Raw genomic sequence first — 55309 nt, 5'->3', positions numbered from 1 at the left:
GCCGCTGGCCTCGATCGCCTTGGCCGCGGCGTCCACGTCCGCGGTCTTGATGCCCACGACGACCTGCCCGTGGATCGGGTGGTCGACGGCGGTGGCCAGCGCCAGGGTGATGGGCCCGCCGTCGATCGCCGCGAAATGCGCGCCGTCGCGGAACTTCAACGGCATGCCCAGGGTCTCGGTGTAGAAGCTGATCGACTCGTCCAGGTCATCGGTGGACAGGATGATCATCTTCACTTCGTGGTCGCTCACTACAGCCTCCTGATCGGTTCCGGCCGGGTGCGCACCCGGCACGGTCCCCCTCATGATGACCGTTGCGCGCCACCGGGATCGGACAGCGACACGCGTGCGGGGCGGCCGGTTCAGGCGGTGGCGGCGCGCGCGGCGATTAGGGCCGCGAGTTCGGCGGGGCGTTCCTCGGGGATCCAGTGGGTGGCGTCGAGGATCTCGTGGGTGAAGGGCGCGGCCATGTAATCGGGAGTGAGGGCGGCGGACTTGGCGGCGATGAACGGATCCCGGGTGCTGGAGACGTGCGTGGTGGGGGCGGTGATCTTCCTCGTCGTCTCGCGCGGGTCGACGATGAGCATGGCGCGATACCAGTTGAGCGCGTACGGCAGCGCCCCGGCGGCGATGACATCGCGAGCGAGCCGGTCGAATTGGTCCTCGTCCATGCCGGACACGGCCAGCGCGCGCACCCGGCGCTCCGGATTGCCGGGTGCGTCGAGAGCCCGGAAGAGTCCCGTGATCACGGCTTCGGGCAGCCACGGAAGCTGGAACAGCACCATATAGAAGGTGCGGAAGAACTGGGTGCTGCTCACCATCGACCGCATGAACGCCATCGGATGCGCGACCGACACCGAGGTCAGGGTGCGCACCAGATGCGGATGGGTGGCGGCCGTGGACCAGGCCACCGTGGAACCCCAGTCGTGCCCGACCAGATGGACCGGCCCGGCGCCGAGGGTCCTGATCAGTGCCGCGATATCGGAGACCAGGGCGCTGACCCGGTAGGAGGCCCGGCCGCGCGGCCGGGCCCCGGGCGAATAGCCGCGCTGCGTCGGCGCGATGGTGCGGTAGCCGCGCTCGTGCAGGTGCGGCGTCAGTCGCGCCCACTGGGCGGCGGTCTGCGGAAACCCGTGCAGCAGCACCACCGGGACGCCGTCGAGCGGACCCTCGTCGACGACATCGAAGGTGAGTCCGTCATTGGTGAATGTCGTCAGTCGCGTGGTCATGCGCCGCCCCCGGGCCGTGAACGAAGGGTTACCGGATCGGCACGCTACGCGACACGATCCGGCGTCGCGGCGAAAGCCGTTCGCCGACAATGCTGCCGAATGATAACTACGCCACAGAATCTGCCCAGTCGTCATGCGTATGACACATGATTCGAATCGGTCGCACCAGCCAAAGTCGCACGGGGACATGACATTCCGGCAACCAGCAGGTTGCTGCCCACCCGGAAACGTCCCAGCCGGAATTAATTTAGATGAAACATTCCCTTTCAATTTCCCAATTCGAAGCATGCCCGGTAGTGTGCCCCCGTCGCGACTGCGATTGCGAAACCCCTGTTCTGGCAATGGAGTTCGAGTGCTGGAAATTCACCACTTCAGCTATGGATGGATCACCCCCGTCCTGGCCTACATCATGTCCGTCACCGGATCGCTGCTCGGTCTGCGGTGTACGGCGCGCGCTCGGACAGGGGATGGGCGCGGCGGCTGGCTCATCTCGGCGGCGATCGCCATCGGCGGCACCGGCATCTGGGTCATGCACTTCATCGCGATGCTCGGCTTCAGCATCCGCGGCGCCGTCATCCGCTACGACGTACCGCTCACCCTGCTCAGCGCCGTGATCTCGATCCTGGTGGTGTGGGCCGGGTTGTTCGTGGTGGCGCGCGAGCCGTTCGGCCGCTATTCGCTGTTCGCGGGCGGCGCGGTCACCGGCCTGGGCGTCGGCGCGATGCACTATTCGGGCATGTACGCCATGAAGTCGGACGCCATGATCGGCTACGACGTCTGGATCGTCACGCTGTCGATGGTGATCGCGGTGGTCGCGGCGACCGTCGCGCTGTGGTTCACCCTGGTCATCACCGGCATCTGGGCGACCATCGGCGCGGCCCTGATCATGGGCGTGGCGGTGTGCGGCATGCATTACACCGGCATGGCGTCGATGAACGCGCACCACATGGACCACGCCGAGACCCCGCACGGCGCGGGCGCGATGGAGCTGCTGGCGCCACTGATGATCAGCGTCAGCATGGTGACGCTGGTGCTGCTCATCCACGTCGGGCTCACCGAGGTGGACGAGCGGTCGATGATGCCCGGTCCCGCACGGCCCATGCCGGAAACCCGGCCCGCCCCGGAACACCGTCCCGGCTGGTCGCTGCAGGCCGGCTCGGCGGCCGCCGCGCGCGGCTCGGGCCAGGACGAACCCATACCGCACGACTACCGGACGGCGGGCCTGTATCCGCCCGCCGCCGACTATCAGGCGCCCGGCCGTCACGAGATGGCCGTCCCCGGCGACTGGCATTCGGACCGCTACCGCGCGGGCTGAGCCGCCGGCCGGGCAGGCTGAGAACCACCTGCCCGGCAGCCTGAGAATCACGGGTCGCGTTCGCTGAGAATCGGTCTGCGGTGTTCGACTTTCAGGCGCATCCACAGCAAACTGAGGGCCGTGGACCACCATCAGCTGGAGTTGATCTTCGCGGTCCTGTTCGCGACCATCCTCGTGCAGCCGCTCGGACGACGGCTGGGCCAGGCCCCGGCGGTCCTGATGACCGCCTTCGGCGTGGTGCTCGCGCTCATCCCGCAGGTCCCCAATATCCAGATCGAACCGAAACTGATTCTGCCGCTGGTCCTTCCGCCGCTGCTGTACGCGGCCGCGCGACGCACCTCATGGCGGCAATTCGCCGAGAACTGGGCGGCCATCAGCCTGCGCGCCGTGGTGCTGGTCATCGTCACCACCGTGGCCGTGGCCTGGGCCTTCCACCTCTGGTATCCGGCCGTCCCGATCGCGGCGGCGGTCGCGCTGGGCGCGCTGGTGGCGCCGCCGGATCCGGTGGCGGTGTCGGCGCTGGCCGGCAGGCTGGGGCTGCCGCGGCGACTGGTCGCGGTGCTCGAGGGCGAGGGGCTGTTCAATGACGTGACCGCGATCGTGCTGTACACGGTCGCGGTGCAGGCGGTGGTGTCGGGCAACTTCTCCGCGTGGGGCGCACTGCTCGACTTCGGGGTGTCGGCGCTGGTCGGGGCGGCGGTGGGGCTGCTGTTCGGCTGGGCCGGAAGCAAACTCATGCAACGGCTCGACGAGGCCCCGTGGCGGGTAGCGCTCGGGCTGCTGCTGCCGTTCGCGGCGTACGGGTTCTCCGAATCGCGTGGCGGGTCGGCGGTCCTGGCGGTGCTGGTGTGCTCGATGTACCTGACCGACGCCGCCACCGACTTCGGCGACAGCGACTACCGCCTGGTCGGCGACTCCTTCTGGGAGATCACCGAAATGCTGGTCACCGGGTTCGCGTTCGGGCTGATCGGACTGGAACTGAGCACGGTGCTGCGCGACTCCGGACCGGACTGGCCGCGTTTCCTCGGCGGGGCCGCCGTCGTCATCGCGGTGGTGGTGGGATTACGACTGATCTGGCTGCTGATCACCACCAAGCTCTTCCAATCCTGGTGGCGCGCCCGCGATCGCGACGAGCCCTACAACTGGCGCGAGACCCTGGTCACCTGGTGGGCCGGTATGCGCGGGGTGGCGACGGTCGCGCTCGCGCTGGCCATTCCGTTCACCACCGACACCGGGAAACCGTTCCCGGGCCGCACCGAGATCCTGTTCACGGCCTTCGCGGTCGTGCTGTTCACGCTGCTGCTGCAAGGCCCGACCCTGCCCGCGGTGGTGCGCGCCACCGGCGTGCGTGCCGACACCGGCGCGGAACGCGTCATCGAACGCGAGCTCTGGACCCGGGTGCTGCAGGCCGAACTCGCACGCCTGGAAGAGATCTCACAGACCGAGCACCTGCCCGAAGAGGTCTACGACCGGCTGCGGTCCGGCTTCGAACGCCGCCTCGCCCACGCCGACCCCGAGGCCGCCGACAGCAATGCCCGCATGGCCACCGATCGCGCGATCGCCTTCACCGCCAAGATGCGGGCCATCACCAATGACGTACTGGAAGCGGGCCGCGCCGAAGCTCTGGCCGCCCGCCGCGAACCCGGCGTCCCACCGGATGTGGTGGACCGGGTGATGCGCCGACTGGACCTGCGCGGCGCGGCCAACTGAGCAGCCCCCGCCGCAGGCCGGCACACCTGATCGCGCGACTATCCGTTCCGGCCCAGCGACACGAGGACGGCCACGAATTCGCGTGCGAACGACTTGCGGGTCAGCAGACGGGTGGTCCGCGCCCCGGTGACTTCGGCCCGCAACCCCAGCCGCCGGGCCAGCCGCTGCGTACGCAATACGTGAAAATCACTGGTGACCACCGTGACTCGCGCCGTGCGCGAGTCGATGCCGAGCGAGTCCAGTTCCTCGGCGGTGAACCGCAGATTCTCCTCGGTGTTCCGGGACCGATTCTCCGCGACGATGCCCGTCGCCGGAATCGTGTGCGCCACAAGGTAATCAGCCATCGCCATCGCCTCCGGCACGGTATCGCGGCCGCTCTGCCCGCCGGACACGACCACGAGCGGCCTGCGCCCCCGCTCGTCCCGGATCACCTCGAGCGCCCGATCGAGCCGCCGGGCCAGCATGGGCGAGACCCGGTCGCCGCGCAGTCGGCAGCCGAGCACGACCACCACCTCCGCGCCCGGCCGCGGCGCCCGCCGGGCCCGCCCGAGGGTGTATCCGGTGAATCCGAGGAACGGCGCCACCACCACGGCCCCGGCCCACAGCATGACGCCCCGAAACATCCGCACCCGGTCACCCCTCCTGACAACGGCTCCAGCATCGAAAACTCGCGCGCACCGGCCGATCGAATGTCGGCGCACCGCATCGACGGTAGTCCCCCGCCGCCGCGCCGCCATCGCCCCGGGCCGAGCACGATCCGCGCAGGTGCTCATGACCCGTGATCGCGGCTCGCGGCGACTGCGACCCTGGTCATGGATCGGGTATGGAGCGCGGCACCGCCGTGACCGTGGCCGAATACGGCTCGATCGCGCCGGTCGCGGTACACGGGCGGGTCGCGGCGATGCACTGACCGGGCCCTGACCTCGGGTTAGCATGACGCAATGGCATTGGGCACCTATCAGCCGCCCTGGCTGCGGACCGTTGACCTGGGTGAGCGGTTCGGCGCACTCGTCCAGTGGTGGGCGCAGCCGCATCGGGTGCGGCGCGGGATCCAGGCCTATCGCGATCTGCTCGCGGTCACCCCGGCGTGTATCGCCTACGCGTTCACCCTGTTCATCACCTGGTGGACGCTGCGCGGGGCGAGCGACATCGTGGGCCGGCGGCTGATCTTCTCGGCCTCGACGAATCTGCGCAATATGCAGCGGGACCCGATCCAGGTGCTGGTGGCCTCGGCCTTCTGGACCGATGGCGGCTTCCCCTGGGGCGAGATCGTCATCCTGATCACCTTGATGGCGCTGGCCGAACGGTGGCTGGGTTCGCTGCGCTGGATCGTGGTGGTGGCGATCGGCCATGTCGGGGCGACCCTGATCACGGTGCTCGGCATCGCGCACAAACTGGACAAGCAGCTGATCCCGACCCGGGTGGCGTTCGCCTCGGACGTCGGCCCCAGTTACGGCATCTCGGCCATGCTGGCGGTGCTGGCCTTCCGGTTGCGGGGTCCGGCCCGCTGGATGTGGGCGCTGGCCATGCTGGTCTGGTACGGGTACGGGGTGTGGCACGGGCGCACGTTCACCGACTACGGCCATTTCTTCGCGCTGCTCATCGGTTTCGCGGTGGGCGCGATCGCGGTGGCGCTCTCGCACCGGCTGATCGCGGTGCGCGAGCGCAAGGCGGCGAAGCGGAATCCGGCCCCCACCGGTGGGACGCGACCCACCGATACGGCCGGAAACAACGCGAGTTCAGCTGGGGACGGGATCGATCCGCCCGCGGTCGCGTTGGACCAGCCGGATGGCGGGCTCGACGACGCGGGCCGCGATCGGGCCGAGCACGGCCATCATTAGCACGTAGGCCGAGGCCAGCGCCGCCAGCCGCGGATCCACCCCACCCACCGAAACCGCCAGCCCGGCAATGACGATGGAGAATTCGCCGCGCGCCACCAACGCCGCGCCCGCGCGCGCCCGGCCCATCCGCCGGATCCCCTGCCGCGAGGCCGCCCACCACCCGGTGCCGATCTTGGTCAGCGCGGTCACGACGGCCAGCAGCACCGCCCAGCCCAGAACCGGCGGAATCGCGGTGGGGTCGGTATTGAGCCCGAAGGCCACGAAGAAGATGGCCGCGAACAGGTCGCGCAGGGGTTCGAGGAGTTTGGCCGCCTCCTGGGCGGTGGATCCGGAGATGGCGATGCCGAGCAGGAACGCCCCGACCGCCGCCGATACCTTCAGCGCCGAAGCCGCGCCCGCCACCAGCAGCGCCGCGCCGAGCAGCTTGAGCAGGAACACTTCCCGGTCGTTGCTGTCCACGATGGCCGACACGTAGCGGCCGTAACGCAGGGCCACGATGAGCACCACGGTGATCGCCACCAGCGCGATGGCCAGCGATCGCAGTCCGCTGGCGAAGCTCAGCCCGGCCAGCATCATGGTGAGGATCGGCAGATACACCGCCATGGCCAGATCCTCGAACACCAGGATGGACAACACCACCGGCGTCTCGCGGTTACCGAGCCGTCCGAGGTCGTTGAGCACCTTGGCGACGATGCCCGAGGACGAGATGTAGGTGACGCCGCCCATGGTGACCGCGCCGACCGGACCCCACCCGAGCATGAGCGCGACCACCACGCCCGGCGTGGCATTGGCGACGATGTCGAGCAGACCCGCCACCCAGGAGCGGCGCAGCCCGGTCACCAATTCGGCGGCGGTGTACTCCAACCCGAGCAGCAGGAGCAGCAGCACCACGCCGATCTCGCCGGCCATGTGCCCGAATTCGGTGGCTGCCTTCATCTTCACGATGCCGCCCTGACCGAAGGCCAGGCCGCCCAGCAGATAGAGAGGGATCGGCGACATGCCGAAGCGAGCGGCCAGCCGGCCCAGCATGCCGAGCGCGAACAAGATCGCGCCGAGTTCGAACAGGGCTAGGCCGGTCGAGTCCACCGGGCTCAGCCGTCGGCCAGGATGCGAGCGGCCGCGTCCAGCCCGTGCGGAGTTCCGACCACGACCAGGATGTCCCCGGAGTCGAGCACCTGGTCCGGACCCGGCGACGGCTGTACCTGCCCCGCCCGCATGATCGCGACGATGGACGCCTTGGTGCGGGTCCGCATGGCGGTCTCCCCGAGCATGCGCCCTCGATACGGCGAGCTCCCGCTGACGCTGAGCTGCCGGGTGGTGATCCCGGGTAGGTCGGAGTGTTCTTCCCTGAGCTGCTGTACCAGCTGCGGCGCGCCCAGCAGGTTGGCCAGCACCGCGGCCTCGTCCGGGGTCAGCGGCACCTGCGCGATACAGGCGTCCGGGTCGTCGCGCTGGGAGACGATGAGGTCGATTCCGCCGTCCCGGTGCGCGACGACTCCGATCCGCCGGCCCGATCTGACTTCGAAGTCCTTGCGGACACCGATACCGGGCAGGGCAGTCACATCGACGTTCACAGGTCCAGATTAGGACAACCCGCGCGAATCGCGGGGAGCTGCGTCCGGGGCGTGATCAGTTCGCTTCCAGCGGGGCGAAGCCGCCGTCGGGTCCGGGCACGAAATCGGTCACCGCGGTGACGGCCGCCACCGGCAGCGGGCCGTACAGGTGGGGGAACAGCATGGAATCCGGATCGGTGGGCACACCCGGCTCCCATTTCACCGGCGAACCGAGCGCGGCGGGATCCAGGTGCAGCAGCACCAGATCGGTCCGGCCGGCGAAGAGGCGATTCGCGGGCAGATGCGCCTGGTACGGGGCCGACAGGTGGATGAATCCGGCCTCGGCCAGCGACGGCGCGCGGTATTCGCCTGCGGCGCGGGCGCTCTCCCATTCGTCGCGGGAGCAGATGTGCAGCAGGGTGGCCGGTGTCGTGTCCTGTTCGATTCCCACCCGTCCAATCTAGGCGAGGGCGGCCGATCCGCATCGGCTCGGCGCGGCTCGGTACGGCTGGGGCCGGGCCACCTGCGGGCCGACGTCGTTGATGGCGATCCGGGCGGGGGGCGAGGCGGCGGCGGCGCATCCCGCGGCGACCGGCGGCCATCGCCACCGTCCAGCAGGACCTCATTCCGATCCGCGTCCCCGCCGTGCGCGTCGAGCTCTCCCTCGACGCCCACCCCATCTACGAGATGTTCGGCGCGGTCTTCGGCGTCGAGGACGTGCGCTTCTCGATGCCGCGGTCCCGCATGGAATTCCAGACCGTCACCCTGGAAACCCCACTCCCCCAGGCGAATCTGTCCTGGAAGGGCCAGTCGCCCGGACACTTCGGCCGCGCCCACCGCGGCCGCCACGCGGTGCGGTCGTGACGGCGCCTTCGGCAGGCGCGACGGTGCGGTCGTGACAGTGCGCGCGGCGTCGGGTGATGGTTCGGCCATCCGTGCGCGGAGTTACCGGAACTCCCTACCGACCCTGAACCAGCTCCGGTAGGTTTCGGTGCGTCGATGCTGGTCAGCGCGGCGGACCGGTCATCTGGTAGACCGTCAGGTACGACTTCACGTACCCGACCGTCCGAGGAACCATGAACCCCTCCACCATCATGTCCGCGCGCGACCTCGAGTTCCTGCTCTACGACTGGCTCGACGTGGAGTCCCTGACCACCCGGGACCGCTTCGCCGACCACTCCCGCGACACCTTCGACCAGGTGCTGCGCCTGTGCCAGGACCTGGCCGCGGCCTACTTCGCCCCGCACAATCGCGAGAACGATCTGCACGAGCCCAGCTTCGACGGCGAGCGCGTGCACATCATCCCCGCCGTCGGCAAGGCGCTGCGAGCCTTCGCCGACGCCGGAATGATCGGCGCGGCAATGGATTACGAGGTCGGCGGGATGCAGCTGCCGCACTCGGTCTACACCGCGTGCATGTCGTGGTTCCACGCGGCCAATGTCGGCACCGCCGCCTACGCGCTGCTGACCACCGGCAACGCGAATCTGCTTGCCGCGCACGGCAGCCCGGAGCAGATCGACGCCTACGTGCGCCCCATGCTGGAGGGCCGCAGCTTCGGCACCATGGCGTTGTCGGAGCCGCAGGCCGGGTCCAGCCTGGCCGACATCACCACCCGGGCCGTGCCCGCGGCGGACGGCTCCTACCGCGTGTTCGGACACAAGATGTGGATCTCCGGCGGCGACCACGAACTGTCGGAGAACATCGTGCATCTGGTGCTGGCCCGGATCCCGGGCGCGCCGGAGGGCACCCGCGGCATCTCACTGTTCGTGGTGCCGAAGTTCCTGCCCGACGCCGACGGCGAACCGACCGTGCACAACGACGTCGTGCTGTCGGGCATCAACCACAAGATGGGCTGGCGCGGCACCGTCAACACCGCGCCGGTGTTCGGCGACGGCAACTTCACCCCCGGCGGCGAGCCGGGTGCCGTCGGCTATCTGGTGGGCGAGCCGAATCACGGTCTGGCGCAAATGTTCACGATGATGAACGAGGCCCGCATCGGCGTCGGCCTGGCGTCCACGGCGCTCGGCTACACCGGCTACCTGAAGTCGCTCGACTACGCGCGCACCCGCCCGCAGGGCCGCCCGGTCAGCGCCCGCGGCGGTGCGCAGGTCCCGATCATCGAGCATCCGGACGTGCGGCGCATGCTGCTGGCGCAGAAGGCCTATGCCGAGGGCGCGCTGGCGCTGCAGCTCTACTGCGGCAAGCTGGTCGACGAGCACCGCACCGCGGCAACCGAATCCGGCCGCGAGCGGGCGGGCACGCTGCTGCGCATCCTGACCCCGATCGCCAAGTCCTGGCCCAGCCAGTGGTGCCTGACCGCCAACGACCTGGCCATCCAGATCCACGGCGGCGCCGGCTACACCCGCGACTACGACGTGGAACAGCACTACCGCGACAATCGCCTCAACCCGATTCACGAAGGCACCCACGGCATTCAGAGCATGGACCTGCTCGGCCGGCAGGTCACCCTCGACAACGGCGCCGCCCTGGCGGCCCTGCTGGAGACGATGGCGGCCACCATCGCCGCGGCCCGCAGCGCCGGCGACGCCGAGCTGGCCGGATTCGCCGACGCCCTGGAGGCCGCCATGGGCCGGCTGGCCGCCACCACGGCGGGCCTGTGGGGCACGGGCAACCCCGAAGCGGCGCTGACCAATTCGGCGGTCTATCTGGAGGCGTTCGGCCATGTGGTGCTGGCCTGGATCTGGCTCGAGCAGGCGGTGGCCGCTCACGCGCTGCCCGAGTCGGCCTTCGGCCACGGCAAGCGACTGGCCGCGCGGTACTTCTTCCGCTGGGAACTCCCCCGCACCGCACCGCAATTCGACCTGCTCGACTCCGGCGATCGCACCACCGTGGAACTCGACGAATCCTGGTTCTGAACACGCCGATCGGCGCGGCCGTTCGCGATGGGCGAACGATGCAGGAAGGGCATACCCCCTGATGGTATCGAGGCCCCCGGTGAACTCGAGGTCGCGCCGGTCGCGGCCAGGTCTCCGATTCAGCCGCCTTGATTACGGTTTGCTGGCGCGCAGGGCACGACAGCCAATCGGAGTGTGAGTGTCGGTGCGCCCGGGTAGTCTCCCGATAGACAACTCGATCAGCGTGTTCGAACGGGAGGTTCCTCCGTCCTAATGGGCAGTCACCAGGACCTGTTCGCTTTCAGCGAAATCCCAGGTCGTGTTACTGAAAACACACGGGAAACTGCACGGGAACAAAGTCCTCTCGCCGAACGTCTGACAGAGTAGTCAACAAGCCACTGCTGGGAAGTAGCGGTAGCGAGGTTCGCGGAATGGTCCGCGGGCCCCCACACCAGGCGAACGGTGCGTGAACACCCAGAGCCAGGACGGAGGAGTCATGCCAGGAACCCTGACAAGCACCCCACTGACCGCGGTCGATCGTTGCGACCGCTGCGGGGCGGCTGCGCGCGTGCGCGCTACCTTGCCCGCAGGTGGAGAGTTGCTCTTCTGCCAGCATCACGCCAATGAGCACATGGACCGTCTTCGTGAGCTCGAGGCCGTGATCGACTCGGAGTCGGCACCGGCGCTGTAACAGCTCCTCCCAACTCACGACAATTCCATCTTCCCAACAGAAAACCCCGAAAGCGGGCGACCGGCAGGTCGCCCGCTTTCGCTATGCATGGCTGCTATGAAACGTGGTAGCGGTCACAACTGTGGCCGAAGACACGTGAAAAGTACTGCGCGCAACGCGAGAAGCGTCATGTGCGCCCGACAAGTCCGGCCGGGTACAACGGATGGGTGCCGCAGACCTCGCAAGCCACCTACCTACAGGATCGTCATATGGTCGCGCTCTGGACGTGGACCGGCCACGGCCCCGGACGCGCGCCGCGCGAACTGGGCGAGGTGCAGACCCTCGCCCTGGCCGTCCCGGACCGCGACGGCATCGGCGTCGCCGACGTGGAATGCGCTCTGGTGGAACCGGAACGGTTATGCACTCTGGCTATCGCCAATCCCGGCGAATCAATACGCCGGTTACGTGAAGCCCTCGACGACGGCCTCGAGATCCGCCTCCTGCCCACGGCCGCGCACGCCGTCCCCAACGCCACCGGAACGGCCGTGGTGTCCGCGGCCCGGACCCTGCGGGCGCTGCGCGACACCGTCGCGCTGAGCGCCGAGCTGCGCTCCGGACTGAAGGCCGAGCTACGGCCGTATCAGGCGCGCGGCATCACCTGGCTGCGTGAGACGACCGCCACACACGGCGGCGCGGTCCTGGCCGACGAGATGGGCCTCGGCAAGACCGTGCAGGCCATCGGCTACCTCCTCGGGAAGGCCGGAGACGGGCCACAACTCGTAGTGTGTCCAACATCACTGGTCGGCAACTGGGCGCATGAGATCGAGCGATTCGCGCCCGGACTGCGGGCCGTGGCCTGGCGCGGCGGCGACGCCCCGGACGCGGACGCGGGCGCCATCGTGGTGACCGGCTACCCGACCCTGCGCGGGCACGGCGAGGCCCTGGCCGGGCAACGCTGGGCGAGCGTCGTTTTCGACGAGGCTCAGGTGCTCAAGAATCCGCGCACCCAGGTCGCCAAGGCGGCGCGGGCGATTCCCGCCGACGCGCGCATCGCGTTGACCGGCACGCCCGTGGAGAACCACCTCGACGAACTGTGGGCGCTGCTGAACCTGGTCGTGCCCGGAGAGTTCACCCACAAGGCGCAGTTCCGCCGGCGGTTCGTGCGGCCCATCAGCGAGGGCTCGGCGAGCGCGGTGCTGCGGTTGCGCGACGCCCTCGAGCCGGTTGTGCTGGGGCGCCGCAAGACCCAGGTCGCCGCGACCCTGCCGCCCAAGATCCACACCGATCTGGTGTGCGATCTGACCGAGGAACAGGAGCGGATCTACGACCGGCTGCTGGACCGCGCCGAGGCCCAGGGCTTCGGCAGCGGCGCGCAGCGGCACACCCGGGTGCTGGCCGTGCTGACCGAACTCAAGCAGGTGTGCAATCACCCCGGGCTGATCACCGGGGACCTGAGCGAATTGGCCGGGCGCTCCGGCAAATTCGACGTCTGCTCCGACATCCTGGCCGGCAACCTCGACAACGACTCGCCCACACTGGTATTCACCCAGTACCGCAAGACCGGCGAGCTGCTGGTCCGGCACTGCGCCGAGGAGTTCGGGGTGGCGGCGCCGTTCTTCCACGGCGGACTCAATGCCGAGCAGCGCGCCGCGATCGTCTCCGGCTTCCAATCCCCGGACGGCCCACCGATCCTGGTGCTGAGCCTGCGCGCGGCGGGCACCGGCCTGACCCTGACCCGCGCCGCCGATGTCGTGCACTACGACCGCTGGTGGAATCCGGCCGTGGAGGCGCAGGCCTCCGATCGCGCGCACCGCATCGGGCAGACCCGCACCGTCACCATCACCACCCTCACCTCGGGCACCACCATCGAGGAGCACATCGCGGGCATGCACGACCGCAAGTCCGCGCTCACCAACCTCACCGACGCGGCCGGTGTCGCCGAACTCGCACGCCTCGACGACGAACGACTCATGGAACTGCTGCGCCGGAAGCGGGGGAACTGACATGGCCGACAACGAATTCGGATACACCGCCTGGGGCAAGGACTGGGTCCGGCTCGCGGAACCGTTGAACCTCACCAAACCCGAGCCGCTGCTCCCCCGCGCCCGCAGCATCGCCCGCAACAAAGGCGTCCGCACCGAGATCGAGGGCACCGTGGTCCGGGCCCACATCCACCGCGGCTCCGAAGCCTCGGTGACCCACCTGGAACTGACCTCGTTCCCCCGCTCCACCATCGACGCCATCGCCGCCGTGGTCCCCGCCGACAGCCTCACCCTCAGCGACGATCTGCACGCCGCGGTCCTCGCCGCGGGCATCTCGGTCACCCCGATCCTCGCGGCCACCGACTGCTCCTGCCGCGCCCGCAACGCCCGCTGCCTGCACATGCTGGCCGCCTGCTACGCGGTCGTGCGGCTGATCGACGAGAACCCCTGGCTCGCCTTGGATCTGCAGGGCTACCGCCTCGACCCGCCCGCCGCAGACACCGAGGCCCCGATCTCGATTCCTCGCTGGACGCCTATCGACGCCCTCGACCCGGCGGTGTTCTTCGGCTGAGCAATCAGCCGTCCTTCACTGAGCGGCGGCAAGACGTGCCGATGGGGGTCGCCGCGCCACCCGGCGGGCCCAACCGCGCTGTGCGGCAATGGGTTCACCAGCGCCGGCCGGGGTGGCCGTCCAACCACGCTTCGGACCTGAGGGGCCGGTCAGCTGCCGCGGTCCGGCCTACTCGGGGCGGCGGGCGCGGAAGCGGAAGTAGGTTGCCGCGCTGCGGACTTCGATATCGGTGAAACCGACGCGGGTGAGGCGGGCCCGCATCGTCTCGGGCGGGACCGGGACACAGGTGTCGCCGAGGTGGATGAGGCGGAAGGTGAGGCGGTCGACGCCGTCGCTGCCCGCGAAGACGCCGCCGGGGCGCAGGACCCGGAAAGCCTCGGCGAAGAGCTCGTCCTGCAGGGCGGGGGTGGGGACGTGGTGGAGCATGGTGAAGCTGAGCACGGAGCTGAACTCGGTGCCGGGCAAGGGCATCTCGGTGGCGTCGCCCTCGATGATCCGCATCACGCCGGCCTTGCGGGTACGCAGGCGGGCGGCCAGGGCCGGGTCGATCTCGAGGCCGGTGAGGGCGGGGACACGGGAGCGCAGGGTGTCGACGTTCGCGCCGTAGCCGGGTCCGATCTCGAGGGCGTTGTCGCCGAGGTCGATGTCCCGCAACGCCCACGGGACGATCTGGTTCGCGCTGGCCCGCTCCCAGGTGCTCGAGCGGCAGAGAAGCTGGTGAAAGTAGTTCATCCCCATGGCCATAACGCTAGAACGAGGCATGCATGGCCGCGAGGGACTATGGTGACAGATTATGTCGCCAAACGGTCAGACCCGGGTGCTGGCCCCGCCGCCGGGGCCGACCGCCATGGTCTTCGGCCTCGGCACACTGCCCGCCGGGTACTGGTTCGACGAACACGAGCATGAGCAGCACCAGATCGCCTGGGCCGCACAGGGAGTATTGACCGTCGAGACACCGGGTGGACACTGGGTGCTGCCGCCGACGCGCGCACTGTGGATCCCCGGCGGGACGGTCCACCGGACCGGCACCCTCGAGGGCGCGATCATGCACGGCATCTTCCTGACCCCCGATCAGTCGCCGGTGCACTATCCGGCCCCGGTGATGCTGCGCGTGGATCGGCTCCTGCACGAACTGTTCCTGCACCTGACCGCGACCACCACCACCGACGCCCAGCGCGAGCGCACCGAGGCGGTGGTGTTCGACCTGCTCGATCCGGTGGAGGTGATCCCCATCGGCGCGCGCACCCCTGAGGAGCCGCGCACCCGCCGGGTCGCCGAGCTGCTGCGCGCCGACCCGGCCGACCAGCGCACCCTGGCCGAACTGGCGGACGCGGTGGCCACCAGTCCCCGCACCCTGGCCCGGGGCTTCCTCGCCGAGACCGGAATCACCTTCGGCCAGTGGCGAACCCAGCTCCGGCTGGCCGCCTCGCTGCCCTTGCTGGCCTCGGGTCTGCCGGTCGCCCGGATCGCGGCCCGGGTCGGGTACTCCACCCCGAGCGCCTACGTCGCCGCCTTCCACCGCGAGGTCGGCGTCTCCCCAGCCCGCTACTTCACCCGCTGAGCGTCGCAACCCGAACCTGTCGGTCCTCGCGGCTATCGTCGGGGCATGGCGAAGTCCACGTACAGGTTCACCGCCGAGCTCTGGGAATGGGAAGCCCAGGCCGCGTGGCACTTCGTGAGCCTGCCCGAGGCCGTCACCGACGAGATCGACGAACTCTACGGCCACACCGCCGCCGGATTCGGTTCGGTCAAGGTGAAAGTCACCGTCGGCACCAGCCGCTGGTCCACCTCGATCTTCCCCGACAGCAAACGCGGCACCTATGTACTGCCGATGAAGAAGGCGGTGCGCACCGCCGAGGGGCTTGCCGCGGGCGACCCCGTCGTCGTCGAACTACAGATCGCCTAGCCACGCCGCCACGGCGGGATGCGGTCCGCGACAAGCGCTCTCGTCACGGACCGGCGGTTCTCGCCCAGCCCCGGGACCGGCCTCAGCCTCACCTACCCCCCGCGCCACGTTCACGCCGGCGTTGCCGCTCGTCCCATCCGGCTCGGCCCGACGCGTCGCCCGGCTGCGCGCCGATGTCTCGATCAGCCGGCGACGAACACCGTCACCGAGATCGGCGGGGTCCGCACCTGCGGTGGATGCCGACCGAGATCGCGCTGCGATGACCGGATCCGGCATGGTCACAGACATGTCGGGACGCGGTCGGCGGCAAGCGCTCTCGTCCGTGTCTTGCGCGGGACGCCCCCGGCTCAGACCCGGCGCAGGGCGGCGATGCGCTGCGAGAGTTGGTCGGCCGTGGCCAGCGCGGTGGGCGGGCCGCCGCATTCGCGGCGCAGGTCGCCGTGGATGACGCCGTGCGGTTTGCCGGTGCGGTGGTGGTGCATGGCGACCAGGCTGTTGAGTTCGCGGCGCAATTCCCCCAGGCGGTCGGCGGTGGCGGCGCGTTCGGCGGCCGCCTCCACGCCGGCCCCGGACGGGCGGGCCTCGGCGGCGGCGCTGCGGTCCTGGAGTTGGCGGGACTGGCGTTCGCGCAGCAGCGCGCGCATCTGGTCGGCGTCGAGCAGGCCCGGGATGCCGAGGTAGTCGGCTTCCTCGTCGCTGCCGGAGAAGGTGGCGGTGCCGAAGGAGTCGCCGTCGTAGATGACCTGGTCGAGTTCGGCGTCGGCGGCGAGGGCGATGAACTTCTTCTCCTCCTCGCCCGGCTCGTCCTTCTGCTTGTTGGCGTCGATGAGCAGTTCGTCCTCGAGACCGTCGGCCTCGCGGTGCGGTTTGCCGATGACGTGGTCGCGCTGCAGTTCCAGCTGCGCGGCCAGGTCCAGCAGCACCGGCACCGACGGCAGGAACACGCTCGCGGTCTCACCGGCCTTGCGGGCACGCACGAAACGACCAATGGCCTGCGCGAAGTACAGCGGGGTGGAGGCGCTGGTGGCGTACACGCCGACCGCCAGCCGCGGCACGTCGACGCCCTCGGACACCATGCGCACCGCGACCATCCACGGGTCGGTGTTGTTGCTGAACTCGCCGATGCGGTCGGAGGAGTCCGGATCGTCGGACAACACGATGGTCGGTTTGGTGCCCGAGATGTGTTCCAGCAGTTCGGCGTAGTCGCGCGCCTTCTCCTGGTCGGTGGCGATCACCAGGCCGCCCGCGTCGGGCATGCCGGTGGCGCGCAACTGCCGCAGCCGGGTGTCGGCCGCGGTGAGCACCTTCGACATCCAGTCACCGGCCGGGTCCAGGGCGGTGCGCCAGGCCCGCGCGGTCTGTTCCGCGTTCAACGGTTCGCCCAGGCGCGCCGAGTACTCCTCGCCCGCACTGTCCCGCCAGTGCGCCTCGCCGGAATAGGCGAGGAACACCACGGGTCTGACGACACCGTCGGCGAGCGCCTCGGAGTAGCCGTAGGTGTGGTCGGCGCGTGACTTCTCGAACCCGGACTCGTCGGCCTCGTAGGTGATGAACGGGATCTTGGAGTCGTCGCTGCGGAACGGGGTTCCGGTCAGGTGCAGGCGGCGGGTGGCGTCGCTGAACGCCTCCTCGACCGCCTCACCCCAGCTCTTGGCGTCGCCGGCGTGATGGATCTCATCCATGATCACCAGCGTCTTGCGGTTCTCGGTGCGCACCCGGTGCTTGAACGGATGCGACGCGATCTGCGCGTAGGTGACGACCACGCCGTGATAGTCCGACGAGGTGGAACCGGTCGAGTTGGAGAAGTTCGAATCCAGCTGGATGCCGGTGCGCGCGGCCGAGGCCGCCCACTGATGCTTGAGGTGCTCGGTGGGCGCGACCACCGTCACCTGATCGACCGTGCGGTCGTTGAGCAGCTCGGCGGCCACCCGCAACGCGAAGGTCGTCTTACCCGCGCCGGGCGTGGCGACGGCGAGGAAGTCCCGTGGCTTGGCAGTCAGATACTTCGTCAGCGCCCTGCGTTGCCATGCACGTAGCGAACCGCCACCACCCGAAGTCACTCGGAAGAGATTAGCGAGTGCGACCGACTGCTTTCCAATCCGACACAGCCCCTTCGAGTGCCGCACGACACATTGCGGGTCCCATCCCATTCGAAGCCCTGGTAGGCGATGCTTGGACCACGATGAACGCGCACGACGAATCTCCGCAACACGCCGACGCGTCCCCGCCCGGCACCCCCGTCGTGCTCGCCGACACCCGCTGGGGTCGCACCCGGCAGCTCGTGACGCACGTCGCGGTCAAGGCGTGGGGCGACTCCATCTTCGCCAAATCCGCGGCGGCCGCCTTCTGGCAGACCCTGTCGCTGGCCCCGCTGCTGCTGGGTCTGCTCGGCAGCCTCGGCTATGTCGGGCACTGGTTCGGGCCGAACACCGTGGGCATCGTGCAGTCCAAGATCGTGAGCTTCGCGCGGAAGGCGTTCAGCCCCAGCGTGGTCGACACCCTGGTCCAGCCGACCGTGAACGACGTGCTGCAACGCGGTCACGGCGGTGTGGTGTCGGTGGGTTTCGTGCTGTCGCTGTGGGCCGGGTCCTCGGCGATGGCGACCTTCGTCGACGCCATCACCGCCGCGCACGGCCAGGCCACCGCCCGCCACCCGGTCTGGCAGCGCATCTTCGCGCTGCTGCTCTATGTCGGCTTCCTGGTCGTGGCGGTGCTGATCCTGCCGCTGATCGCGCTGGGCCCGACCCTGATGGGCCGGGTCCTCCCGCACGGCTGGCGCGAACCGGGTCTGCGCCTGATCGACGCCTTCTACTACCCGGCCACCGGTCTGCTGCTGATCGTCGGGCTGACCTTCCTCTACAAGACCGCGCTGCACCGCACCCTGCCGTGGCATCGCCTCTTCGGCGGGGCGCTGGTCGCGGGCGTCTTCTTCATGGCCGCCAGCGAGGGCCTGCGCCGCTACCTGGCCTGGATCACCCGCACCGGCATCTCCTACGGCGCGCTCGCCGCCCCGATCGCCTTCCTGCTGTTCACCTTCTTCCTGGGCTTCGCGATCATCCTCGGCGCGGAGTTCAATGCCAGCGTCGAGGAGTTCTGGCCCGCCCGCGCCACCCGCTGGGATCAGCTCCGCGACTGGTGGCAGTCGCGCAGACCGCCCGCGCCGGAATCGAGTGATCCGGAGCCCGGGCGATCACCTGAGCCGGACGGGTCACCCGGGCCGCAACGCCGCGAACCAGTCCAGTAGTTCGGGGCGGTCGACGGCCCCGCGCGCGACGACCTCGCCGGGATCGCGGCCCTGGAAGAGTTTCTTCAGCGGGACTTCGAGTTTCTTGCCGGTCCGCGTGTGCGGGATGCCCGGGGCGGCGATGATCTCGTCGGGTACGTGCCGCGCCGAGAGTTCGCTGCGGATGGCCGTATTCACCCGGTGGCGCACCTCGTCGGTCAGCTCGGCGCCGTCGGCGAGCACGACGAACAACGGCATCCAATAACCGCCGCCGGGCTGCTCGACGCCGAGCACCAGCGCGTCGGCGATCTCGGGCAGGGCGCTCACGGCTCGGTAGATGTCCGCGCTACCCATGCGAATCCCGTTGCGGTTGAGGGTGGAGTCCGAACGGCCGTGCACGATCACGCTGCCGCGTTCGGTGCGGGTGATCCAGTCCCCGTGCCGCCACACACCGAGGTAGGCGTCGAAGTACGCCTCGCGGTATCGGGCGCCGTCGGGGTCGTTCCAGAATCGCAGCGGCATCGACGGCATGGGCGCGGTGATCACCAGCTCCCCCACCTCGCCCCGGGTGGGGCGGCCGTGTTCGTCCCAGGAGTCCAGCGCCACACCGAGATAGGGGGCGGACAGCTCCCCGGGCCAGACCGGCACCGTCCGCACGCCGCCGCAGAAGGCCGACACCACATCGGTGCCGCCGCTGATCGAGGACACCGGCACGTGCTCACCCACGGCGTCGCGCACCCAGAGTGAGGACGATGGCGGCAGTGCCGCACCCGTGACGCCGACCGACCGCAGGGCTGACAGGTCATGGTCGCGGCCCGGCGCCGCGCCGGCCTTCTCGCAGGCGAGCAGGTATCCGGGGCTGGTGCCCACCACGGTCGCGCGGGTGCGGGCCGCCAACCGCCACAATCCGTCCGGCGCGGGGTGGGCGGGGCTGCCGTCGTAGCAGACGATGGTGGCCCCGACGAGCAATCCGGCGACCTGGTAGTTCCACATCATCCAGGACGGGCTGGTGTACCAGAAGAAGGTGTCCTCGGGCCCGATATCCGATTGCAGGGACAGCGATTTCAGGTGTTCGAGCAGCACCCCGCCGTGCCCGTGCACGATTCCCTTCGGTTTTCCGGTGGTGCCCGAGGAGTACAGGACCCACAGCGGGTGGTCGAAATCCACTGCCACCGTGTCGATTCCGGACCCGGCCCACTCCATTGAGGCGACGCTGTCCCAGGTCAGGGCTCCGTTCACCGCGAGCCCGAGCCGGGAGACCGCCACGGTCGCCCGCAGGGTGGGCAATCCGGCGCGCAATGCCGCGATCTCGTCGCGCTTGTCGTGCGCCCGGCCCGCGTACCGGTAGCCGTCGGCGGTGATCAGCACCGTCGGCTCCAGTTGCCCGAGCCGGTCGAGCGCGGCCTGGGCCGAATAGTCCTGCCCGCAGACACTCCAGATCGCGCCGATGCTCGCGGTGGCGAGGAAGGCGATGACCGTCTCGGCGATATCGGGCAGGTACCCGGCCACCCGATCCCCGGGTCCGACACCCAGGGTGCGCAGCGACCGGGCGAGCGCGCCTGTGCGCGTGAGCAATTCCGTCCAGGACAGCTCGCCCGGCGGGGCGTCCTCGCGCAGTGTCACGATGGCGGGCCGGTCGGTGCGCGCTTGCCGCACCACCTGATCGACGTAGTTGACCGTGGCGCCGGGGAACCAGCGGGCTCCCGGCATGGAGTCGTCGGCCAGCACCGCACCGGGCACGTCGCCGAGCTCGAACCAGTCCCACACCGCTCGCCAGAAGCCGGGCAGATCATCGACCGACCACTGCCACAGCGCTTGATAGTCGGGCAGGCGCACGCCGGTCCGCGCGGTGACGAACCGCGCGAACCGGGTGATCCGCGCGTCCTCGATGACGTCGAGTCCCGGTGTCCACTGGGGCTCGGGGCCGCCCGCCGGCGCGAAGATCCCTGTCATCGTGCGCTCCATCCACCGTCCATGGTGTACGAAGCACCGGTCACCATGCCCGCCATGTCGGAGGTGAGCCAGCCGACCAGCGAGGCGACCTCCTCCGGTTCGACGAGCCGTTTGATCGCGCTCTCGGTCAGCATGACGGTCTCGACCACCTCCTGCTCGGCGATCCCGTGCGCCTTGGCCTGATCGGCGATCTGTTTGTCCACCAAGGGGGTCCGTACGTAGCCCGGATCGACGCAGTTGCTGGTGATCCCGAACGGCCCGCCCTCCAGCGCCGTCACCTTCGACAGACCTTCGAGGGCGTGCTTGGCCGTCACGTACGCGGACTTGAAGGCCGAGGCGCGCAGGCCGTGCACGGAGGAGACGTTGACGATCCGCCCGAACCGCCGCCGCTGCATGTGCGGCAGCGCGGCGCGGGTGAGCAGGAACGGCGCCTCCACCATGAGCGCGAGCATGGTCCGGAACCGTTCGGGCGGGAATTCGGTGATGGGAGCGACGGTTTGGACGCCGGCATTGTTGACCAGGATGTCGACGTCCAATTCCAGGTTCTCCAGGGCGGCGACGTCGGACAGGTCGACTTCCCATGCGGTGCCGCCGATCTCGGTGGCCACCGTCTTGGCGGCCACCCCGTCGATGTCGGCGACCCGCACCGCCGCGCCGCGCCGGGCCAGTTCCCGCGCGCACGCCGCGCCGATCCCGCTTCCGCCGCCGGTGACCAGCACCGTCCGCCCGCGTAGGTCACCCTCGCCGCGATCGCCCGGCCTCATGCGCTCACCGTCTTCGAATCAGCCTGCGTCGCGGTCTCTTCCGCGTCGGCGCGGTCGACGGCCTCGAGGTCGAGGCCCTTCGTCTCCTTCGCGCACAGCACCGCGATCACGGTCACCGCGCACGCGGCCGCCAGGTACACGGCGATCGGCACCGCGGACTTGTAGACGTCCAGCAGCTTCACCGCGATGATCGGCGCGAGCGACCCGGCCACGATGGAGGTCACCTGATAGCCCAGGGACACACCGGAATACCGCATGCGGGTGGGGAACATCTCGGCCATGATCGCCGGCTGCGCCGCGTACATGAGGGCGTGGAACACCAGCCCGATGATGACGGCGAGCAGGATCAGGGCATTGTGCTTGGAGTCCATCATCGCGAATCCGAAGAAGCCCCAGGTCCCCGCCGCCAGTGCGCCGATGAGATAGATGGGCTTGCGCCCGTATCGGTCGCTGAGCCGCCCCGCCAGCGGGATCACCAGGAAATGCACGGCGTGCGCGGCCAGCAGCCACCACAGGATCACCTTGGTGTTCGCGCCGACGTGCACCTTGAGATAGGTGATGGAGAAGGTGACGACCAGGTAGTACATGATGTTCTCACCGAAGCGCAGGCCCATCGCCGTGAACACACCGCGCGGGTAGCGCTTCAGCACCTCGAACGGGCTGAACGAATCGGCCTTCTCCCGCTCCGCCTGCTGTTGCGCCGCAAGGAAAATGGGCGCGTCGGTGATCTTGCTGCGCACGTAGTAGCCGATCAGCACCACCACCGCCGAGAGCCAGAAGGCGACCCGCCAGCCCCACGACAGGAACGCCGCGTCCGACAGCGACGAGGTCAGCACCAGCAGCACGACGGTGGCGGTCATGTTCCCGAGCGGCACCGCCGCCTGTGGCCACGACGCCCAGAACGCGCGGCCCCGGCTCGGGCTGTGCTCGGCCACCAGCAGTACCGCGCCGCCCCATTCGCCGCCGATGGCGAAGCCCTGGATGAAACGCAGCGTCACCAGCAGCACCGGAGCCAGGTAGCCGACCTGCGCGAAGGTGGGCAGGCAGCCCATCAGGAAGGTGGCCGCGCCGACCAGCACCAGACTCAGCTGCAGCAGCTTCTTGCGGCCGTGCCGATCACCGAAGTGCCCGAACACGATTCCGCCGATCGGGCGCGCCGCGAAGCCGACCGCGTAGGTGATGAACGCGGCGAGGATGGCATCCAGATCGCTGGTGCCCTTGGCGAAGAACACCTTGTTGAACACCAGCGTCGCCGCGGTGCCGTAGAGGAAGAACTCGTACCACTCCACGACGGTGCCGGCCATGGAGGCCGCCACCACCCTCCGGAGTGCGGCGGGACCGGTTCCCGCCTGCCGCACCGCTTCTCGGACGCTCATGCCTGATCTCCTTCACACACGGGCCGCGTTGTGACGCAGCCCACAGCACTGAAGGAGAGTATTCGTGCAGACCGAAGTCGCTGCAATGACCACTTTCGCAACCGATATCTGCAAATATGCAGAAATGAGCGCGACCTCCGCCACCCCGAGCCCCGACGATCTGCTGGTGCTGCTCGCGGTCGGCCGCAGCGGTCGATACGTCTCCGCGGCCGACGAACTCGGCATCAACCACACCACGATCTCTCGCCGCATCGCCGCGCTCGAACGGGCGCTCGGCGGACGGGTCCTGGACCGCGGCTCGGGTGGATGGGAACTCACCGATCTGGGCCGTGCCGCCCTGCGGGCCGCCGAATCCGTCGAATCCGCGGTCAAGTCCCTCACCGGGGCGCGCGGCGAGCGCGTGCTCGAAGGTGTGGTCCGTATGTCGGCGACCGACGGTTTCAGCGCCTACCTGGCCGCCCCGGCGATCGCGGACATCCAGCGTCCGCACCCTCGGATCAGCGTCGAGATCGTCACCGGCACCCGGCGCGCGTCCCCGCAGCGCTCGGGCCTGGATCTCGAGGTCGTGGTCGGCGAACCCCGGCTCCGCCGCGCCGAGGCCCTGCGCCTGGGCGATTACGTGCTGGGCCTGTACGGGTCCCGGGCGTATCTGGCCGAGCACGGCGCTCCCGCCTCGGTCGCGGACCTGCCGGACCATCCCCTGATCTACTTCATCGACTCCATGCTCCAGGTCGACGACCTGGACCTGGCCTCCGGATTCGCCCCGGCCATGCGCGAATCCATCTCCTCCACCAATGTTTTCGTCCACGTGGAGGCGACCCGGGCCGGCGCGGGCCTGGGCCTGCTGCCGTGTTTCATGGCCGACCGCCACGCCGACCTGGTGCGCGTACTGCCCGACCAGGTCGGCGTCCGCCTCACCTACTGGCTGGTCTCGCGCGCCGAGACCCTGCGCCGCCCCGAGGTGGCCGCGGTGGTCGAGGCCCTGCGCGCCCGGGTGCACGCGGAGGCCGACGCCTTGCTCGGCACCTTCGGGAAGCGGCCGAGCGCCTGATTCCCGGCTACTTCATCAGGCGCAGCAGCCCGAGTTCCGGCTCGAGCGCGCCGTCCTGGCCCAGGGCGAGGAAGTCCGCCTCCACCGCCGAGCGCTCCAGCACGCCTGCCCGCACGGCTCGGTAGCGGACGAAGGACCAGACGAAGACATCGAGGTTGTCGAAGCGGGTGCCGTCCTCGACCACCTCTTCCTCGTGAAACCACACGGCCACTTGACCATTGGTGAGCACCACGTACAGATTGCCGCCGCCGTCGGCGCCGACGGAGTACACGTCGTCGTCGGTCAGCTCGGTCGAGTAGTCCGAATCGAGGATGCCGCAGTCGTTTCCGGCGAAATCGAAGGCGTAGGACCAGTCGAAGATGTCGAGGAACTGCGGCATGCGTCCCGATCGGACGCGGTCGTCGAACGCGGCCAGCGCCGCCGCGTGCTCATCGTCCAGACGGGCGAGAAACGGTGCGACGGGACGGGATTCCTCCGGGATCCGCACCGGCTCGGCGTCCGGGAACCAGCGCGCCAGATCGTTGTCGAGATCGCGATCGATATAGCCGACCAGGTCGGCGGGGGTGAGACTCACGCCGGGATTGTAGGCCCCGCAAATTCAGGTGTCCCACCATCTATTGAATGTCCGTAATGTCTGTTTCGTTCTGAATCTCGACCCATAGACGAGGACGATGACGAATACCACTGCAAGACTCCGACACCGGGCGGCCGCTGCCGCCGTAGGTTTCATCGCGCTGGCCGGGGTCACGGTGCCCGCGGCGGCGGAGGAAACGCCCGACTACGCACCGACAATGCTGATCCTGGACGCTTCGGGATCGATGGAACGGCCCGATCCGGCGGGCACCATGATGGACGCCGCGAAGATCGCCGTGCACTCGTTCGTCGACACCGCACCTGCCCAATCGCGGGTCGGGCTGGCCGTGTACGGCACCGGCACCGGAAACACCGAGGCGGACAAGGCCGCCGGGTGCCAGGACGTGCAGGTCCTGCACAAGCCCGAGACCCTCGACCGGGCCGCGCTCGGCAGCGCCGTCGACGGCGTCAAGGCTCGCGGCTGGACGCCCATGGGCACCGCGCTGCGGCAAGCCGCCGCGGCCCTGCCGAATTCGGGACCGCGCTCGATCGTGCTGGTCTCCGACGGTGACGACACCTGCTCCCCGCCCGACCCGTGTGAGGTGGCGGCCGAATTGAAGCAGCGCGGCCTGGATCTGGTGCTGCACACCATCGGTTTCGCCGTGGACGGCAAGGCGCGGGCGCAGTTGACCTGCATGGCTCAGGCCACCGGCGGCACCTACACCGACGCCGCCGACGGGGCCGCACTGCAGCGCACGCTGCCGCGCGTCACCGCCTCCGCCCTGCGCAACTACAAGGCGGTGGGCACGCCGATCACCGGCACCGGCAGCCATGACACCGCCCCGGTGGCGACGCCCGGGCTGTACCTGGACACCATCGGCCAGAAGGAGAAGCGCTACTGGGGTATCGACATCCCGGACGGCGCGACCGCGTATTTCAGTGGCACCGTGTCGTTTCCGCGGGTCGCCGGTGTCGGCGTCGTCGAGGACATGAACGTCATCCGGATGCGCGCCTTCGGCGCGGACGGCAAGGACTGCAATCTCTACGAGTTCCAGCAGACCACCAGTTCCAGTGACGGCGTGGCCATGACGGTGGCGAAGTCGTTCGAGCGGGCGACCCAGAAACGCGAGAACCCCTCCGACACCTGCAAGGGCGGCGGCAAGTACTTCTTCCAGCTGGAGTGGGACACGGTGGCCACCGGTACGCCGGAACGGCTTCCGATCGAACTGCTCTTCGCGATCGAACCGGGCGTGACCGACCCCGGGCCCGCGGCGGCCGCCAAGCCCATCACCTTCGTCGAGCAGAGCGGACCGGGCACACCGGTGTCGGGCGGTGCTTCATTCACCGTCGCCGCCGACCTCCCGGGCGGCGGGCGCTACACCGATGTGGTGCGGCCGGGCGAATTCGTCTTCTACCGGGTGCATCTGGACTGGGGTCAGGCGCTGTCGTACCGGGTCGATTACGGCGGGAACGGCGCGCGCGGATCGGACAACGTCTCCAATATCCGCACCGCGCTCTACAACCCGATCCGCGAGGAGATCGGCTCGGACACCGGCGCCTACACCGGCAGCGACACGGTATTGCCCTCGAACAAGGCGCTGGCGACCACGCCGATCCGATACGCCAACCGCACCGCCGACCGGTACGAGTCGCACAAGGAAGCGCTGGCGGGCTGGTACTACATCTCGGTCAAGGTCGGCTCGAACCACACCACCATGGGTTCGAACACACCCGTCCCGGTGCGATTGGATCTGACCGTCGGCGGCACCGAGGAAAGCGGTCCGCGCTACACGAGTACCGCCGACATCTTCGGTGAGCACTCCGGCCCGAGCGTGAGCCGCACGTCCCCGTCGGGCCGGACGCCGGGCGCGCCGGTCGCGGCGGATTCCACGGATTCGCGGTCGAATTCGACGCTGCTGCTGATCGCCGCGGCGGCCGGGGCCATCGTCGTCGTCATCGGCGGCGTGCTCATCGCGGTCCTCGTCGCCCGGAGCCGGCGCCGCAGGTAACCGTGGACGCCCACGGGCAACCGCCGGGGCCGCGGGTCGTGCACGAGAGTGCGGTCCGCGGCCCTTTACCCTTGTCTGCCCGACCCGGGCGCGGGACGATGGCTGGATGAAGAACGACAAGCTGGACGAGCTGCTGGGGTTGCTCGACAACAACACCTGCATGCTCGAGGTCGTCCAGGACGAGCTGCTGGGTGAGGCGGAGCCCGCGCGGCCCCGCACTACCTCACCGCGCCCCGATTCCCCAGAACATCCGCGTCCAGCCGGGATGCCGGGCGGTGTCGACGTCGTAGAGTTGCAGATCGAGTCGGAATAGCTTGCCGGACACTCGATCTCGCAGCCGGACAGCGGGTTGCGCCAGCGAGTAGGCAACTCGCCCGGCCGCCCACCGCCCGGCGAATTCCGGATAGCGGCACAGGTCGGCCAGTAACTGACCCGCCCACACGGCATTGCAGGGCAAAGCGATACGCGCGCGGAGTGCGGCCACGGCCGACTCCACGACCAGGTCGTGCTCGGCCAGCACGGCGCCCGAACGCCCGTCCGACAGCAACCAATGCATGACATTGCCGATTTCCCGCAATCCCGGGAATGCTTGGTGGGCCGCGTCGTTGAGCGCCAAGATATTCCAGCGCAAATCGAAGTACCCGGCCGGATCGGATCCGCAGCGGTCGATCCGGCGCAGCATCTCAGGAGAGATATCGGCACGCAGATCGGCGACTCCGGGCACCTCGATATCCCGTAGTCCCGCCAGGTCGAACAAGTATCTCCGTTCGTCCTGCGAAAGTGGCAGCGCCCGTTCCAAATTCCCGGCCAGCGCCTCCACTATCGGCCGAGTCGGGTGGTCACGGCGTCCGATCTCCAGGTGGTTGATGTAGCTGGCGCTGACACCCGCGGACCTCGCCAACCCCTCCCGAGACAGACTCCGCTCATCCCGCAGGTGCCGAAGAAACTCCCCGAAACTCGGCATAGCCGGAGACATGATTTCGATCAAATCGACCATGCCGGACACCAATCCCCTTCCACTTGGTACCAATCGAACGAACAGTAGCGACTGGTCGAGTGCCCGAGCTGAAAAAGAGCAGATAGGATGAAAACCTGGCAAAGCTCAGGCAACCAGCCCGCGGGAATCGACCCCCGCCCGCCACACACAGGATCAAGAGCGGCACATCGTTCCCATCCCCGACGCCGAGCGGGAAATTCGATTGCCAAAGGTTCGCTGCATCGAAAATCGGCATGGACGGTCGGTTCCAGCGGCACGATCTGGCACTCGAGCCCGCCAACGCCGCCCACGACCGTCGGCAACAGCCCGGCCGCGATCCAGCCAGTGTGGCGGGTGCCGCCACCGGGCAGTGCGAACACCTGCGCCCGACCGATCCGCGACACCCGACACACAGCGGGAACCGGGGCGCGCCTGATCGATTCAGCCGCTCGCGGATGCGAGAGCGTCCGGGGTGAAGGCATAGCGCCGGAACCAGGCGGGCAGGCGGCGTTGCAGGGCGAGGTCGCCGTGCAGGCGGACCCCGGGGTGGCCGAGGACATCGGCCCACCGGCTTTCGCCGAGCCACCATCGGGTCAGGGTCTCGGTCGGCGCGGTCAGCCAGAGGTCGACCGGGGCGCCGGTATCGTCGCGGCAGAGGTTGACGCCGCGGCGGGACAGGTGCAGCCAGAAGCGGCGGTCGGCGGGTGGGCGATCGGAGAATTCCAGCGCGAGCACGACCGGTTGCGCGGGGAGCGCGTCGATATCGATGCGGCGCTGCATGTCCCAGGTCAGCGCGGCGGTGTCGAGGTCGTGTTCGGCGAGGGCGACGGCGTCGGTGGTGACCGCCCACCGGGCCAGCTCCCGCACGACCGGCGCGAGCGCCGAGCCGGTCTCGGTGAGCCGGTAGTCGGCGTCGATGATTCCGGCGGCCCGCAGCGCCCGTAATCGCGCCGACAGCGTGGCCTTCGGGATGCGCGGCAAGCCCCGGCGAATGTCGCCGAACGAGGACGCGCCCATCAGCAATTCCCGCACGACGAGCAGCGTCCATCGCTCGCCCAGCACCTCCAGGGCCCGCGCGACCGCGCAGAACTGACCGTAACCACTCATCCGGCCAGCGTAATCCCGGCTCCTCACCGACCGTGGTTCAAAGATTGAACTGGATCGTGCGAGCCCGTGGTCCGAGCATGGATCGCATGAGCGATCAGCTAGCTAACGCCCGGCAGCGAACCATCTTCGCGATCCCGTTTCACCCGCAATGGTCGGATATGGACCAGAACGGCCACATGCGCACCAACGCCTATCTGGCGGCGGCGGAGAACAGCCGGATGCAGTACTTCACCGGATCCGGCTTCTCCGCTGCCGAATTCGCGCGACGCGGCCTCGGACCGGTCATCCAGACCGACCAGCTGCACTACCGCGCCGAGCTGCGCCTGCTCGACCCCGCCGAACTCACCCTGGAACTGGCCGGCCTGGCACCCGACGGCGCGCGCTTCGTGCTGCGCAATACCTTCACCCGCGCCGACGGCAGAGTCGCGGCCACGGTCACCTCGACCGGAGGCTGGCTCGACCTCACCCGCCGACGGCTCACCGCCCCGCCCGAGGATCTGCTCCAGCTGCTGCGCGCGCTGGCCCGGACCGGGGATTTCGCCGACCTGACATCGCCGCTCGCCGAGCGCTGACAATTAGTTGCCAGCCTGATCCGGTTGAGCCAAAAGCTCTGCGCCCCTTACGTTCTCCTGACTCGCACACGGATTGTCGTGTGCGGGAAGGGAAAGGAACTGTCATGAAGGTGAGACTTCTGCTGGCGGCAGCGGTGACGATCGGATCGACGAGTCTGTCGGTGTTCGCCGCGCCCGCCGCGCAGGCGGGGCAGGCGTGCAACTGGTACCCCAGCGATGTGGGCCACGCGATCTACGGCGATTCGGTGATGGACGGCCCCTACAACACCTACAACCTGTACACCGGAAACTCCTCGAGCTGCGACCACACCGGATACACCGTGGCCGAGGGCGCCGCGATCAAGGTGGTGTGCACCGAGAAGAACAACGCGGGCAACCTGTGGGTCTACATCAAGAACAGCGCGGGCCACAAGGGCTGGGTCTCGCGGTCCAATGTCGGCACCATCTGGCCCATCGTCTCCGACTGCTGAGTCCGTCGGTTCCGCCTCGCCGCGTCGAGGACGATACCGGCCGGGAAGCGTTTCACCAGCTCACGCTCCCGCGCCGGTCATCGATCCCAGTGACCGAGATCACCTGGTGATCGGCGGATTGTCTGGGTTACTGTCCAGTACGCAGGATGATCCACATCACACAACGGTGAGTGAAGCTATGAAACTGACGTATCTGTTGTGGGGGGCCGAACTGAAGACCAATCTGCACGACCGCGACCTGCGGATTACCCTGGCCCGCTCCGGCGTCAGCGAACTGCAGATCAACATCCGCGACGAGTACGTCGCCGCCTCGGAACTCTGGTTCTGCACCTATGACACGCCCGTCGACGCCGTGGTGACCATGCGCGGCGTGGAGGACGCCGACTTCGTCACCTCGCTGCTGCGACCGCTCGCCGATCGCCTCGAGGGCTTCCTGGTCGACGAGTACACGCCGGTGACCCCGCCCCGCACCGACAGCGGCGCCCGTGCGGAAGCCTTGGCCCGCATCGCGATTTTGCGCATCCCCCCGGGCATGCCCCGAGACGAGTGGCTGCAAACCTGGATCGGCGACCACACCCGGGTCTCCCTGGAGAATCAAGCCGCCGTCGGCTACATCCAGAACCCGGTGCTGGCCACCATGACCGCCGGCGCCCGAGCCGACGCCATCGTCGAGGAACTCTTCCCCATGGAGGCCATGTCCGACCCGCACGCCTACTGGGGCAGCGGCGGCGACGACGCCGAACTGGAACGCCGCCTCTCCAACATGCTCGACAGCACCTCCCGCTTCGGCGCCGACCGCGACATCGACGTCATCCCCACCAGCCGCTACGTCTACTCGCTGCGCTGAGATCGATGGATACCATTGTGGGGTAATTGTTTCCAATGTCCCATATGTCGGATATTTGCTGAGGCGACGAAACCTGTTGCTACGGCGGACGACTGACGAAGCGTGAGGTTTCGGGTCGTGTCGAATATCCGGAAGTCCTTTCCCGGGTGTTACGTTCGGGCGGATTTACATATTCGATCGGCTTGGCAACATGTGGGTCACTCGGATGGGTTGCCGCGCTGATCCGACACGGTGGGATGGCGCAATGCTGCAGGTGAATCCGGAGCTCGACGAACCCCGGTTACGACCGCCCACGTTCGGGGCGCTGCTGAGCAGATTGCGGCGGGCGCGAAGAATCTCGCGGGAGCGTCTGGCATTCGGGATCGGGACCAGCGCCAGTTACATCGTGCATTTGGAGAAGGGGTACCGCACCCATCCCGGCCACGAGGTGGTCGCGGCCATCGTCAGATTCCTGGACCGGCACAGCCCGATCTCGTCCGCCGAACAACGGCACCTGCTGGACCTGGCCGGACTCGGCCACACCGCGCTCCCGACCAGCGAGGAGCTGACGGCGGCGGTCAGCCCGGAAATGCGGCAGGCGCTGGTTCTGCACGAACCCAATCCGGCCGCCTATCTGGATATCCGGGGCACCGTGCTGGCGTGCAACGAGAATTACCGGCGGTCCTTCCCCGGACTGGATATCGGCGTCAATCTGCTGCACTGGTATCTCACCGACGACAATTCCCGCCGAGTACTCCCGGACCTGGACAACGAGATCCGGTTCGCCGTCCAAGGATTGCGGGGACTGCTCTCCGACAACAGCGCCGCCGACGGGGCCCGCGAATTCCTCGCCGAACTCTCCCGTTTCGACATCGTCCGGGAACTGTGGGACGAAGCCCCCGCCAGCTACGGCCGACCGGAGCCGGCGATGCGCCTGCGCGACCCCGCGACCGGCCACGAGTACACCATCAATGCCCAGCTCTACGGCGTCACCGACGACCCGTCCTACCCGGGAAGCATGCAGTTCTTCCTCGGAATCCGCCCCGCGGACGCCCCACCCGCCGAATCCCGGTCCGCCCCAACGCCACCGGCCGACCGGATCAGCGCCCCGCCGCGTGAACCGCTCGACCCTCAGCGTGAGCCCCTCGAGCATCTGCCCGGCCTCGCCTGACAGATCGGCCCGCAGCTCAGGAGTGTCAGGCTGTACTCGCGCGGGGACTCCTGCTAGAAATCCATCGTGCTCAATGCATTTGCGCGTTCCCTGGCCGCCCTGTCCGTCACCGCCGCCACGATCGTCACTCCCGCGACCGCGTTCGCCGCGCCGGCCGAACCGTCGGACTGCGCGCCCACCCTGTCCCCCGCCGAGATCGACGAGATCGTGCGACTCTCCGATACCAGCGCCCTCGCCGGCGATGACGTGCTCGCGCGGCTCGACGACGCGGTGGCCCGCGATCACGGCCTCACCGAGATCCTCGAACGCCACACCGACCGGCGCGGCACCTTCGCGACGGGTCTGGACACGGTGGAGCAGCTCGCCGTGATGCCGCTCCAGCACAATCCGCGGGCGTTCGCCGATCCGGAATACGCCCATCGGGTCAGCTTCGATCTGCTGCGCCGGTTCCTCGACAATGTGCACGCGGAATTCAGCGGCGGCACCCCGGAACCGCACTGGCGCAACTACTTCGCCGCGGCCGCCGACTGCTCGGCCTCCCCCGCCCGCGTCGCGCTGGCCGGATACAACGCGCACCTGGTGGTCGACCTGCCCCGGGCCGTGGCCGCCGCGGGCTCCACTCCGGCCGACGCGGGCGACTACTTCACGATCGTCGCCGGGATCGCGAGCATCGGCGACGTCATCACCGAGCGCACCGACCGGATCTACCGCGCGAAGCTGGGCCCGCTGTGGCGCTTCTACTTCCTCGGCGAGGGACTCGACGCCGCGCTCGGTCAGGGTGTGGCGACCAAGCCGATGCTGGTGTTCGCCGACCTGGCGGCCAACACCACCATCTTCGCCAACGGTCTCGCGCTGGAGAATCCGTCGCTCGCACCGGCCGTGGAAGCGGAGATCGAGCTGGAACGCCGTACCGCCGAAAGCGCGTTCGACGTGCTGGCGCAATTCGACGCCATCTGACCCGGAGCTCAGCGTTCGCGAACCAGCGGCACGCGCCGACGGCGGCGACGGGCCGGGGCGGGGCGATCGGAACGGCGCCTGCGGCCGTGCCGCAGCAGGACCATCAGCAGGTCCTCCGCCGCGCGATACCGCGGGATGTCGACCCACAGCCGCCACAGGACCTCCGGGTCTCCGGCCTCGAGCACGGTGACGCGGACCGGGAGGACGTAGGCGGCCACACCGATATCGGAGAGTGCGAAGAGCACCCGATAGACCTGGGACTCGTCGAGGTCGGCGAGGATTCCCCAGCCTCGCGCGTCGAGCCCGTTGCTCAATCCTCGCGACGGGACCCAGTGCTGCCTCGCGCGGCCCAGCGCCCAGGGATCGGGGATCTCACGCGCCGCGGTCATGACGGCAGTCTATGTGCCCGAACGGACCGGCGTCGCGGGTCAGCCCGCGGCGCAGGTCAGGAGCGCTACCGGGTGGCGTCCCGGCGGACCGCGGTGACGGCCTTGCGGGCGGCGACCTGGACCGGATCCCAGACCGGGGAGAAGGGTGGGGCGTAACCGAGGTCGAGGGCGACGATCTGGTCGACGGTGAGGCGGGCGGTGAGGGCCACGGCGGCGATGTCGATGCGCTTGCCCGCACCCTCGCGGCCGACGATCTGGACGCCGAGCAGGCGGCCGGTGCGACGTTCGGCGAGCATCTTCACCGTCATCGGAGCCGCGCCCGGGAAATAGCCGGAGCGGCTGGTGGATTCGATGGTGACGGTGACGAATTGCAGGCCGGCGGCGTGCGCGTCCCGTTCGAGCAGACCGGTCCGGGCGACCTCCAGATCGCACACCTTGCTCACGGCGGTACCCACCACGCCGGGGAAGATGCCGTAGTCGCCGCCCACACCGGCACCGATGATCTGGCCGTGCTTGTTGGCGTGGGTGCCCAGCGGAATATGGCGTTCGGAGCCGGAGACCAGGTCGAGCACCTCCACGCAATCGCCTCCCGCCCAGATGTTCTCGTGTCCGCGCACCCGCATCGCGAGATCGGTGAGCAGACCCCCGGATTCCCCGAGCGGGAGTCCCGCGGCTCGGGCGAGGTCGGTGGCCGGGCGCACTCCGATGCCGAGAATCACGACATCGGCGGGATATTCGGCATCGTCGGTCGCCACCGCGGTGACCCGGCCCTGTGCGTCGGTGCGCGCCGCGGTCAGCTCGGTGTCGCCGATGACCTGAACTCCCATGCCCTGCAGGGCCTTCCGGATCAGCGCACCCATGTCCGGATCGAGCGTGGACATCGGCTCGGCGCCCCGGTTGATCATGGTGACCTGGAATCCCCGGTGGATCAGCGCCTCCGCCATCTCCACGCCGATGTACCCCGCGCCCACCACCACGGCGCGCCGTCCCGCGATCGATTCGAGGGTGTCGATGAGCGCCTGCCCGTCATCGAGGGTCTGCACCCCGTGCACCCCGGCCGCATCGATACCGGGCAGTTCCGGCCGGATCGGCGTCGCGCCGGTGGCGATCACGAGCTTGTCGTAGCCCGTCCAATCCTCCCGCCCGCCGTCGAGCCCGCGCGACCGCACCCGCCGCCCCGGCACATCGATCTCCAGCACCTCGGTCCGCAGCCGCAGATCGATATCCCGCGCCCGATGCTCGGCGGGAGTCCGTGCGATCAGCTCGTCCGGCCCGCCGACCTCCCCGCCCACCCAGTACGGGATCCCGCACGCCGAATACGAGGTGAAATGCCCACGCTCGAAAACGACGATCTCCAACTCCCCCACCGGCTGCAACCTGCGCGCCTGCGACGCCGCCGCCATCCCCGCCGCGTCCCCACCGATGATCACCACGCGTTCGCTCATGGCTCACACGGTACGAGGCGACCAGGCCCGAGCGAGCGCACAACGCCCTGCCCTCCTTGACCCAGTTCGATGACCAGGGGAAATGTCGATCATGTATCAGCGGAATTAAACTTACTCAGTGTCATTGACACGACGTAAGTAGCGTTTTAGCCTGTGACCATGACCACAGCAAAGAGAATCGTCTTCATCGGCGCGGCCGGCGATATGTGCCGCGTCGCGATCGATCGCTTCGCCCGAGCAGCCGGGCACGGCGCATGGAAGTTGGAGTTGTACGACATCCGGCCCGATGTGCTCGAGGAGTTCGTCGCCACGTTGCCCGTCGCGGGAGTGACGGTCGGCTCGTTCGACTTGTTCGACAAGGTCGCGCTCCGCAAGGCGATTTCGGGTGCCGCGCTCGTCGTGCTCGGCGCGGGGCCCTACAACAAGACCGCGGAGCCGGTCATGCAGGCGTGCATCGAGAAGAAGGTGCCCTACCTCGACCTCGACGACGATGAGGAAAGCACCCTCACCGCCATGGACCTCGATGCCCGGGCGCGGAAGGCGGGGGTGCCGATCTTCGTCGGATGCGGCGCCTCGCCCGGCCTGACCAATGTGATGGCCGCCGACGCCGCCCGCGATATGGACACCGTCGACCGCATCGATGTGTGCTGGGTGACTGGCGACGAGGGGCCGGTGCCCTACGGCCGCGCCGTGCTCGATCACGCCATCCGCGGCTATGCCGGACCCTGTCACACCTGGGAGCACGGGCAGTCCGTGATCCATCAGACGTTCCTGGAAACGGATGTGGTCGCACTGGGCAATACCCTCGGCGATTCCTACCGGCTCTACGAGTGCGCCCATCCCGAGGCGGTGACCATGCCGCGACGGTGGCCGGGCGCCGATCGGATCCGGGTGCTCGGCGCGCTCGACCCGCCGCCGGTCAACGGGATCATGCGCGGCATCGCGGTGGCGGTGCAACAGGGCAAGATCTCGATGGACCAGGCGATCGACTTCGTCAACGACGTGATGACCGACAAGATGGGCTCGCCCAGGGTGTGGAAGCACGCGCTGTCGGGGCTGTGGGGCACCGTTCGTCGCGGCGAGATCGGCGCCGGCGAAGTGCTGAAGTACCTGGCCGCCGCGGCGGGCGGCAAACACCCCGAGTTCCGCGGGACCAACTACGTCCGAGTGACCGGCACACGGGATGGGGAACAGGTGGTTTCGGTGCGCCGGGTGCCGGTCAGCGGTCCGGGGACCGCGTGGACCGACATGGCCTCGGCCACCGGCTCGGCGACCGCGGCGTTCATGCTGCTCGCCATCGAGGGACTCGGTGCCCGGTCCGGCGTGCTGGCGCCCGAGGACTGGGCCGATCCGGAACGCTTCTACGCGGCGCTCGCCAAGACCGGCGGATCGAAACCCCACGAGGTCGTCGAAGCGGTGGTCACGCCCAGCACCGCGCTGACCGTGGCGAGGGTGGGCGCCTCGGCCAGCCCGAACGAACGGTGACGGGCATGGATCTCCTCACCGAAACCGGTTGGACCGCACCACCTGTCACCGCCGTGCCCGCACTGGCCGAGGAAACCACCTGCGATGTCGCCGTGATCGGGGGCGGCGTCGGAGGCATGTCGGCGGCGCTGCGGCTCGCCGAGTCGGGGCGCGATGTCGTCCTGCTCGAAGCCGAAACCTGCGGATGGGGCCCCAGCTCACGCAACGCCGGCTACGTGACCAACTCGATCGCCGCCGACCCCGCTCTGCTGGCAATGCTGTTCAGCCGCAGCAAGGTTCGCGCGCTGTTCCAGTTCGCCGAATCCGCGGTGGAGTTCACCCAGGACACCATCGCGCACCGGGGCATCGACTGCGAGTTCGAGAAGGCCGGCATCGTGCAGGCCGCGATCTCGAAGGGTCAGCTGCGCAAGGCGCGGCGGAACGCGAGGATCATGGCCGAGGCGGGCTCGTCGGCGGAGTTCGTCGAGGGACCGGAGGCGGGGCTGCCCGACGGCTTCCTCGGCGGTATGCGCGAAGGCGTCGGCGGCACGTTGAACCCGGCCGAATACGCCTTCGGACTGCGCGACGTCGTCCTGGCCTCGGGGGCAAGGGTATTCGAGCGCAGCCGCGTGCGGGAGGTCACCGACGGCGACACCGGGGTGACCATCCGGACCGCTCATGGCAGGGTGCACGCGAACCAGGCGCTGTTCACCACCAACGCCTACGGCAAAGACCTCTCGATCAGCCCGCGCCGGTTGGTCTCGCCGGTCTGGACCTCCCTGGTGGAGACCGAGCCGATCGCGCCGGAACGCCTGGACGACATCGGCTGGACCAGCCGCGCCCCGATGGTGACCGCCCACATGATTCTCGAGAGCTACCGGGTCACTCCCCGGAACACGATCGTGTTCGGCACCCGGCGATTGGAGACGACCCGGGGACCGCTGCTCGCCCGGACGCCGTCGACTCGAGTCGTCGACGATCTCGTTCGCGGCTTCCGGGACCGTTTTCCCGGGCTGGGCGATGTCGCTCCGCGACGGGCGTGGGGCGGCTGGATCGGCATGAGCTCCACGTGGCTGCCGGTGGCGGGGGAAGCCTCGCCCCGGGTGCTGTACTCGCTGGCGTGCAACGGACATGGCTTCGCGCAGGCTCAATATGTCGGCCATCTGCTGGCCGGCCGGCTCACGGGTGAATCCATGCCCGCGGACCTGGAAACCATCTGGCACGGCCGGGGCGGATTCTGGCCCAGCTTCGTCAGCTCACCGGCGCTGGATCTCGGCTGGTTCGGCGACCGCTTGTCCGATCGATTGGCGAGGTGAACATGCAACTCAAAGACGCACTGCTTTTGCTCGCCGATCTCTGGATGGTCTTCGCCGGGTTCACCTACGGCTGGAAGTTCATCCGGGACTACGGAAATTACCTGCTCGGCCTCGAATGGATCATCGTCGCGACCTCCGGCACCAACTTCTTCGTCTTCGCGTTGACGGGTGCGCACCGGTCCAGTCCGATGTATCACATCGCGCTGTTCTTCGACGCGTTCTCCCGGTCGGTCGGAATCACCCTGATTCTGGTGCTGGGCTTGATGCGGGTGACGCACCGCTACAAGCCCTCGCTGCCCACCGATATCGGTGTCTTCGCGCTGGCTACCGTCGCGGGCCTGTTCCTGTCGATATTCGCCGATCGCGTCGGTATCGCCGGGGCGGTCTTCTACATCGCGGTCAATGTAGTCACGTCGGTGTTCCTGCTCTCTTTCGCGCGGCGGCTCTGGAACATCGATGCGCGTGGAGAAGCGATCCGGGTCGTCATCGCGACCGCCGCGGGGTTCGTCATCGCCGCCACCTACGACCTCTATCACATCCCCGGCGATGACGAGAACCACGCGCTGTTCTACATCGCCGCGCTCGCGACCTGGGGATTCCAGATGATGACGTACTTCTACGCCTATCGCGCGATGCGGCGCCACAACGAACGGACGGAGTGCGATCGATCTGTCGTCGGTGCCGGTCCGGCCAGCTGACGGTGGATTCCCGCCGCCGGGTGAACACGCCCGGCGGCGGCTTCGCGTAATCACCGATGTCGTGATGTAGTGGGGAGACGATGAGCAGACGTCCGAAGCACGATCCGAAGGAATCGGAACGCGAGATTCTGAACGCCGCAAGGGAATTCCTGCGCGAGCGGCCGTTCCGCGAGATGACCGTCGACGCCGTGATGAGCCGGACCGGGCTCAAGCGGCCGGCGTTCTACGTGCATTTCCGCGACCGCCACGACCTCGCCCTCCGGGTGACCGACGAACTCGGGCAAGAACTGTCGGAGATGATCGATCGCTGGCTGGTGGGGACCGATCTGCTCAACGACGCCCGAGCGGCCTTCGAAGGTCTGGCCGATGTCTATCTGCGGCACGGCGCGGTCCTGCGCGCACTCTCCGATGCGGCCGGCAGCGACGAGAAGGTCGAGGCCGCCTACCACGGATTGGTGCAACGTTTCATCGAAGCGACTGCCAAGCGGATCATCGACGACCAGGACGCCGGCCGCATCAGCGCCGAACTCGACGCCGCCGAAACCGCCCGGGCCCTGGTCTGGATGGACGAACGCTATCTGACCCAGTCCTTCGGGCACACGCCGCCGGCGGATCCGAAGCGGGTCGTCGACGCGCTCTACAACATCTGGATATCCGCGCTGTACGGACCGCTCGCGCCGGAAACCGGCTCGGACCGCGCATAACGCGTCATACCCGCGCACCGGTGTCGTCCGGGGCGCGGGTTGAAGGGCATCGGATGGGGTGGGGGTCCCGGCTACCGGCCGGCCGAGCGATCGGCGCATTGATCCCGGAGCCGAGCGATCGTCGTGTTGTCGAGCGTCCGGGCGGCCGGGGAGGCGAGCAGGCGGGTCAGGCGGCCGTGGAATTCCGCGGGTCCGAGCCCGAAGCGCAGGAACGCCTCTTCGTCGTTGCCGCCGAAGGGAGCCCACTCGGCGGCGAATTCGATCATGGCGATGTCGAGTGGGCTCATCGGCGTCAGATCCCGGCGGAGTCGGCGATCTCGCCGGCCTTGTGCACGAGGCCGTCGATGTGCGCGAGAGTCGGTGTCCCCGCGGCGGATTCGTTGTGCGGGTCGTGCAACGCCCGGCGGCGGACGCCCTCGGCGATGATCGCGAGCTTCCACAGGCCGAACGCGTGCCAGTACCGGAGGGCGGCAGGGTCGCGGCCGGTGGCGGCGAGGTAGAGCCGCGCCATTTCCGCGCGATCGGGGAAGCCTTCGAGGGTGGAGGCTTCGAAGACGCCGACCGGCGGCTCGCCGGGTTCGGGCCAGTAGGTGAGCAGGCTGCCCATGTCGGCCAGCGGATCGCCCAGGGTGGAGAGCTCCCAGTCCAGCACCGCCGTCACCCGTCCGGTCTCGGGTGCGGTGATCAGGTTGCGCAGGTGAAAATCGCCGTGCACCAGACCGATTTCGCGTTGTTCGGGAATCGCGGCCGACAGCCGCCGGGTGAGCGCGTCCACCGCTGCCGACTCCCGGGTCTTGGTCAGATCCCACTGTCCGGCCCAGCGTTTGAGCTGACGTCGGGCGTATGGTGTGTGACTCGCCAAGTCCGCGAGGCCCGTGCGGGCCAAGTCGACGGCGTGAATCCTGGCCAAGGTGCCCGGCAGCGCGGTGGCGATCCGATGGCGGCCCTCCGGAGTCAGGGTCTCGGCGACCTCCATCGTGTCGACGATCAGGCCGTCGACGAACTCCATCAACACGACGGGTACGTCCGCGATCTCCGAATCGGTTGCGATACCGAGGATTCGGGGAGCCGGTACGCCGGTGTCGGCCAGGGCCGCCATGATGCGGGCCTCACGCACCACATCGTGAGCGGAATTCACCAGCTGCCCCAGCGGCGGACGGCGCAGCACCCAGGCGCGGCCTTCGGCGTCGGTGAGGCGATAGGTCAGATTCGAGTAGCCCTGGCCGATCCGCCGCAGCCGCAACGGCGGCGTGCAGTCGATACGCAGGGTCGCCAGCCAGTGCGCCACCGCATCGATGTCGATACCCGGCGCCGTCGTGGTGTCAGGCATGGGCCGCCGCCTCCGCCCGGAACAGCGCGGCGTCACCGAGGCGTTGTCCGCCGTCGATCACGAAGGTCTCCCCGGTGATCCAGCTCGCGGCGTCGGACACCAGGAAGGCGATCGCCGAGCCGACATCGGCGGGCTCGCCGATCCGGGCCGCCGCGATGCTCGAATTCAACTGTCCCTCATGTTCTTTCCACAACGACTCGGCCAGCTTGGTGCGCACCACGCCCGGCGCGACGGAGTTGACCCGCACCCGCGGCGACAGCTCCAGGGCCAGCTGCTTGGTGAGATGGATCAGCGCGGCCTTGGAGGCGTTGTACAGCCCGAGGTTCGGTTCGTACACCAGGCCGCCGATCGAGGCCATATTGACGACGGCGCCGCCGTGCTCACCCATCCACGCCCGGGCCGCCAGCCCGGTCCAGAGGATCGGCGCCCACAGGTTCACCTCGAAGGTCTTGGCGAACCGGGCGTGATCCTGGTCGATGACGGGCCCGTAGGACGGGTTCGTTCCGGCATTGTTGACGAGAATGTCGATGCTGCCGAATCTTTCGAGCGCCGCGTCCAGGCACCGCCGGGCGCTCGGTTCGTCGGCGGCGTGCGCGCCGACACCGAGGGCGGCGCCCCCGACTTCGGCTGCGGCGGCGTCCGCCGACTCCTGGCTGCGGGAGGTCAGCACGACGTTTCCGCCCGCCGCCGCAATGGCTTTCGCCACGGCGAGACCGATACCGCGAGACGCGCCGGTGACGATCGCGGTACGGCCGGTGAGATCGAATGGGGTCATGAGTGGGTGAATTTCCTTCGTAGGCGGACGGCTAGCGCAGCGGGGCGCCCCAGCGCACCTGCTCACGCAACTGGTTCTTGAGCAGCTTGCCGCCCGGATTGCGCGGCAGGGGCTCGGTGCGGACCGCGGCGAACTGCGGAATCTTGAAGTCGGCGAGGTGATCGCGGCAGTGCGCGAGCACCGCGTCGATATCGACGGCGGCCGCGTCGCCGAAGAGCACGGCCCCGACCTTCTCCCCCATCACGTCGTCGGGCACCGCGAGCACCGCCGCGTCGGCGACCCCCGGGGCCGAGAGCAGCACCGCCTCGACCTCGACGCTCGAGACGTTCTCGCCACCGCGAATGATGATGTCCTTGATCCGGTCGACGATGTGCACCCGCCCGGCCTCGTCGACACGCACGATATCCCCGGTGTGCAGCCAGCCGTCGACAATCGCGTCCGCGGTGGCCACCGGCTTGTTCCAGTAGCCGGCGGTGACATTCGCGCCCCGGACGACCAGCTCCCCGACGGCGGGGTCATCGCCGATCGGGGCGATCGCGATATCCACCGTCGGCACGGCGTACCCGACCGAATCCGCGTGCGCGGCCGCGTCCGGATCGGGCAGCACGGTGATCACCGCCGCCGTCTCGGTCATGCCGTAGCCGTTCATCAGAGACGCCTGCGGGAAGGCGGCTTTCAGCGCTCGCACCAGCGACGGCGCGATCGGTGCGCCGCCGTAGCCGACGGTGCGGACCGCGGACTTGTCCGCTCCGGCGAACTCCGGGTGACGAAGCAGCAGGGAATACACGGCGGGCACGCTCACAACGAACGAGATCCGCTCCGCCTCGAGCACATCGATCAGTGTGGGCAGATCCAGCGCGGGCAGGATCACCGAGGTCCCGCCCGCGTAGGCGGCCACCAGCAGCTGCGAATTGCAGGCCGTGACGTGGAACAACGGGACGGAGATCAGGGTGCGCAGGGCCGGTCCGCTGTCGCGGGCGATCCCGGAACAGCGAATCATGTTCTCGGCGTTGGCGATGAACGCCTCATGCGTGGTCGGCACACCTTTCGGGTGTCCGGTCGTGCCGGAGGTGTAGAACAGTGCCGCCACTTCGCCGGTCCTGAGCGCGGACGCCAGGTACGGGTCACCGTCCGGCAGGGGCGAATCGGCCGTCAGTTCGACGGTGACGCCCGCGTCGTCCAGCACGTACCGGACCTCCGGCTCCGCCGACCGGGTATTGACCGGCACCGCGATCCCGCCCGCCAGCACCGTGCCCCAGAAGGCGAGCACCCACCGCACGCCCGCGGGATACCGGATGGCGACCCGATCACCGGGTCGCACACCCGCGGCGCGCAGCCCACCGGCCACGCGCGCCGCGCGATCCCACAGCTGCCCGTAGGTGAGCCGCTCACCGCCGACCTCGACGACCGCCTCGGCCTCGGGGCGGGCATCGACGTGCGCGCGCAGCATCTCCACCAATGTCGCGGGTAGATCGGCGTAATGCGCGATACCCCGTTCGTCGGTCTCCACCGCGGATCGCTCGAAAGGGTTGTGCGAGCGCGGGATACGGACGATCGCGGGGGTCATCCGACGGTCCCGGCGAGGCGGCCTGAATTCATGATGACGTTCTTTCTCCCTGTGAGCGCGCCGGCGGGGCCGCCGCCGGCGCGTGCGAGCTGTTCTCTGGCAATCGGCCGGGTCGACCGAGCGGGCTCAACCGCGCAGCGCCGAGGCGAAGATCCCGGGCAAGGCGGCGAAACCGGGTTTGTGCGCGAAGCCGGTCAGGCGTCGCAGGGTGGTGGCGCCGGTGCGGTTGGTGACGAACCACGGCGGCTTCGGCGAGAGCGTGAACTCGCCGTTCAGCACCGATCTCGGGGCGGGCCGGAAGGGACCGCGCACCACGGTGCGTTCGGGGTCGGCGATGAGCAATCCGTTGTGCACGACGCCGATTCCGCTCTGGATGTCGGCGATGGTGTGCCCCGGGAACGCGCCCCAGGTGGCACGGGCGGTGAGGTAGCCCAAGCCGGTCCAGGCGTTGACAGCCACGGTGCCGTAGCGCAGCGCGGCCACCGCGGCGTCGAACCGGTCGCCCAGCTCACGCATGGTCGCGGGGTGGGCGATGAGGTTCACCCCCAGCGTGCCCTCGATCTCCGCGTTGCACACCCGGACCGCGTGGTCCAGGAATTCGGCTGGGCCGCCGGGCAATTCGATGACGCCGAGGACCGGCGCGAAGTACTCGGTGTGCAACGCGGGCTCGTCGCGCTCGGGCGCCAGGCCCTCGATCAGCACCCGCGCGCCGATCCGCTGCGCCTGCGGATAGGCGGCACACGCGTCCGCCACCCGATCCGCCGATCCCGGGTAGTAGTCGGACCGGCGCGGCGCGCGTTCGATCGCCGCGCGCAGTTCGTCCAGGAATCGGTCCTTCTGCGGCCAGTCGGCGGGAATCACCGCGACCTGGGCGGCGACGCAGTTGTACCCGTTGTTGTGCAACCGCTGGGTGGCCAGGTGCTCGGCCTGGTAGCGCAGATCCGCGGCCGACCAGCGGCCGGGGACCACGATCGTCGGTGAGACGCCGCCCAATTCGCTGGTGATCGGTTTGGTGAGCAGCGGTGTGCCCGCGGCCCGGTTCCGCATGCCCTCGACGCCGGAACCGAACACGATCGCGTCATGGGTCACCGCGCTGCCGGTCATGTGCACCGCGCTCACACCGGAGTGGTGCACCAGGGCCGCCCCGATATCCGGACCGCCGGTGATCAGGCGCAGGAAGCCGCGCTCGACCAGCGGCGCGAAGATCTTCGCGAAGACCGGCACCAGCGGATCGGTGATCGGGTTGAGCTTCAACACCACCACGCGGTTGTAGGCGTAGAGCTGATACAGCACATCCAGCGGGGCGATAGAGAAGATATTGCCCGCGCCCAGCACGACGCCGACGCCGCCGGTCGCGGTCGGGGTCAGCTGTCCGAGCCCCGCACGGGCGCGCACGGTCTCGGCGTCGACGCCGGGCCGCGACCAGACCTCGGCGCGAAAACCGTTGAGCAGCAAGGTATCGAACAGGCCGTGCGGGAACACGTCGACAGCCGTGCGGCCGCCGGGCGCGGCGTGCACGGGGTAGCCGTCGACCGGGCTGCGCCCCTCCTCCAGGGCGAGCAGCGATTCCGCGAGCGCCGTGGTGGCGGTGAGCAAGGAGTACGGTCCACTGACCCATTCCTCACCCAGCAGCGGCGAGTCCGGGGACAGCTGCTTGATGCGGGCAGCGGCGTCCACCCACTCCTGCGCGAACCTGGCGGTATTGGCATGGATCTCGTCCAGCAGCACCCGGCGCGCGGACAAAGAGGTACGCGCCCATTGAATTTCGCCGTTCCGCAGCGCGGCGACGGCGGCGTCGGCCGTCGCGGTCACCGTGCCGGTCATGAGTGACCTCCGGTGGAATCGGCGTCCTCGACGATCATGTCGGCGGCCTTCTCGGCGATCATGATGGTGGGGGCGTTGGTGTTGCCGCGGACCACCGACGGCATGACCGACGCGTCGGCCACCCGCAGACCGTCCACGCCCAGCACCCGCAGTCGCGGGTCCACGACCGCGCCGATGGCGCAGGTCGAGGTCGGGTGATAGAGGGTCTGTGCCGTGCGCGCCGCGAAGTCGAGCAGGTCGGCGTCGGAATCGCTCGCCGGGGTGAGGAATTCGCCGGTGGTGAGCTCGCACAGCGCGGGCTGGGCGGCGATGTCGAGGGCGGCGCGCAGACCCGCGATCACGGCGGCGCGATCGGCCTCGGTGGCGAGGTAGTTGTGGTGGATGCGCGGCGCGGTCGCCGAGGACGCGGAGCGCAGCGTGAGCGTCCCACGGCTCTCCGGGTTGACCAGGCACGGGCCGAACGCGTAGCCGTGCTCGGTCGCGACGCCCATGCCCTCGCCGTGGAAGAGCACCGGGGCCATGTGGAACTGGATGTCGGGTCCGGCGAGTCCGGTTCGGGTTTCGACGAATCCACCCGCCTCACCGATATTGGAGGTCAGCGGACCACGGCCCGCGTTCTCCAGCAGGCCGAGGTTCTCCAACGAGAGCGCGGTCATCAGCGACTCGCGGTCGGTCCGGTAGTTGAGGAACACCGACAGGTGGTCCTGCAGGTTCTCGCCGACCGGCAGATCGCTGACGACCTCGAACCCGAACGCCGCCGACTGCTCGGCCGGGCCGATGCCCGACAGCAACAGCAGCTGCGCCGACCCGTACGCGCCCGCGGTCAGAATGACCTCCCGTCGAGCGGAAATCACTTCGACGCCCTCGCCTCGGCCGACCACCACGCCCGTGGCGCGGCCCTTCTCGACCACTACCCGGTGCGCGAGCACGTCGGTGAGCACGGTCAGATTGGGGCGCTCGAGCGCCGGATGCAGATAGGCGACGGCGGCGCTGCAGCGCATCCCGTTGCGCTGCGTCACCTGATACCGGCCCACTCCCACCTGAGTGGCGCCGTTGAAGTCATCGTTGCGACGATGACCGGCTTGTTCGGCCGCGTCCAGAAACGCTTCCGCCAGTGGATGTTCCGACCGGCTGTCACTGACCGACAGCGGGCCGCCGGCGCCGTGGTAGGTGTCCTTGCCGCGCTCGTTGTCCTCGGCCTTCACGAAGTACGGCAGCACCTCGTCGTAGCTCCAGCCGTCCGCGCCGTTCGCCGCCCAGCCGTCGTAGTCGGCGCGCGCTCCGCGGATGTAGATCATCGCGTTCATGGAGCTGGATCCGCCCAGCACCCGGCCGCGCGGCAGGTAGGCGCGGCGGAAGTGCAGTCCCGCTTCGGGTTCGGAGTCGTAGTCCCAGTCCAGGGGACCCTTGAACAGCGACGGGAAGGCGATCGGCAGGTGAATCTCCTCGGCGGTGTCCCGCGGCCCGGCCTCGATCAGCGCCACGCGCACGCTCGGGTCCTCGGACAATCTGCTGGCCAGCACGGATCCGGCGGACCCCGCGCCTACGACGACGTAGTCGTACACGATCGGCACCTCTCTTGATTCATCCCGATATCGGGGCGCTATGACCCCGGTCACTGTCGATGTCGATACTGCGTGGCCAGGGCGATGAACACCATGTGCCGGCGCTCACCGATATGGGTGCTGATTGTGCGGGCGCACATCCCGATGCGGGGTCTGGCGCAAGTCTCGCGACCGCACTATCCTACTCAAACTCGAACTCGATTCGACTACGAGATAGGCCCGGGCCACGGACGGGCCACGACCCACAGGAGAACGACCATGGGGACCCAACGAATCGTCTTCATCGGGGCCGCGGGAGAGATGTGCCGGCTTGCCATCGAACGGTTCGCCGTCGCCGACGGCGACTGGGAGCTGGCGCTCTACGACATCCGCCCCGAACTGCTCGAACAGCTGGTACGGCGACTGCCGCCGGGCCGCGCGAGCGCCGCGCGGCTCGACCTGTACGACCGCGAAGGGCTGCGCGCCGCCATCGAGGGGGCCGCGCTCGTCGTGCTCGGCGCCGGTCCGTACATCCGCACCGCCGGCCCGGTGATGGCGGCATGTCTGGAGGCCGGGGTGCCGTATCTCGATTTCGACGACGACATCGAAAGCACCTTGCACGCACTGTCTTTGCACGAGGACGCGGTAGCGGCCGGGGTGCCGATGTACATCGGCTGCGGCGCGTCGCCCGGCTTCACCAACGTGCTGGTCGCCGACGCGGCCGCGGAACTGGACCGGGTCGACAATATCGACGTGTACTGGGTGGTCGGCGATGAACGCGGTTCCATCGGCCGCGCCGTGCTCGACCACATGCTGCGGGTCGCCGCCGGCCCCTGCATGACCTGGGAGAACGGCGGGCCGGTGCTGCACCAGTCCTGGGTCGAGACCCGCTGGACGGAGCTGGGCGCCGGACTGGGACTGACCATGGTGCACGAGACCGCGCACCCCGAGCCGGTGACCCTGCCCCGAAAGTACCCGGACGCCAAGAACATCCGATGTTTCGGCGGACTGGATCCGGCGCCCTACAACGGCATCGTCCGCGGTGTCGGACTGGCCGTACAGAAGGGCACGATGCCCATGGTGAAGGCCATCGACTTCCTCGAGGCCCTGATGACCAACAAGTTCGGCAACGTCCAGGGCTGGCGCAACGCGTTATCCGGATTGCGGAACCTCGTGCGCACCGGAGAAGCCACCCGCACGGAACTGATCAAATTCGTCGCGCTGGCGGCGGTCGGCCATACCTTTCCCCACAAGACCGGCCTGAAGGTCGAAGTGACCGGACTCCGAAACGGACTACCGACGACGGTCAGCCGGCGCACCCCGGTCAGTGGACCCGGCACCTATCTGTTCACCGATATGGCCGCGGCGACCGGAACGGCTTGCGCCGCGTTCATGGTGGTGGCGCTCGACGAGCAACCCGGCACGCGCGCAGGAGTTTTCACGCCCGAGGAATGGGCCGAGCCGGAGCGCTTCTACAAAGGCCTCGAACGCGTCGGCACCCCGCGCGACGAGATCTTCGACGTCTCGCACTAGGACCCGGGGTTGATCATGGATCTGAAAACCACACTGTACGCGCTCGCCGATCTGCTGATGATCGTCGCCGGATTCAGCTACGGCTGGAAGTTCATCCGGAATTACGGAAACTATCTGCTCGGCCTCGAATGGATCATCGTCGCGAGTTCCGGAACCAATTTCCTCGTCTTCGGACTCGTCGGCGCCGGCGAAGCCAGCCCGATGTATCACCTCGCGTTCTTCTTCGACGCGTTCTCCCGGTCGGTCGGAATCACCGTGATTCTCGTCCTGGGCCTGATGCAGGTCACCCACGGGTTCAAGCCGTCGCTCGCCGTCGATGTCAGCGTCTTCGGGCTGGCCATCGTGGGCGGACTGGTGATGTCTTGCTTCGCCGATGAACTCGGCCTGGCGGGGTCCGTCTTCTACGTCGTCATGAATGCCCTGACCAGCCTGTTCCTGCTCTACTTCGCCCGGCGGCTGTGGCGGGTCGGCGAACACGGCAAGGCGCTCGCGGTCGTGGCCGTCACGGCCGCGGCGGCGGCGATCGCCGGGATCTACGACTTCTACCGCATCCCCGGCGACGACGAGCACCACACGATCTTCTACATCCTGGCCCTCACCACGTGGGCGTGCCAGATGGTCGTGTACTACTACGCCTATCGCGCGCTGTACGACAGCAACGGTGGCCGCCAACGAATTCCGGCCCCGGACCGAACCGCGGTTCAGCCCTCCGGCGCGTAGGACGACAGGTAGACCGAGACCAGCCGCCTGGCCTGTTCGAGGGTGACGTCGTCGCCGTTCGGATCCTTCCGGAAGGCGACGTCGAAAATCCGGTCGCCGGCCTCGAATGCCAGCTCGACGACGAGTTCCGGGGTGTCCGGCCGGATCAGGTCCCGGTCCACCAGGTGCCGCCACAACCGAGCCGCCTGCGCCACATCGAAAATGCTCGCCAACTCACCGAGTGTCGAATTACGCCCGGCATACCAGAGCACCGCGAAACTCGGGTGCTCCCGGAAGTACCCGAGGTACACGTCGATGATGGCATCGCAGATCTCCGCCAACGTGGCGGGCGCGGCGTCCAGCATCGCGCCGACCCGTGCGTCGAGTTCGCGCAGATGCCGTTGCGCGAGTTCGGTCTCGACCTGGGCGCGATCGGCGAAGTAGTGGTAGACCGAGGCGAGCGGAATGCCTGCTCGCTCCCCCATCGCCTTGAGAGTCGCCGCGTCGTAACCCTGTTCGGCGAGCAGGTTCTCGGCGGCATCGAGAATGGCCTGCACGCGTTCCACGCCACGGCGTTGCACCGGGGCGGGGCGAACGGATGTCCGGGAACTCTGCCGATTATCGAACACGATTCGAGATCGTATCAAGGCGGGTCGCCCACACCCGCGCTGGAGGGTGGCACAGGGATCCGAATTCGAATACGATTCGAGTTCGAGTGCGAGTTATTTTCATGAGGTAGCACCCATGATCGTCAGAGTCAGGAGTCGTAATGGCAGCGCAGGAAGTGCGTGAGGAATCCACCGAGGTAGTAGTCGTCGGTGCGGGAATGGCGGGCCTGGCGGCAGCGACCACGCTGGCGCGAGAGGCGGAGGTGGTCGTGCTCGAGTCCAGCGATCGCGCCGGCGGACGGGTCGAGACCGTCCGGCGGGGCGACTACTGGATCAATGTCGGCACTCAATTCACCGAAGGCACCGGCGCGCTGATCGATGCCCTCGACCGTCACGGCATCGAGCGGGGCTCGCTCGCGGGCAAAAGCGTCGCGCTGTACCTCAATGGCGGACTGGTGGACACGGCGAATCCCGTCGCTCTCATGTTCCGGACGCGAATGTCCCTGATGGACCGGGTCGGCATGGCCATGGTCGGCGCACGCATTCTCGCGGTCGCACCGTTCCTGGAGTCGCAGAGCCGATTCGCGCGACGTCTTCGCACCAAACTCGACGCCAAGTCGGCGTCCTATCTGCTGAAGGGCGTCCGGTCCGAGCTGGCCGCCGACATCGTCCGGTCATGGGCGGCGCAGTGGATGGGTTGCGAGGTGGAGGAAACCGCTGCCACCCAGTTCGTCACGTCGGTGGGCATCGCGTTGACCGACCCGGAGAAGGTTCCGAACTTCTCGCTGCCGGTGGGCGGCAACCAGACATTGACCGACGTGCTGGCGGAAGACCTCGGCGACCGCATCCGGTTGAACTCGGTGGTGCGGTCGGTCCGGCAGGACGGTGACGACGTGGTCGTCGAGTACCTCGACGGTGATCGACCGGTGCGCCTTCGTGCCCGGCACGCCATCGTCACCGCCCCGGCCGACATCGCCGAGCGGATCATCCCGGACCTCCCCCAGCGGTACCGGACCGCTTTCGACGACATCGCCTACGGTCGCTACCTGGTCGTCGGGTTCTTCACCGACGAGGTCGGTCCTCAACGCTGGGACAACTATTTCGGCGTCTCGACCCCGCAGATGTCGTTCCAAGCGATGTTCAATCACGCCGCGGCGATGCGCACCGCCGGTGAGCGGAAGCCGGGTGGAGCACTCGCCTGTTTCGCCGGCGGCGCCCAGGCCGACAAGCTGTTCACCCTGTCCGACGACGAGGTCGTCTCGCGGTTCACGAAAGACCTGATCACCCTGTACCCCGAACTCGCGGGGAAGCTGAGCGATGGCATCGTGCGGCGGCACCATCGGGTCGTACCCTTCTGGGCAGCCGGGCGAAAGACCTCACTGCCGGCGTTGCGCGCCCCGCTCGGAAGCATCTACCTCGCAGGCGATTATCAACTCGAGATGCCGTCACTCGCCGAGGCAGCCGAATCGGGCGAGCAAGCCGGGAAGGCCGTGCTCGCGAGTCTTCACCGCGTTCGCTGAACGGGGTTCAGGCTTGGGACAGCACCCGGGTTCCGAGCCGATGCGCGATCTCCAGGGCGAGTTCCACCGCCAGCCGCCGTTCACCCGGCCGGTAGCCGAGCAGCTCGGTGGCGCGGGCGACGCGCTGTAGCACCGTGTTCCGGTGGGTGTGCAGCCGCGCCGCGGCGCGCGGTGCGTTCTCGGCCTCATCCAGGAATACCCGCAATGTTTCGCGCAGTCGCCAGGCCGCCGGGGTGTCCGCGGCCAACGGGCCCAGCGTGTCGGCGACGAATTCCGCTGCGCGGGGCGGATTTTGCGCCGCCAGCGCGGTGACCTCGAGATCACGGAAGAGAGTCACCGGGGCAGCGTCGGGATGCCCGGCGAGCAGATTGTGCATTCCCAGCGCGGCCTCGTGCGAACGCCGGAATCCGGCGATACCCGAACGCGGCGGCCCGACCGCCACCCGGATGCCCGGCTGCGCCGCATCCCACGCGCCACGCAAGACGTCGATGGAGGGCAGGGTGTCGCCGCTCATCCACGCCCAGAGCGCGGAACCGCCCGCGGAGAGAGTGAGCGGCGGCCGCGCCCCCGCCGCCCGGGCCAGCATGGTGGCCGCGGATTCCAGCGCGCCCTGCACCTCACCGGCCGAGGCCGACCAGAGCACCAGCGCGATATGCGTGCGGGCCAGGTCGTATCCGAGCCGTTCGCCGGCCCGGCGGCTGTCGATCGGCGCGCCGTCGAGGATCAGGCGGATGGTTTCGGTTCGGCGCGCCAGCGCCCCGCCGAGGATCTCCTCGCGCTCCCGCTGCGCGACCGAGATAACCCGCGCGACAACCTGATCGACGTACTCGAACATGCGCTGCGCCGACACCTCGAGCAACGGCACCAGCAGCGGGCCGGTGCCGGCGATACGGGTGGCATGGGCCAGGTAGTGCCGCCACGCGATGTTCTGCCCGCGCCGATAGGACTGGAAGATCACATCCAGATCCAGTCCGCGGCGCGCGACCGTGCGCGCCACGTCGAGCGCCTCGGGTGGGACGTCGATCGCGGACAGCCGGGCCTCGCGGCGGGCGAAGATGGTGAGCAGCCGTGCCGCATTGGCGCGATTGCTGGCCGACATGTCCGCCACCAGGGCCGCGTCCGCACCGACCATCGGGGTCAACTCGATCTCGGCGGCGTCCATCTCCGCGACCAACTGGTCGAGGTCGGCCAGCATCAGCTCGGCCACCCGGCCCATGAGGTCGATGAGCTCGGGCGCCGGGGCGGGACTGTTCATGAGGCCAGTGTGCCGCAGCACATATTCGAAGGCAAAGTGCGGCTCTGCGGACATACCCACGGGCCGGAGCCGCTCCTAGGGTGAACTGAATCACAGCCCGCGGCCAGGAGACCATTCGTGACAACGCAATCCAGCCACACCGGCACGACCGATTTCGACGTGCTGATCATCGGCGCCGGAGTATCCGGCATCAGTGCCGCCTACCACCTCGCCACGCGCCGCCCGCGCACCACGTTCGCGGTCCTGGAGGCCCGCGATTCCGTCGGCGGCACGTGGAGCCTGTTCCGGTATCCGGGCATCCGCTCGGACTCGGACATGCCGACCTACGGCTTCGGCTTCAAGCCGTGGACGCATCGCAAGTCGATCGCGGACGGGCACCTGATCCTGGACTACCTGCGTGACACCGTCACCGAAAACGGTCTCTCGGAACACATTCGGCTCGGATACCGGGTGCTCGAGGCGCGGTTCTCCACATCGACCGCACGCTGGACCGTACTCGCCGAACGGACCGGCGGCGAGCCGGTGCGGTTCACCGCGCGATTCCTGTTCCTGGGCACCGGGATGTACGACCACAGCGCCGGTTACACCCCCGATTTCGCCGGGGCCGACGAGTTCGAAGGCCGGATCGTGCACCCGCAGCACTGGCCGCAGCAGATGGACTACACCGGCAAACGCGTCGTCGTGATCGGCAGCGGCGCGACGGCGGTGACACTGATCCCCTCCATGGCGGACAAGGCCGCTCACGTCACCATGCTGCAGCGCTCGCCGAGCTACGTCTTCTCGATGCCCGCCGAGGACGTCATCGCCAACGCCTTGAACACGGTGTTCGGCCACGAGCGCGCCGCCGCGATGATCCGGCGCAAGAACATCGCGATGACTCGCGGGATCTACAAGGCGTGCAAGCGCGCTCCCCGGTTGACGCGCCGGTTGCTGATCGGCCTGGTGCGGCGGCAGTTGCCCGCGCATTTCGATGTCGACACCCATTTCACGCCCCGCTACAACCCGTGGGACCAGCGGCTGTGCGTGGTTCCGGGCGGCGACCTGTTCCAGGCGATCTCGAGTGGGCGCGCCTCGGTATGCACCGACCGGATCGCACGGTTCACCCCGACCGGCGTCGAGCTCGAGTCCGGGCAACACCTGACCGCCGACATCATCGTCACCGCAACAGGTTTCGCCCTCTCGCCGCTGGGACGCATTCGGCTCGAGGTCGACGGCCGCGAGGTGGATCTGCCGTCGACGACGGTCTACAAGTCGATGATGCTGTCCGAGGTGCCGAATCTGGCGTTCGTCGTCGGGTACACCAATATCGCCTGGACGCTGAAGGCGGATCTGGTCAGCGAGCACTTCTGCCGTCTGCTCGATCACATGGACGCCAACGGTTTTCACACCGTCGCGCCGGTGGCCGCCGACCCCGGTATGGGGCGCGTACCGCTGGTGGGCGATCTGAACTCGGGGTATGTCCAGCGCGGAATCGAGGGCTTCCCGCGGGCGGGCACGACCGGCCCGTGGTCGGTCGAGATGGCGTACGAACGCGACGCCGAGCGCCTGCGCGGCGGATCGATCCAGGATGCGGCCCTGCGCTTCACCTCCGGTGCGCCCGGCTCCGCCGAGACACCGGCACTCGCGACCACGACGGGCGGAGACCGATGAGGAGCATCACCTTCACCAGCCACGGAACCAACTGCGCCGCATGGCATTTCTCCGGGATCGGCGCCGCGCCCGAACGACCGTGCGTGGTGATGGCGCACGGCTTCGGCGGCACACGCGATACCGGCCTGCTGGGCTACGCCGGTGATTTCGTGGCCGCCGGGTTCGATGTGCTGGTGTTCGACTACCGCGGCTTCGGGGACTCCGAAGGCACTCCACGGCAGCATGTTTCGTATCGGCGGCAACGCGAGGACTATCACGCCGCCATCGCCGCCGCCCGGCGCCTGCCCGGCGTCGATCCCGATCGCATCGTGCTGTGGGGGACCTCGTACTCCGGTGGCCACGCGGTCGTGGTCGCCGCGCAGGATCGGCGGATCGCGGCGATCGTGGCGATCACGCCCGCCATGGACGGTCTCGCCACCCTGGCACATGTGGTGCACCGCAGCGGTTTCCGCGGGCTGGCGCGCGCCGCCGGGCACGGTCTGCGCGATCTCTCGCGCGCCCTCACCGGCCGGTCACCCCATCATGTGCCGATTGTCGGTCCGCCCGGATCGGCGGCCATGATGAGTAGTCCTGGAGCCGTCGAAGCCGTGCTCCCGGTTGCCGGACCGACCTGGCGCAACGAGGTGTGCGCACGAGCGGCATTGGAGGTCGGCCTGAACCGGCCGATCACTTTCGCCGGACAGCTGCGGTGCCCCATCCTGGTGCAGGTCGGCACCGACGACAGCGTGGCGCCACCCGCTGCCGCCCGTCGCGCGGCGGCCAAGGCGGGGCGGCGGGCACAGATCCGCGAGTACCCCGTCGACCACTTCGATATCTATCAGGGCCCGTGGCAGCGCCGGGCGGCGGCCGACCAGCTGGACTTCCTGGCCGGCGTACTGCACTGACCGCGATCCCATAATCAGCATCGGGACGCGGAGGCGCGACCGATACGGTCGCGGCCCATTGACGGACCCTCGGGCCGACTACTCGGAGCCGGCCGGGCCCTTCTCCGTTGCGCCGGTGGCCAATCCGCCGAGGAGGTCGTGCACGAGTGCCTCGGCCCGACTGCGCGCCTGGTGCGGGTCGTCGCTCTCGGTGATCAGTAGCGACAGTTCGGTCAGCGCACCGTAGAAGGCGCCCGCGATGAGTTCGGCCGGGTGGGGCCGGATGAGTCCGGCCTCCAGTAGATTCCGGACCGCCTGGACGATCAGGCTGCCGAGGTGGCGCTGATCCAGTTCGCGCCAGCGCTGCCAGCCCAGCCCGATCGGGCCCTGGAGCAGGACGATGTGGCGGTAGTCGGGTTCGGCGCAGACGTTCAGGAACTCCTCCACACCGCGGTCGACGCGGTCGAAGGGCGCGGAGGCCGACTCGATGGCGGCGCGGATGCGCTGTGCCGCGCGACCTTCCCAGTCGTCGACGACCGCCTCGAACAGGCCGCGTTTGCCGTCGAAATGGTGGTACAGCGCGCCGCGGGTCAGGCCCGCGGCGCGGACCAGTTCCTCCGCCGACAGATCCGCGTAGTCACGGTGGGCAAACAGCTGCCCGGCCGTCTCGAGCAGGGCCTGCCTGGTGTTCTCCGCGTATTTCCCGCGAAAGGATTCCATACAGAATGAATATCACATACAGTCCGTATGTCAGATACACGCTGTATGAAGGCTGGTTGTCATGGAGAAGTCAGTGGACGTCGTTGTCATCGGGGCGGGCATCGCGGGCCTCGTCGCCGCTCGTGACCTCACGCGGGGCGGGGCCGAGGTGCTCGTACTCGAAGCGCGCGACCGGGTCGGCGGGCGGCTGTTGAACCAGGAGCTACCGGGCGGCGCACCGATCGAGGTCGGCGGGCAGTGGGTCGGACCGGGGCAGGATCAGATCCTCGGGCTGATCGACGAGCTGGGCCTGACCACGTTCCCCACCTATGACACGGGTCGTCATATCGCCGAAATCGGCGGCGGCCGTTCGGAATACGTCGGCCGGATCCCTAAGTTGAACCCCTTGGCGCTGGCCGACTTCGCGCAGCTGCAATGGCGACTGGACCGCCTGGCGCGCCAGGTCCCGACGGACGCCCCGTGGCACACCGACCGGGCCGCCGAACTGGACGCCCAGACCTTGGCCACCTGGCTGCAACGCGCCGGTCGCACCACCGGCGGGCGGAGTTTCCTGCGTGTGATCACCGAGGCGGTCTTCTCCGCCGGGCCCGAGGATCTGTCCGCGCTGTGGGCCGCCTTCTACATCAACGCGGCGGGCGGACTGGACGCGCTGATCAATACCCGGGGCGGAGCACAGCAGGACCGCATCGTGGGCGGTTCACAGACCATCGCGCTGCGCTTGGCCGAGGAACTCGCGGACCAGATCGTC

Annotated in this window: 54 protein-coding genes (2 of these 54 only partly in view); 29 read left to right on the top strand and 25 right to left on the bottom strand. The window is 68.8% G+C overall.

Features of this window, described 5'->3' with window-relative positions; all coding sequences use genetic code 11:
• Positions 1 to 249, bottom strand: the 5' portion of a protein-coding gene (locus tag ACFRAQ_RS10220) for a VOC family protein (protein ID WP_379096961.1). The gene continues 105 nt to the left of window position 1, outside the view; only the first 249 of its 354 coding nucleotides appear in the window; it begins with the start codon at positions 247 to 249; its stop codon lies off the left edge, out of view.
• A 110-nt stretch (positions 250 to 359) separates the two neighbouring features.
• Positions 360 to 1226: an alpha/beta fold hydrolase gene (locus ACFRAQ_RS10215; protein WP_379096958.1), complete on the bottom strand. Its 867-nt coding sequence runs from the start codon at positions 1224 to 1226 to the stop codon at positions 360 to 362.
• Positions 1227 to 1578: 352 nt separating this feature from the next.
• On the opposite strand from ACFRAQ_RS10215, the gene ACFRAQ_RS10210 reads away from it, so the two are divergent.
• The gene (locus ACFRAQ_RS10210; protein WP_379096955.1) at positions 1579 to 2541 is read left to right on the top strand and encodes an MHYT domain-containing protein; all 963 of its coding nucleotides are present in this window, start codon (positions 1579 to 1581) and stop codon (positions 2539 to 2541) included.
• Between the two features lie 120 nt (positions 2542 to 2661).
• Complete coding sequence (locus ACFRAQ_RS10205; RefSeq protein WP_379096952.1) at positions 2662 to 4251, top strand: Na+/H+ antiporter; 1590 nt, start codon at positions 2662 to 2664, stop codon at positions 4249 to 4251.
• Between the two features lie 38 nt (positions 4252 to 4289).
• Here the strand turns inward: ACFRAQ_RS10205 and ACFRAQ_RS10200 are convergent, their stop codons facing one another.
• Positions 4290 to 4874, bottom strand: coding sequence for a YdcF family protein (locus tag ACFRAQ_RS10200; RefSeq protein ID WP_379100193.1), 585 nt, complete (start codon positions 4872 to 4874; stop codon positions 4290 to 4292).
• A 155-nt stretch (positions 4875 to 5029) separates the two neighbouring features.
• Between ACFRAQ_RS10200 and ACFRAQ_RS10195 the strand changes: the two genes are divergently transcribed.
• Both ACFRAQ_RS10195 and ACFRAQ_RS10190 read left to right on the top strand, forming a co-directional pair.
• Positions 5030 to 5161, top strand: a complete 132-nt coding sequence (locus ACFRAQ_RS10195) for a hypothetical protein (protein WP_379096949.1) — start codon at positions 5030 to 5032, stop codon at positions 5159 to 5161.
• Between the two features lie 31 nt (positions 5162 to 5192).
• Positions 5193 to 6092, top strand: coding sequence for a rhomboid-like protein (locus tag ACFRAQ_RS10190; RefSeq protein WP_379096946.1), 900 nt, complete (start codon positions 5193 to 5195; stop codon positions 6090 to 6092).
• On the opposite strand, the gene ACFRAQ_RS10185 is transcribed toward ACFRAQ_RS10190, so the two are convergent.
• The 3 genes from ACFRAQ_RS10185 to ACFRAQ_RS10175 are packed head-to-tail and all read right to left on the bottom strand — an operon-like array spanning position 5991 to position 8090.
• Entirely contained in the window at positions 5991 to 7178 is a 1188-nt protein-coding gene (locus tag ACFRAQ_RS10185; RefSeq protein WP_357283061.1) for a cation:proton antiporter, read from the bottom strand. The genes ACFRAQ_RS10190 and ACFRAQ_RS10185 overlap by 102 nt on opposite strands.
• A 5-nt stretch (positions 7179 to 7183) precedes the next feature.
• Positions 7184 to 7666: a cation:proton antiporter regulatory subunit gene (locus ACFRAQ_RS10180; protein ID WP_357283060.1), complete on the bottom strand. Its 483-nt coding sequence runs from the start codon at positions 7664 to 7666 to the stop codon at positions 7184 to 7186.
• A 55-nt stretch (positions 7667 to 7721) separates the two neighbouring features.
• A complete protein-coding gene (locus tag ACFRAQ_RS10175; protein WP_379100191.1) occupies positions 7722 to 8090 on the bottom strand; it encodes a DUF952 domain-containing protein in 369 nt (122 codons plus the stop codon).
• A 200-nt stretch (positions 8091 to 8290) separates the two neighbouring features.
• Here ACFRAQ_RS10175 and ACFRAQ_RS10170 point away from each other — a divergent pair, with 200 nt between their 5' ends.
• From ACFRAQ_RS10170 to ACFRAQ_RS10150, 5 genes are all read left to right on the top strand, one after another.
• Positions 8291 to 8509: a hypothetical protein gene (locus ACFRAQ_RS10170; protein WP_379096942.1), complete on the top strand. Its 219-nt coding sequence runs from the start codon at positions 8291 to 8293 to the stop codon at positions 8507 to 8509.
• A gap of 212 nt (positions 8510 to 8721) precedes the next feature.
• Positions 8722 to 10521, top strand: coding sequence for an acyl-CoA dehydrogenase (locus ACFRAQ_RS10165; RefSeq protein ID WP_379096939.1), 1800 nt, complete (start codon positions 8722 to 8724; stop codon positions 10519 to 10521).
• Between the two features lie 475 nt (positions 10522 to 10996).
• Positions 10997 to 11191 carry a hypothetical protein gene (locus tag ACFRAQ_RS10160; RefSeq protein ID WP_246597932.1) on the top strand — a complete coding sequence of 65 codons (195 nt, stop codon included), beginning with the start codon at positions 10997 to 10999 and terminating at the stop codon, positions 11189 to 11191.
• A 248-nt stretch (positions 11192 to 11439) separates the two neighbouring features.
• Entirely contained in the window at positions 11440 to 13173 is a 1734-nt protein-coding gene (locus ACFRAQ_RS10155) for a DEAD/DEAH box helicase (RefSeq protein WP_379100189.1), read from the top strand.
• Position 13174: 1 nt separating this feature from the next.
• Positions 13175 to 13723, top strand: a complete 549-nt coding sequence (locus tag ACFRAQ_RS10150) for a hypothetical protein (protein WP_379096936.1) — start codon at positions 13175 to 13177, stop codon at positions 13721 to 13723.
• 168 nt (positions 13724 to 13891) lie between these two features.
• On the opposite strand, the gene ACFRAQ_RS10145 is transcribed toward ACFRAQ_RS10150, so the two are convergent.
• Positions 13892 to 14461, bottom strand: a complete 570-nt coding sequence (locus ACFRAQ_RS10145; protein ID WP_379096933.1) for a class I SAM-dependent methyltransferase — start codon at positions 14459 to 14461, stop codon at positions 13892 to 13894.
• Between the two features lie 55 nt (positions 14462 to 14516).
• Here ACFRAQ_RS10145 and ACFRAQ_RS10140 point away from each other — a divergent pair, with 55 nt between their 5' ends.
• Both ACFRAQ_RS10140 and ACFRAQ_RS10135 read left to right on the top strand, forming a co-directional pair.
• Positions 14517 to 15284, top strand: coding sequence for a helix-turn-helix domain-containing protein (locus ACFRAQ_RS10140; protein ID WP_379096930.1), 768 nt, complete (start codon positions 14517 to 14519; stop codon positions 15282 to 15284).
• A gap of 45 nt (positions 15285 to 15329) precedes the next feature.
• Complete coding sequence (locus ACFRAQ_RS10135; RefSeq protein WP_379096927.1) at positions 15330 to 15629, top strand: DUF1905 domain-containing protein; 300 nt, start codon at positions 15330 to 15332, stop codon at positions 15627 to 15629.
• 347 nt (positions 15630 to 15976) lie between these two features.
• On the opposite strand, the gene ACFRAQ_RS10130 is transcribed toward ACFRAQ_RS10135, so the two are convergent.
• On the bottom strand, positions 15977 to 17689 hold the full coding sequence (locus ACFRAQ_RS10130) for a DEAD/DEAH box helicase (RefSeq protein ID WP_357093597.1): 1713 nt from the start codon (positions 17687 to 17689) through the stop codon (positions 15977 to 15979).
• A 122-nt stretch (positions 17690 to 17811) separates the two neighbouring features.
• Here ACFRAQ_RS10130 and ACFRAQ_RS10125 point away from each other — a divergent pair, with 122 nt between their 5' ends.
• Positions 17812 to 18873: a YihY/virulence factor BrkB family protein gene (locus ACFRAQ_RS10125; RefSeq protein WP_379096923.1), complete on the top strand. Its 1062-nt coding sequence runs from the start codon at positions 17812 to 17814 to the stop codon at positions 18871 to 18873.
• Here ACFRAQ_RS10125 and ACFRAQ_RS10120 read toward each other — a convergent pair.
• From ACFRAQ_RS10120 to ACFRAQ_RS10110, 3 genes are read right to left on the bottom strand one after another with little or no spacing between them, the layout of a single operon-like run.
• Positions 18838 to 20805, bottom strand: a complete 1968-nt coding sequence (locus tag ACFRAQ_RS10120) for an acetoacetate--CoA ligase (protein WP_379096920.1) — start codon at positions 20803 to 20805, stop codon at positions 18838 to 18840. The two genes, ACFRAQ_RS10125 and ACFRAQ_RS10120, sit on opposite strands and share 36 nt — an antisense overlap.
• A complete protein-coding gene (locus tag ACFRAQ_RS10115) occupies positions 20802 to 21569 on the bottom strand; it encodes a 3-hydroxybutyrate dehydrogenase (protein WP_379096917.1) in 768 nt (255 codons plus the stop codon). The genes ACFRAQ_RS10120 and ACFRAQ_RS10115 overlap by 4 nt, the downstream gene beginning before the upstream one ends.
• Complete coding sequence (locus tag ACFRAQ_RS10110; protein ID WP_379096914.1) at positions 21566 to 22945, bottom strand: MFS transporter; 1380 nt, start codon at positions 22943 to 22945, stop codon at positions 21566 to 21568. The genes ACFRAQ_RS10115 and ACFRAQ_RS10110 overlap by 4 nt, the downstream gene beginning before the upstream one ends.
• Positions 22946 to 23069: 124 nt before the next feature.
• Between ACFRAQ_RS10110 and ACFRAQ_RS10105 the strand changes: the two genes are divergently transcribed.
• Positions 23070 to 23996 carry a LysR family transcriptional regulator gene (locus ACFRAQ_RS10105; protein ID WP_379096911.1) on the top strand — a complete coding sequence of 309 codons (927 nt, stop codon included), beginning with the start codon at positions 23070 to 23072 and terminating at the stop codon, positions 23994 to 23996.
• A 7-nt stretch (positions 23997 to 24003) separates the two neighbouring features.
• Here ACFRAQ_RS10105 and ACFRAQ_RS10100 read toward each other — a convergent pair whose 3' ends face one another.
• Positions 24004 to 24570: a hypothetical protein gene (locus ACFRAQ_RS10100; RefSeq protein ID WP_379096908.1), complete on the bottom strand. Its 567-nt coding sequence runs from the start codon at positions 24568 to 24570 to the stop codon at positions 24004 to 24006.
• A gap of 97 nt (positions 24571 to 24667) precedes the next feature.
• Between ACFRAQ_RS10100 and ACFRAQ_RS10095 the strand changes: the two genes are divergently transcribed.
• A complete protein-coding gene (locus tag ACFRAQ_RS10095) occupies positions 24668 to 26578 on the top strand; it encodes a VWA domain-containing protein (protein ID WP_379096906.1) in 1911 nt (636 codons plus the stop codon).
• Positions 26579 to 26801: 223 nt separating this feature from the next.
• On the opposite strand, the gene ACFRAQ_RS10090 is transcribed toward ACFRAQ_RS10095, so the two are convergent.
• Both ACFRAQ_RS10090 and ACFRAQ_RS10085 read right to left on the bottom strand, forming a co-directional pair.
• Positions 26802 to 27542 (bottom strand): helix-turn-helix domain-containing protein, encoded by a 741-nt coding sequence (locus tag ACFRAQ_RS10090; protein WP_379100187.1) that lies wholly within the window; start codon positions 27540 to 27542, stop codon positions 26802 to 26804.
• 453 nt (positions 27543 to 27995) lie between these two features.
• The gene (locus ACFRAQ_RS10085) at positions 27996 to 28661 is read right to left on the bottom strand and encodes a winged helix-turn-helix transcriptional regulator (RefSeq protein ID WP_379096903.1); all 666 of its coding nucleotides are present in this window, start codon (positions 28659 to 28661) and stop codon (positions 27996 to 27998) included.
• 86 nt (positions 28662 to 28747) lie between these two features.
• Between ACFRAQ_RS10085 and ACFRAQ_RS10080 the strand changes: the two genes are divergently transcribed.
• The 5 genes from ACFRAQ_RS10080 (at position 28748) to ACFRAQ_RS10060 (ending at position 32657) form a co-directional block, all read left to right on the top strand.
• Positions 28748 to 29233 carry a thioesterase family protein gene (locus ACFRAQ_RS10080; RefSeq protein WP_379096900.1) on the top strand — a complete coding sequence of 162 codons (486 nt, stop codon included), beginning with the start codon at positions 28748 to 28750 and terminating at the stop codon, positions 29231 to 29233.
• 104 nt (positions 29234 to 29337) lie between these two features.
• A complete protein-coding gene (locus tag ACFRAQ_RS10075; protein WP_379096897.1) occupies positions 29338 to 29703 on the top strand; it encodes a hypothetical protein in 366 nt (121 codons plus the stop codon).
• A gap of 178 nt (positions 29704 to 29881) precedes the next feature.
• Complete coding sequence (locus tag ACFRAQ_RS10070; protein WP_379096894.1) at positions 29882 to 30550, top strand: hypothetical protein; 669 nt, start codon at positions 29882 to 29884, stop codon at positions 30548 to 30550.
• A 244-nt stretch (positions 30551 to 30794) separates the two neighbouring features.
• Positions 30795 to 31700, top strand: coding sequence for a helix-turn-helix domain-containing protein (locus ACFRAQ_RS10065; protein WP_379096891.1), 906 nt, complete (start codon positions 30795 to 30797; stop codon positions 31698 to 31700).
• A 66-nt stretch (positions 31701 to 31766) separates the two neighbouring features.
• A complete protein-coding gene (locus ACFRAQ_RS10060; protein WP_379096888.1) occupies positions 31767 to 32657 on the top strand; it encodes a DUF5995 family protein in 891 nt (296 codons plus the stop codon).
• Between the two features lie 8 nt (positions 32658 to 32665).
• Here ACFRAQ_RS10060 and ACFRAQ_RS10055 read toward each other — a convergent pair whose 3' ends face one another.
• Both ACFRAQ_RS10055 and ACFRAQ_RS10050 read right to left on the bottom strand, forming a co-directional pair.
• A complete protein-coding gene (locus ACFRAQ_RS10055) occupies positions 32666 to 33046 on the bottom strand; it encodes a hypothetical protein (RefSeq protein ID WP_379096885.1) in 381 nt (126 codons plus the stop codon).
• 65 nt (positions 33047 to 33111) lie between these two features.
• On the bottom strand, positions 33112 to 34491 hold the full coding sequence (locus ACFRAQ_RS10050) for an FAD-dependent oxidoreductase (protein WP_379096882.1): 1380 nt from the start codon (positions 34489 to 34491) through the stop codon (positions 33112 to 33114).
• A gap of 159 nt (positions 34492 to 34650) precedes the next feature.
• On the opposite strand from ACFRAQ_RS10050, the gene ACFRAQ_RS10045 reads away from it, so the two are divergent.
• The 4 genes from ACFRAQ_RS10045 (at position 34651) to ACFRAQ_RS10030 (ending at position 38673) form a co-directional block, all read left to right on the top strand.
• Positions 34651 to 35976 carry a saccharopine dehydrogenase family protein gene (locus ACFRAQ_RS10045; RefSeq protein WP_379096879.1) on the top strand — a complete coding sequence of 442 codons (1326 nt, stop codon included), beginning with the start codon at positions 34651 to 34653 and terminating at the stop codon, positions 35974 to 35976.
• A gap of 5 nt (positions 35977 to 35981) precedes the next feature.
• Positions 35982 to 37271, top strand: a complete 1290-nt coding sequence (locus tag ACFRAQ_RS10040; RefSeq protein WP_379096877.1) for an NAD(P)/FAD-dependent oxidoreductase — start codon at positions 35982 to 35984, stop codon at positions 37269 to 37271.
• A gap of 2 nt (positions 37272 to 37273) precedes the next feature.
• The gene (locus ACFRAQ_RS10035; protein WP_379096874.1) at positions 37274 to 37969 is read left to right on the top strand and encodes a transporter; all 696 of its coding nucleotides are present in this window, start codon (positions 37274 to 37276) and stop codon (positions 37967 to 37969) included.
• A gap of 80 nt (positions 37970 to 38049) precedes the next feature.
• Positions 38050 to 38673, top strand: coding sequence for a TetR/AcrR family transcriptional regulator (locus tag ACFRAQ_RS10030; protein WP_379096871.1), 624 nt, complete (start codon positions 38050 to 38052; stop codon positions 38671 to 38673).
• Positions 38674 to 38744: 71 nt separating this feature from the next.
• On the opposite strand, the gene ACFRAQ_RS10025 is transcribed toward ACFRAQ_RS10030, so the two are convergent.
• The 6 genes from ACFRAQ_RS10025 to ACFRAQ_RS10000 all read right to left on the bottom strand — a co-directional run bounded on the left by ACFRAQ_RS10025 (position 38745) and on the right by ACFRAQ_RS10000 (position 45734).
• Positions 38745 to 38960: a DUF3263 domain-containing protein gene (locus tag ACFRAQ_RS10025; RefSeq protein WP_379096868.1), complete on the bottom strand. Its 216-nt coding sequence runs from the start codon at positions 38958 to 38960 to the stop codon at positions 38745 to 38747.
• A gap of 5 nt (positions 38961 to 38965) precedes the next feature.
• A complete protein-coding gene (locus ACFRAQ_RS10020) occupies positions 38966 to 40003 on the bottom strand; it encodes a phosphotransferase family protein (protein ID WP_379096865.1) in 1038 nt (345 codons plus the stop codon).
• A complete protein-coding gene (locus tag ACFRAQ_RS10015) occupies positions 39996 to 40778 on the bottom strand; it encodes an SDR family oxidoreductase (RefSeq protein ID WP_379096862.1) in 783 nt (260 codons plus the stop codon). The genes ACFRAQ_RS10020 and ACFRAQ_RS10015 overlap by 8 nt, the downstream gene beginning before the upstream one ends.
• Positions 40779 to 40809: 31 nt before the next feature.
• Positions 40810 to 42345, bottom strand: a complete 1536-nt coding sequence (locus ACFRAQ_RS10010) for a class I adenylate-forming enzyme family protein (protein WP_379096859.1) — start codon at positions 42343 to 42345, stop codon at positions 40810 to 40812.
• 126 nt (positions 42346 to 42471) lie between these two features.
• Entirely contained in the window at positions 42472 to 44169 is a 1698-nt protein-coding gene (locus ACFRAQ_RS10005) for an aldehyde dehydrogenase family protein (protein WP_379096856.1), read from the bottom strand.
• Positions 44166 to 45734: a GMC family oxidoreductase gene (locus ACFRAQ_RS10000; protein WP_379096852.1), complete on the bottom strand. Its 1569-nt coding sequence runs from the start codon at positions 45732 to 45734 to the stop codon at positions 44166 to 44168. The genes ACFRAQ_RS10005 and ACFRAQ_RS10000 overlap by 4 nt, the downstream gene beginning before the upstream one ends.
• Positions 45735 to 45992: 258 nt before the next feature.
• Here ACFRAQ_RS10000 and ACFRAQ_RS09995 point away from each other — a divergent pair, with 258 nt between their 5' ends.
• Complete coding sequence (locus tag ACFRAQ_RS09995; RefSeq protein WP_379096849.1) at positions 45993 to 47246, top strand: saccharopine dehydrogenase family protein; 1254 nt, start codon at positions 45993 to 45995, stop codon at positions 47244 to 47246.
• A gap of 15 nt (positions 47247 to 47261) precedes the next feature.
• Positions 47262 to 47966 carry a transporter gene (locus ACFRAQ_RS09990; protein ID WP_379096847.1) on the top strand — a complete coding sequence of 235 codons (705 nt, stop codon included), beginning with the start codon at positions 47262 to 47264 and terminating at the stop codon, positions 47964 to 47966.
• On the opposite strand, the gene ACFRAQ_RS09985 is transcribed toward ACFRAQ_RS09990, so the two are convergent.
• Complete coding sequence (locus ACFRAQ_RS09985; RefSeq protein ID WP_379096844.1) at positions 47948 to 48574, bottom strand: TetR/AcrR family transcriptional regulator; 627 nt, start codon at positions 48572 to 48574, stop codon at positions 47948 to 47950. The genes ACFRAQ_RS09990 and ACFRAQ_RS09985 overlap by 19 nt on opposite strands.
• Positions 48575 to 48714: 140 nt before the next feature.
• On the opposite strand from ACFRAQ_RS09985, the gene ACFRAQ_RS09980 reads away from it, so the two are divergent.
• Positions 48715 to 50073 (top strand): flavin monoamine oxidase family protein, encoded by a 1359-nt coding sequence (locus tag ACFRAQ_RS09980; protein ID WP_379096842.1) that lies wholly within the window; start codon positions 48715 to 48717, stop codon positions 50071 to 50073.
• 7 nt (positions 50074 to 50080) lie between these two features.
• Here the strand turns inward: ACFRAQ_RS09980 and ACFRAQ_RS09975 are convergent, their stop codons facing one another.
• Entirely contained in the window at positions 50081 to 51328 is a 1248-nt protein-coding gene (locus ACFRAQ_RS09975; protein ID WP_379096840.1) for a PucR family transcriptional regulator, read from the bottom strand.
• A gap of 117 nt (positions 51329 to 51445) precedes the next feature.
• Between ACFRAQ_RS09975 and ACFRAQ_RS09970 the strand changes: the two genes are divergently transcribed.
• Together ACFRAQ_RS09970 and ACFRAQ_RS09965 are read left to right on the top strand one after the other, a co-directional pair.
• Positions 51446 to 52978, top strand: coding sequence for a flavin-containing monooxygenase (locus ACFRAQ_RS09970; protein WP_379096837.1), 1533 nt, complete (start codon positions 51446 to 51448; stop codon positions 52976 to 52978).
• Positions 52975 to 53862, top strand: coding sequence for an alpha/beta hydrolase (locus ACFRAQ_RS09965; RefSeq protein WP_379096834.1), 888 nt, complete (start codon positions 52975 to 52977; stop codon positions 53860 to 53862). The genes ACFRAQ_RS09970 and ACFRAQ_RS09965 overlap by 4 nt, the downstream gene beginning before the upstream one ends.
• A gap of 78 nt (positions 53863 to 53940) precedes the next feature.
• Here ACFRAQ_RS09965 and ACFRAQ_RS09960 read toward each other — a convergent pair whose 3' ends face one another.
• Positions 53941 to 54561, bottom strand: coding sequence for a TetR/AcrR family transcriptional regulator (locus tag ACFRAQ_RS09960; protein ID WP_379096831.1), 621 nt, complete (start codon positions 54559 to 54561; stop codon positions 53941 to 53943).
• Between the two features lie 61 nt (positions 54562 to 54622).
• Between ACFRAQ_RS09960 and ACFRAQ_RS09955 the strand changes: the two genes are divergently transcribed.
• A protein-coding gene (locus ACFRAQ_RS09955; RefSeq protein ID WP_379096827.1) for a flavin monoamine oxidase family protein crosses the window boundary here: on the top strand, positions 54623 to 55309 show its 5' portion. Its footprint extends 708 nt past the window's final position; 687 of the gene's 1395 nt are visible here — the first part of the coding sequence; the start codon lies at positions 54623 to 54625; the stop codon falls past the right edge of the window.

This window comes from Nocardia sp. NPDC056611 (genome assembly GCF_042792755.1).
Lineage (GTDB): Bacteria > Actinomycetota > Actinomycetes > Mycobacteriales > Mycobacteriaceae > Nocardia.
The sequence above is the reverse complement of the archived record's forward strand: the minus strand, read 5'-3'. Positions and strand labels throughout refer to the sequence as shown.

Excerpts from the sequence above, each read along its gene's own strand:
- ACFRAQ_RS10215 (WP_379096958.1), bottom strand. The coding sequence starts at position 1,226 with ATGACCACGCGACTGACGACATTCACCAATGACGGACTCACCTTCGAT.
- ACFRAQ_RS10200 (WP_379100193.1), bottom strand. The coding sequence starts at position 4,874 with ATGTTTCGGGGCGTCATGCTGTGGGCCGGGGCCGTGGTGGTGGCGCCG.
- ACFRAQ_RS10190 (WP_379096946.1), top strand. The coding sequence starts at position 5,193 with ATGGCATTGGGCACCTATCAGCCGCCCTGGCTGCGGACCGTTGACCTG.
- ACFRAQ_RS10165 (WP_379096939.1), top strand. The coding sequence starts at position 8,722 with ATGAACCCCTCCACCATCATGTCCGCGCGCGACCTCGAGTTCCTGCTC.
- ACFRAQ_RS10160 (WP_246597932.1), top strand. The coding sequence starts at position 10,997 with ATGCCAGGAACCCTGACAAGCACCCCACTGACCGCGGTCGATCGTTGC.
- ACFRAQ_RS10155 (WP_379100189.1), top strand. The coding sequence starts at position 11,440 with ATGGTCGCGCTCTGGACGTGGACCGGCCACGGCCCCGGACGCGCGCCG.
- ACFRAQ_RS10150 (WP_379096936.1), top strand. The coding sequence starts at position 13,175 with ATGGCCGACAACGAATTCGGATACACCGCCTGGGGCAAGGACTGGGTC.
- ACFRAQ_RS10145 (WP_379096933.1), bottom strand. The coding sequence starts at position 14,461 with ATGGGGATGAACTACTTTCACCAGCTTCTCTGCCGCTCGAGCACCTGG.
- ACFRAQ_RS10140 (WP_379096930.1), top strand. The coding sequence starts at position 14,517 with ATGTCGCCAAACGGTCAGACCCGGGTGCTGGCCCCGCCGCCGGGGCCG.
- ACFRAQ_RS10135 (WP_379096927.1), top strand. The coding sequence starts at position 15,330 with ATGGCGAAGTCCACGTACAGGTTCACCGCCGAGCTCTGGGAATGGGAA.
- ACFRAQ_RS10125 (WP_379096923.1), top strand. The coding sequence starts at position 17,812 with ATGAACGCGCACGACGAATCTCCGCAACACGCCGACGCGTCCCCGCCC.
- ACFRAQ_RS10120 (WP_379096920.1), bottom strand. The coding sequence starts at position 20,805 with ATGACAGGGATCTTCGCGCCGGCGGGCGGCCCCGAGCCCCAGTGGACA.
- ACFRAQ_RS10115 (WP_379096917.1), bottom strand. The coding sequence starts at position 21,569 with ATGAGGCCGGGCGATCGCGGCGAGGGTGACCTACGCGGGCGGACGGTG.
- ACFRAQ_RS10110 (WP_379096914.1), bottom strand. The coding sequence starts at position 22,945 with ATGAGCGTCCGAGAAGCGGTGCGGCAGGCGGGAACCGGTCCCGCCGCA.
- ACFRAQ_RS10105 (WP_379096911.1), top strand. The coding sequence starts at position 23,070 with ATGAGCGCGACCTCCGCCACCCCGAGCCCCGACGATCTGCTGGTGCTG.
- ACFRAQ_RS10095 (WP_379096906.1), top strand. The coding sequence starts at position 24,668 with ATGACGAATACCACTGCAAGACTCCGACACCGGGCGGCCGCTGCCGCC.
- ACFRAQ_RS10090 (WP_379100187.1), bottom strand. The coding sequence starts at position 27,542 with ATGCCGAGTTTCGGGGAGTTTCTTCGGCACCTGCGGGATGAGCGGAGT.
- ACFRAQ_RS10085 (WP_379096903.1), bottom strand. The coding sequence starts at position 28,661 with ATGAGTGGTTACGGTCAGTTCTGCGCGGTCGCGCGGGCCCTGGAGGTG.
- ACFRAQ_RS10080 (WP_379096900.1), top strand. The coding sequence starts at position 28,748 with ATGAGCGATCAGCTAGCTAACGCCCGGCAGCGAACCATCTTCGCGATC.
- ACFRAQ_RS10075 (WP_379096897.1), top strand. The coding sequence starts at position 29,338 with ATGAAGGTGAGACTTCTGCTGGCGGCAGCGGTGACGATCGGATCGACG.
- ACFRAQ_RS10070 (WP_379096894.1), top strand. The coding sequence starts at position 29,882 with ATGAAACTGACGTATCTGTTGTGGGGGGCCGAACTGAAGACCAATCTG.
- ACFRAQ_RS10065 (WP_379096891.1), top strand. The coding sequence starts at position 30,795 with ATGCTGCAGGTGAATCCGGAGCTCGACGAACCCCGGTTACGACCGCCC.
- ACFRAQ_RS10055 (WP_379096885.1), bottom strand. The coding sequence starts at position 33,046 with ATGACCGCGGCGCGTGAGATCCCCGATCCCTGGGCGCTGGGCCGCGCG.
- ACFRAQ_RS10050 (WP_379096882.1), bottom strand. The coding sequence starts at position 34,491 with ATGAGCGAACGCGTGGTGATCATCGGTGGGGACGCGGCGGGGATGGCG.
- ACFRAQ_RS10045 (WP_379096879.1), top strand. The coding sequence starts at position 34,651 with ATGACCACAGCAAAGAGAATCGTCTTCATCGGCGCGGCCGGCGATATG.
- ACFRAQ_RS10040 (WP_379096877.1), top strand. The coding sequence starts at position 35,982 with ATGGATCTCCTCACCGAAACCGGTTGGACCGCACCACCTGTCACCGCC.
- ACFRAQ_RS10035 (WP_379096874.1), top strand. The coding sequence starts at position 37,274 with ATGCAACTCAAAGACGCACTGCTTTTGCTCGCCGATCTCTGGATGGTC.
- ACFRAQ_RS10030 (WP_379096871.1), top strand. The coding sequence starts at position 38,050 with ATGAGCAGACGTCCGAAGCACGATCCGAAGGAATCGGAACGCGAGATT.
- ACFRAQ_RS10025 (WP_379096868.1), bottom strand. The coding sequence starts at position 38,960 with ATGAGCCCACTCGACATCGCCATGATCGAATTCGCCGCCGAGTGGGCT.
- ACFRAQ_RS10020 (WP_379096865.1), bottom strand. The coding sequence starts at position 40,003 with ATGCCTGACACCACGACGGCGCCGGGTATCGACATCGATGCGGTGGCG.
- ACFRAQ_RS10015 (WP_379096862.1), bottom strand. The coding sequence starts at position 40,778 with ATGACCCCATTCGATCTCACCGGCCGTACCGCGATCGTCACCGGCGCG.
- ACFRAQ_RS10010 (WP_379096859.1), bottom strand. The coding sequence starts at position 42,345 with ATGACCCCCGCGATCGTCCGTATCCCGCGCTCGCACAACCCTTTCGAG.
- ACFRAQ_RS10005 (WP_379096856.1), bottom strand. The coding sequence starts at position 44,169 with ATGACCGGCACGGTGACCGCGACGGCCGACGCCGCCGTCGCCGCGCTG.
- ACFRAQ_RS09995 (WP_379096849.1), top strand. The coding sequence starts at position 45,993 with ATGGGGACCCAACGAATCGTCTTCATCGGGGCCGCGGGAGAGATGTGC.
- ACFRAQ_RS09990 (WP_379096847.1), top strand. The coding sequence starts at position 47,262 with ATGGATCTGAAAACCACACTGTACGCGCTCGCCGATCTGCTGATGATC.
- ACFRAQ_RS09980 (WP_379096842.1), top strand. The coding sequence starts at position 48,715 with ATGGCAGCGCAGGAAGTGCGTGAGGAATCCACCGAGGTAGTAGTCGTC.
- ACFRAQ_RS09975 (WP_379096840.1), bottom strand. The coding sequence starts at position 51,328 with ATGAACAGTCCCGCCCCGGCGCCCGAGCTCATCGACCTCATGGGCCGG.
- ACFRAQ_RS09965 (WP_379096834.1), top strand. The coding sequence starts at position 52,975 with ATGAGGAGCATCACCTTCACCAGCCACGGAACCAACTGCGCCGCATGG.
- ACFRAQ_RS09960 (WP_379096831.1), bottom strand. The coding sequence starts at position 54,561 with ATGGAATCCTTTCGCGGGAAATACGCGGAGAACACCAGGCAGGCCCTG.